Source organism: Pseudomonas fluorescens, from assembly GCF_002837185.1.
Lineage (GTDB): Bacteria > Pseudomonadota > Gammaproteobacteria > Pseudomonadales > Pseudomonadaceae > Aquipseudomonas > Aquipseudomonas fluorescens_AM.
Window position 1 is genome coordinate 1 of the sequence record NZ_KZ478021.1, and the last position, 56,392, is coordinate 56,392.

General features: G+C 59.2%; 45 protein-coding genes, 8 tRNA genes and 2 pseudogenes. 22 read left to right on the plus strand and 33 right to left on the minus strand.

Annotation, left to right across the window (positions count from 1 at the left end; translation table 11 throughout):
• Window positions 1-366: 366 nt before the first annotated feature.
• Window positions 367-1,116 (minus strand): BamJ family beta-barrel-assembly machinery protein, encoded by a 750-nt coding sequence (locus tag CIB54_RS23585; RefSeq protein ID WP_065951117.1) that lies wholly within the window; start codon window positions 1,114-1,116, stop codon window positions 367-369.
• Window positions 1,117-1,362: 246 nt separating this feature from the next.
• Here CIB54_RS23585 and CIB54_RS23590 point away from each other — a divergent pair, with 246 nt between their 5' ends.
• The 3 genes from CIB54_RS23590 to CIB54_RS23600 all read left to right on the plus strand — a co-directional run bounded on the left by CIB54_RS23590 (window position 1,363) and on the right by CIB54_RS23600 (window position 5,214).
• Entirely contained in the window at window positions 1,363-3,171 is a 1,809-nt protein-coding gene (locus CIB54_RS23590) for a di-heme-cytochrome C peroxidase (RefSeq protein ID WP_101221109.1), read from the plus strand.
• Window positions 3,168-4,334 (plus strand): catalase family protein, encoded by a 1,167-nt coding sequence (locus tag CIB54_RS23595; RefSeq protein ID WP_101221110.1) that lies wholly within the window; start codon window positions 3,168-3,170, stop codon window positions 4,332-4,334. Before CIB54_RS23590 ends, CIB54_RS23595 begins: the two co-directional genes overlap by 4 nt.
• 76 nt (window positions 4,335-4,410) lie before the next feature.
• Window positions 4,411-5,214 carry a GNAT family N-acetyltransferase gene (locus tag CIB54_RS23600; protein ID WP_191951140.1) on the plus strand — a complete coding sequence of 268 codons (804 nt, stop codon included), beginning with the start codon at window positions 4,411-4,413 and terminating at the stop codon, window positions 5,212-5,214.
• A gap of 192 nt (window positions 5,215-5,406) precedes the next feature.
• Here the strand turns inward: CIB54_RS23600 and CIB54_RS23610 are convergent, their stop codons facing one another.
• Window positions 5,407-5,907 (minus strand): Lrp/AsnC family transcriptional regulator, encoded by a 501-nt coding sequence (locus tag CIB54_RS23610; RefSeq protein ID WP_065888210.1) that lies wholly within the window; start codon window positions 5,905-5,907, stop codon window positions 5,407-5,409.
• 119 nt (window positions 5,908-6,026) lie between these two features.
• Between CIB54_RS23610 and CIB54_RS23615 the strand changes: the two genes are divergently transcribed.
• The 3 genes from CIB54_RS23615 to CIB54_RS23625 all read left to right on the plus strand — a co-directional run bounded on the left by CIB54_RS23615 (window position 6,027) and on the right by CIB54_RS23625 (window position 9,726).
• On the plus strand, window positions 6,027-7,061 hold the full coding sequence (locus CIB54_RS23615; protein WP_101221113.1) for a histone deacetylase family protein: 1,035 nt from the start codon (window positions 6,027-6,029) through the stop codon (window positions 7,059-7,061).
• A gap of 48 nt (window positions 7,062-7,109) precedes the next feature.
• Window positions 7,110-8,162: an ornithine cyclodeaminase gene (locus tag CIB54_RS23620; protein WP_101221114.1), complete on the plus strand. Its 1,053-nt coding sequence runs from the start codon at window positions 7,110-7,112 to the stop codon at window positions 8,160-8,162.
• Between the two features lie 148 nt (window positions 8,163-8,310).
• Entirely contained in the window at window positions 8,311-9,726 is a 1,416-nt protein-coding gene (locus CIB54_RS23625; RefSeq protein ID WP_101221115.1) for an amino acid permease, read from the plus strand.
• A gap of 153 nt (window positions 9,727-9,879) precedes the next feature.
• Here the strand turns inward: CIB54_RS23625 and CIB54_RS23630 are convergent.
• From CIB54_RS23630 to CIB54_RS23645, 4 genes are all read right to left on the minus strand, one after another.
• Window positions 9,880-9,956 (minus strand) — tRNA-Asp (locus tag CIB54_RS23630).
• 19 nt (window positions 9,957-9,975) lie between these two features.
• A tRNA-Val gene (locus CIB54_RS23635) sits at window positions 9,976-10,051 on the minus strand.
• Window positions 10,052-10,228: 177 nt separating this feature from the next.
• Window positions 10,229-10,305: transfer RNA gene (locus CIB54_RS23640), tRNA-Asp, on the minus strand.
• Between the two features lie 19 nt (window positions 10,306-10,324).
• Window positions 10,325-10,400: transfer RNA gene (locus tag CIB54_RS23645), tRNA-Val, on the minus strand.
• 159 nt (window positions 10,401-10,559) lie between these two features.
• Between CIB54_RS23645 and rdgC the strand changes: the two genes are divergently transcribed.
• From rdgC to sugE, 3 genes are all read left to right on the plus strand, one after another.
• Window positions 10,560-11,480, plus strand: coding sequence for a recombination-associated protein RdgC (gene rdgC / locus CIB54_RS23650; protein WP_065893686.1), 921 nt, complete (start codon window positions 10,560-10,562; stop codon window positions 11,478-11,480).
• 156 nt (window positions 11,481-11,636) lie between these two features.
• Complete coding sequence (locus CIB54_RS23655; protein ID WP_065951124.1) at window positions 11,637-12,602, plus strand: bile acid:sodium symporter family protein; 966 nt, start codon at window positions 11,637-11,639, stop codon at window positions 12,600-12,602.
• A 105-nt stretch (window positions 12,603-12,707) separates the two neighbouring features.
• Window positions 12,708-13,022 (plus strand): quaternary ammonium compound efflux SMR transporter SugE, encoded by a 315-nt coding sequence (gene sugE, locus CIB54_RS23660; protein WP_065951125.1) that lies wholly within the window; start codon window positions 12,708-12,710, stop codon window positions 13,020-13,022.
• A gap of 47 nt (window positions 13,023-13,069) precedes the next feature.
• Here the strand turns inward: sugE and CIB54_RS23665 are convergent, their stop codons facing one another.
• The 11 genes from CIB54_RS23665 to CIB54_RS23715 all read right to left on the minus strand — a co-directional run bounded on the left by CIB54_RS23665 (window position 13,070) and on the right by CIB54_RS23715 (window position 28,409).
• Complete coding sequence (locus tag CIB54_RS23665) at window positions 13,070-16,999, minus strand: type I polyketide synthase (RefSeq protein ID WP_198557217.1); 3,930 nt, start codon at window positions 16,997-16,999, stop codon at window positions 13,070-13,072.
• Window positions 16,999-17,814, minus strand: coding sequence for an enoyl-CoA hydratase/isomerase family protein (locus tag CIB54_RS23670; RefSeq protein ID WP_101221117.1), 816 nt, complete (start codon window positions 17,812-17,814; stop codon window positions 16,999-17,001). The genes CIB54_RS23665 and CIB54_RS23670 overlap by 1 nt, the downstream gene beginning before the upstream one ends.
• A 22-nt stretch (window positions 17,815-17,836) precedes the next feature.
• On the minus strand, window positions 17,837-18,736 hold the full coding sequence (locus CIB54_RS23675) for a class I SAM-dependent methyltransferase (RefSeq protein ID WP_101221118.1): 900 nt from the start codon (window positions 18,734-18,736) through the stop codon (window positions 17,837-17,839).
• 1 nt (window position 18,737) lies between these two features.
• Window positions 18,738-18,989 carry an acyl carrier protein gene (locus CIB54_RS23680; RefSeq protein WP_065951129.1) on the minus strand — a complete coding sequence of 84 codons (252 nt, stop codon included), beginning with the start codon at window positions 18,987-18,989 and terminating at the stop codon, window positions 18,738-18,740.
• Window positions 18,990-19,046: 57 nt separating this feature from the next.
• On the minus strand, window positions 19,047-20,075 hold the full coding sequence (locus CIB54_RS23685) for an acyl-CoA desaturase (protein ID WP_083217978.1): 1,029 nt from the start codon (window positions 20,073-20,075) through the stop codon (window positions 19,047-19,049).
• 73 nt (window positions 20,076-20,148) lie between these two features.
• On the minus strand, window positions 20,149-21,849 hold the full coding sequence (locus CIB54_RS23690; protein WP_101221119.1) for a fatty acyl-AMP ligase: 1,701 nt from the start codon (window positions 21,847-21,849) through the stop codon (window positions 20,149-20,151).
• 2 nt (window positions 21,850-21,851) lie between these two features.
• Window positions 21,852-23,018: a 3-oxoacyl-[acyl-carrier-protein] synthase III C-terminal domain-containing protein gene (locus tag CIB54_RS23695; protein ID WP_191951126.1), complete on the minus strand. Its 1,167-nt coding sequence runs from the start codon at window positions 23,016-23,018 to the stop codon at window positions 21,852-21,854.
• A gap of 31 nt (window positions 23,019-23,049) precedes the next feature.
• Window positions 23,050-23,796, minus strand: a complete 747-nt coding sequence (locus CIB54_RS23700) for a hypothetical protein (RefSeq protein WP_101221121.1) — start codon at window positions 23,794-23,796, stop codon at window positions 23,050-23,052.
• A 255-nt stretch (window positions 23,797-24,051) separates the two neighbouring features.
• The gene (locus CIB54_RS23705; protein WP_101221122.1) at window positions 24,052-25,926 is read right to left on the minus strand and encodes an MFS transporter; all 1,875 of its coding nucleotides are present in this window, start codon (window positions 25,924-25,926) and stop codon (window positions 24,052-24,054) included.
• Between the two features lie 57 nt (window positions 25,927-25,983).
• Window positions 25,984-27,132, minus strand: a complete 1,149-nt coding sequence (locus CIB54_RS23710; protein WP_065951134.1) for a TDT family transporter — start codon at window positions 27,130-27,132, stop codon at window positions 25,984-25,986.
• 77 nt (window positions 27,133-27,209) lie between these two features.
• Complete coding sequence (locus CIB54_RS23715; RefSeq protein WP_101221138.1) at window positions 27,210-28,409, minus strand: MFS transporter; 1,200 nt, start codon at window positions 28,407-28,409, stop codon at window positions 27,210-27,212.
• A gap of 106 nt (window positions 28,410-28,515) precedes the next feature.
• Here CIB54_RS23715 and CIB54_RS23720 point away from each other — a divergent pair, with 106 nt between their 5' ends.
• Window positions 28,516-29,055, plus strand: coding sequence for a TetR/AcrR family transcriptional regulator (locus tag CIB54_RS23720; RefSeq protein ID WP_101221123.1), 540 nt, complete (start codon window positions 28,516-28,518; stop codon window positions 29,053-29,055).
• Between the two features lie 129 nt (window positions 29,056-29,184).
• Here the strand turns inward: CIB54_RS23720 and CIB54_RS23725 are convergent, their stop codons facing one another.
• The 4 genes and pseudogenes from CIB54_RS23725 to CIB54_RS27760 all read right to left on the minus strand — a co-directional run.
• The gene (locus CIB54_RS23725) at window positions 29,185-29,964 is read right to left on the minus strand and encodes an ABC transporter permease (RefSeq protein ID WP_065888200.1); all 780 of its coding nucleotides are present in this window, start codon (window positions 29,962-29,964) and stop codon (window positions 29,185-29,187) included.
• A complete protein-coding gene (locus CIB54_RS23730; RefSeq protein WP_065951136.1) occupies window positions 29,961-30,893 on the minus strand; it encodes an ABC transporter ATP-binding protein in 933 nt (310 codons plus the stop codon). The genes CIB54_RS23725 and CIB54_RS23730 overlap by 4 nt, the downstream gene beginning before the upstream one ends.
• A 135-nt stretch (window positions 30,894-31,028) precedes the next feature.
• Window positions 31,029-31,646 carry a glutathione S-transferase family protein gene (locus tag CIB54_RS23735; RefSeq protein WP_065951137.1) on the minus strand — a complete coding sequence of 206 codons (618 nt, stop codon included), beginning with the start codon at window positions 31,644-31,646 and terminating at the stop codon, window positions 31,029-31,031.
• A gap of 108 nt (window positions 31,647-31,754) precedes the next feature.
• Window positions 31,755-31,892, minus strand: a pseudogene (locus tag CIB54_RS27760) (cysteine protease); the annotation flags it as partial.
• A 112-nt stretch (window positions 31,893-32,004) separates the two neighbouring features.
• On the opposite strand from CIB54_RS27760, the gene CIB54_RS23745 reads away from it, so the two are divergent.
• Both CIB54_RS23745 and CIB54_RS23750 read left to right on the plus strand, forming a co-directional pair.
• Entirely contained in the window at window positions 32,005-34,452 is a 2,448-nt protein-coding gene (locus tag CIB54_RS23745) for an acyl-CoA dehydrogenase (RefSeq protein WP_101221124.1), read from the plus strand.
• Window positions 34,453-34,527: 75 nt separating this feature from the next.
• Complete coding sequence (locus CIB54_RS23750; RefSeq protein ID WP_065951139.1) at window positions 34,528-34,935, plus strand: PA2817 family protein; 408 nt, start codon at window positions 34,528-34,530, stop codon at window positions 34,933-34,935.
• Window positions 34,936-35,073: 138 nt separating this feature from the next.
• Here the strand turns inward: CIB54_RS23750 and CIB54_RS23755 are convergent, their stop codons facing one another.
• A complete protein-coding gene (locus CIB54_RS23755; RefSeq protein WP_065951140.1) occupies window positions 35,074-36,006 on the minus strand; it encodes a LysR family transcriptional regulator in 933 nt (310 codons plus the stop codon).
• 89 nt (window positions 36,007-36,095) lie between these two features.
• Between CIB54_RS23755 and CIB54_RS23760 the strand changes: the two genes are divergently transcribed.
• Window positions 36,096-36,722: an alanyl-tRNA editing protein gene (locus CIB54_RS23760; protein WP_101221125.1), complete on the plus strand. Its 627-nt coding sequence runs from the start codon at window positions 36,096-36,098 to the stop codon at window positions 36,720-36,722.
• Window positions 36,723-36,779: 57 nt separating this feature from the next.
• Here CIB54_RS23760 and CIB54_RS23765 read toward each other — a convergent pair whose 3' ends face one another.
• Together CIB54_RS23765 and CIB54_RS23770 are read right to left on the minus strand one after the other, a co-directional pair.
• Window positions 36,780-38,354, minus strand: coding sequence for an alkaline phosphatase D family protein (locus CIB54_RS23765; RefSeq protein WP_101221126.1), 1,575 nt, complete (start codon window positions 38,352-38,354; stop codon window positions 36,780-36,782).
• Window positions 38,351-38,905, minus strand: a complete 555-nt coding sequence (locus CIB54_RS23770; RefSeq protein WP_065951143.1) for a GNAT family N-acetyltransferase — start codon at window positions 38,903-38,905, stop codon at window positions 38,351-38,353. Before CIB54_RS23770 ends, CIB54_RS23765 begins: the two co-directional genes overlap by 4 nt.
• A 188-nt stretch (window positions 38,906-39,093) precedes the next feature.
• Between CIB54_RS23770 and CIB54_RS23775 the strand changes: the two genes are divergently transcribed.
• The 5 genes from CIB54_RS23775 to CIB54_RS23795 are packed head-to-tail and all read left to right on the plus strand — an operon-like array spanning window position 39,094 to window position 44,493.
• Window positions 39,094-39,501: an ExbD/TolR family protein gene (locus tag CIB54_RS23775; RefSeq protein ID WP_101221127.1), complete on the plus strand. Its 408-nt coding sequence runs from the start codon at window positions 39,094-39,096 to the stop codon at window positions 39,499-39,501.
• Window positions 39,502-39,503: 2 nt separating this feature from the next.
• Window positions 39,504-40,238, plus strand: coding sequence for an energy transducer TonB family protein (locus CIB54_RS23780; protein ID WP_101221128.1), 735 nt, complete (start codon window positions 39,504-39,506; stop codon window positions 40,236-40,238).
• Between the two features lie 24 nt (window positions 40,239-40,262).
• Entirely contained in the window at window positions 40,263-42,548 is a 2,286-nt protein-coding gene (locus CIB54_RS23785) for a TonB-dependent receptor (protein ID WP_101221129.1), read from the plus strand.
• Window positions 42,549-42,572: 24 nt separating this feature from the next.
• Complete coding sequence (locus CIB54_RS23790; RefSeq protein ID WP_101221130.1) at window positions 42,573-43,220, plus strand: MotA/TolQ/ExbB proton channel family protein; 648 nt, start codon at window positions 42,573-42,575, stop codon at window positions 43,218-43,220.
• Window positions 43,221-43,275: 55 nt separating this feature from the next.
• On the plus strand, window positions 43,276-44,493 hold the full coding sequence (locus CIB54_RS23795; RefSeq protein WP_101221139.1) for a phospholipase D-like domain-containing protein: 1,218 nt from the start codon (window positions 43,276-43,278) through the stop codon (window positions 44,491-44,493).
• Here CIB54_RS23795 and CIB54_RS23800 read toward each other — a convergent pair.
• Entirely contained in the window at window positions 44,453-46,150 is a 1,698-nt protein-coding gene (locus CIB54_RS23800) for a M24 family metallopeptidase (protein ID WP_101221131.1), read from the minus strand. The two genes, CIB54_RS23795 and CIB54_RS23800, sit on opposite strands and share 41 nt — an antisense overlap.
• An 82-nt stretch (window positions 46,151-46,232) precedes the next feature.
• On the opposite strand from CIB54_RS23800, the gene CIB54_RS23805 reads away from it, so the two are divergent.
• Window positions 46,233-47,714, plus strand: coding sequence for a MocR-like pyridoxine biosynthesis transcription factor PdxR (locus tag CIB54_RS23805; protein WP_101221132.1), 1,482 nt, complete (start codon window positions 46,233-46,235; stop codon window positions 47,712-47,714).
• 70 nt (window positions 47,715-47,784) lie between these two features.
• Here CIB54_RS23805 and CIB54_RS23810 read toward each other — a convergent pair.
• The 4 genes from CIB54_RS23810 to CIB54_RS23825 all read right to left on the minus strand — a co-directional run bounded on the left by CIB54_RS23810 (window position 47,785) and on the right by CIB54_RS23825 (window position 48,199).
• Window positions 47,785-47,860, minus strand: a tRNA-Gly gene (locus CIB54_RS23810).
• 3 nt (window positions 47,861-47,863) lie between these two features.
• Window positions 47,864-47,939, minus strand: a tRNA-Glu gene (locus CIB54_RS23815).
• A gap of 105 nt (window positions 47,940-48,044) precedes the next feature.
• Window positions 48,045-48,120 (minus strand) — tRNA-Gly (locus CIB54_RS23820).
• Window positions 48,121-48,123: 3 nt separating this feature from the next.
• Window positions 48,124-48,199 (minus strand) — tRNA-Glu (locus CIB54_RS23825).
• Between the two features lie 370 nt (window positions 48,200-48,569).
• Between CIB54_RS23825 and CIB54_RS23830 the strand changes: the two genes are divergently transcribed.
• Both CIB54_RS23830 and CIB54_RS23835 read left to right on the plus strand, forming a co-directional pair.
• Window positions 48,570-49,328, plus strand: a complete 759-nt coding sequence (locus tag CIB54_RS23830) for a hypothetical protein (RefSeq protein WP_065949101.1) — start codon at window positions 48,570-48,572, stop codon at window positions 49,326-49,328.
• Between the two features lie 117 nt (window positions 49,329-49,445).
• Window positions 49,446-50,258: an alpha/beta fold hydrolase gene (locus CIB54_RS23835; RefSeq protein WP_101221133.1), complete on the plus strand. Its 813-nt coding sequence runs from the start codon at window positions 49,446-49,448 to the stop codon at window positions 50,256-50,258.
• A gap of 35 nt (window positions 50,259-50,293) precedes the next feature.
• Here the strand turns inward: CIB54_RS23835 and CIB54_RS28075 are convergent, their stop codons facing one another.
• The 4 genes and pseudogenes from CIB54_RS28075 to CIB54_RS23850 form a co-directional block, all read right to left on the minus strand.
• On the minus strand, window positions 50,294-51,175 hold the full coding sequence (locus tag CIB54_RS28075) for a methyl-accepting chemotaxis protein (RefSeq protein WP_420094172.1): 882 nt from the start codon (window positions 51,173-51,175) through the stop codon (window positions 50,294-50,296).
• Window positions 51,155-52,351 (minus strand): annotated as a pseudogene (locus CIB54_RS28080) (HAMP domain-containing protein); the annotation flags it as partial. The pseudogene CIB54_RS28080 and the gene CIB54_RS28075, both read right to left, overlap by 21 nt.
• A gap of 24 nt (window positions 52,352-52,375) precedes the next feature.
• Complete coding sequence (locus CIB54_RS23845; RefSeq protein ID WP_101221135.1) at window positions 52,376-53,788, minus strand: aminotransferase-like domain-containing protein; 1,413 nt, start codon at window positions 53,786-53,788, stop codon at window positions 52,376-52,378.
• Window positions 53,789-53,990: 202 nt separating this feature from the next.
• A complete protein-coding gene (locus CIB54_RS23850) occupies window positions 53,991-54,752 on the minus strand; it encodes an SDR family oxidoreductase (protein WP_101221136.1) in 762 nt (253 codons plus the stop codon).
• 228 nt (window positions 54,753-54,980) lie between these two features.
• Here CIB54_RS23850 and CIB54_RS23855 point away from each other — a divergent pair, with 228 nt between their 5' ends.
• The gene (locus CIB54_RS23855; protein WP_101221137.1) at window positions 54,981-55,988 is read left to right on the plus strand and encodes an NADP-dependent oxidoreductase; all 1,008 of its coding nucleotides are present in this window, start codon (window positions 54,981-54,983) and stop codon (window positions 55,986-55,988) included.
• Window positions 55,989-56,392 lie beyond the last annotated feature (404 nt).

Consider the following 56,392-nt stretch of genomic DNA (forward strand, 5'->3'; position numbering starts at 1 on the left):
AAACTGTTACCTATGTGCGTGAACTGATTTGTAACCCATGTGGGTGAGTCATACCCAAGAGCCTTTTTGGTTACTTTGGGGCTTTTCCAAAGTGACCCGCCGTAAGGGCGGAACCGATAGCAGCCGTGACCGCAAAAACGGATATGTACCCGGTCTGCTCCAGCATCCTGGTCGGCCCAGAGGCCGCCATCGGGGGCAAGCCCCCTCCCACATCTAGATCTCAGAACATCAGGTAGATAGGGCTCTGGCTGTCAGGCCCTTATGGCTGGCAAGCCCCCTCCCACAGAGAATGTCGCATCGTTTGAGCAGGCCCGAAAACGACAACGCCCCGTCGAGACGGGGCGTTGTCGTTGGTTGCAGCGCCGATTACTTCTTGGCGGCAGGTGCAGCAGGTGCAGCAGCTGCGTCAGCGGCTTCAGCCTTGGCTGGGTCCTTGATGGCCAGCAGTTCCAGGTCGAATACCAGCACGGAGTTGGCTGGAATCGCCGGGCTCGGGCTCTGGGCGCCGTAAGCCAGGTCGGACGGAATGTACAACTCGACCTTCTCGCCCACGTGCATCAGTTGCAGGCCTTCGACCCAACCCGGGATCACACCGCTGACCGGCAGGTCAATCGGGCTGCCACGGTCCACGGAGCTGTCAAAGGTAGTGCCGTTGGTGAGCTTGCCGGTGTAGTGAACAGTCACTACGTCGGTTGGCTTTGGCTGGGCGCCGTCGGCTTTCTTCACGATCTTGTACTGCAGACCGGAAGCGGTGGTGACCACGCCGTCTTTCTTGGCGTTGTCTTCGAGGAATTTCTTGCCGGCCGCTGCCGACTCTTCGCTCATTTTGGTCATGCGTTCTTCAGCGCGCTTTTGCAGTGCGGCAAAGGCTTCAACCAGTTCGTCGTCCTTGAGCTTCTGTTCTTTCTTGCCGACAGCATCTTCAATGCCTTGGGCTACCGCTTTGGAGTCCAGGTCATCCATGCCTTCTTGAGCAAGGCTTTTGCCCATGTTCAGGCCGATGCCGTAGGAAGCTTTCTGCGCCGGGGTTTTCAGCTCTACGCTGGTCTGCGAATCACAACCCGCAAGTACCAGGCTAACCAGGGCCACCGCCGCCGCCAACCGATGCTGTTTCATGCTATTTCCTTGTTCATGCGCCAAAAGGGCATTCGAATAAAGTCGCGAGCTTATCAGGCGGCCACGACCAATGGCTACCGGCATGTGAGCAGGAAACGTCTGATAAGTTCACGTGTTTAAAAGCAATTTCATTCATGATGCAGGTCTGCGACGGATCGTGGGACCTGTCACTCCAGGCTCATGGCCACTTGCCGCCCCCTTGGCGTAGTGGCATAACAACGCCACCCCTCGACAAGGATAGTTAACTTGCGCATTTTTACCCGTGTCCTACTCCTGATCCTCCTGGCACTGGGCCTGATTCTGGCCGTGGTGCTCTATTACACGGTTAACCCCAGGCTGCCGGACTACATGCCCGTGGAGCAGGTGCACTACCAGGACCAATGGAGTGCCGCCGACCGCCAGACCTATTACTTCACGCCCCAGGGTACCCAAGTCAAAGGCCTGCACTACGATTGGTTCACCGCGCTGGAGCTGCCCTTTTCCGAGCGCCGTTTTGCCACGCCGGAGTACCTGGCCCGTTTTGGCTTCCTGGTGGATCCAAAGCAGGCGCCCAGCGCGCAGAACCCCGGCAACCTGCCCGTGGGTTTCGCCCGGCATAAAAACGCCGGCAGCAACGTTGAATACCTGGATATCACCTGCGCCGCCTGCCACACCGGCGAGCTGCACTTCAAAGGCCAGGCCCTGCGTATCGACGGCGGCTCAGCCCAGCATGTGCTGCCATCGAGCGTGCCGACCTTGCGCGGCGGCAGCTTCGGCCAGGCCCTGGTCGCCAGCCTCGCGGCGACTTATTACAACCCGTGGAAATTCGAGCGCTTCGCCCGCCAGGTCCTGGGTGAGCGCTACGACGCCGAGCGCAGCCAACTGCGCGAGGACTTCAAGCAGTCGCTGAACCGCTTCCTCAAGGTCGCCTGGAACGATACCCACCGTGGCCTCTACCCCACCGAAGAAGGGCCGGGCCGCACCGACGCCTTTGGCCGCATCGCCAATGCAAGCTTTGGCGATGCCATTTCCGCGCAAAACTATCGCATCGCCAACGCACCGGTGGATTACCCGCAATTGTGGGACATATGGACCTTCGACTGGGTGCAATGGAACGGTTCGGCCCAGCAACCCATGGCCCGCAACATCGGTGAAGCCCTCGGCGTCGGCGCGACCCTGGACTTCTTCGACAGCGCCGGCCAGCCCCTGCAGGGCGATGCGCGCTACCCTTCCAGCGTACGCGTGCGCGACCTGAACCTGATCGAAGAGACCTTGCAACGCCTCAAGCCACCCACCTGGCCCGAAGACCTGTTCGGCGCCATCGACAAGCCGCTTGCGGCCCAGGGTCGTGCACTGTTCGCCGAGAACTGCGCCGGCTGTCACGTGCCCACGGTCACGCAAGAAGGCGGCCGGCCGGTGCAGCAATTGAAGATGCTGCCAGTGGACTACATCGGCACCGACCCCGGCACCGCCAACAACATCGCCGACCAGCGTTACGACCTCAGTGCCCTGCAATGGGACCCGGCGGAGCTGGCCGGGCTCAACGTCCAACTGCACCCCACGCCGACCGAGCCACTGGACCTGAAAAAGATGTCCGTGGCCAAGGGCCTGGCCTACGTCACCGCGTTCGTCGAGGACCACGCCTACCGCGCCGCCGGCGTAAGCCCGGCCGAGCGCCCGCGCCTGGACGGTTACGGCCTGCCCATCGGCGTGCGCGAGTTGCGCGCCTACAAAGCGCGGCCACTGGCTGGCGTCTGGGCGACACCGCCGTTCCTGCATAACGGTTCGGTGCCGACGATCTACCAGTTGCTCTCGCCCCAGGACGAGCGCAGCACCACCTTCTATAAAGGCACCTTCAACTATGACCCGCGCCATCTCGGCTTTGAGACCGACGCGTTCAAGAATGCCTTTGTGTTCGATACCAAAATCACCGGCAACCACAACAGCGGCCACGAATTCCGTGCCGGCCAGCGTGGCAACGGCGTCATCGGCCGTGGCTTGCTGCCGCAGGAACGCTGGGCGCTGCTGGAATACCTCAAAGTGCTGGGCGGCCCGCTGGAGCAACAACTGCCATGATGATTCGATCCCGCTATGACCAACCCTCCCTGCTCGCCCGCCTCTGGCTGCGCATCGGCAGGTTTCTCGGCAAAACCCTGCTGTGGCTGGTGGGTCTGGGCCTGCTCGGTTGGCTCGGCGCCAGCGCCTGGTACGCCTGGCAACACAGCGGCCCGGTATCGCCGGACGAACAGATTCCGCCCGGTGAAGCCGCCATGACCCAGGGCATCATCCAGACCGCCGTGCGCATTGTCGATCAGCACCGCGAGGGCACGCGCTACCTGCGCGACGCCCACGCCAAGGGCCATGGTTGCGTGAAGGCCGAAGTCAGCGTGCTGGCCGACCTCGATCCGGCATTGCGCCAGGGCGTGTTCGCCACGCCGGGTAAAACCTGGCAGGCGATGATGCGGCTGTCCAACGGCAATGCCTACCCGCAATTCGACAGCATCCGCGATGCCCGCGGCATGGCCATCAAGCTGCTGGACGTACCCGGCAAACAGCTGATGGCCGATCAACAAGCGCGCACCGAGCAGGACTTCGTGATGTTCAGCCACCCGAACTTCTTTGTCAGCGACGTGGCCGAATATGCGCAGAACATTGGGGCCCAGGCGGATGGCAAGAAAGTGCTGGCGTTCTTCCCCAAGGCCGACCCACGCACCTGGCAGATACGCCACCTGTTCATCGCCCTGGCAACCCTCGCACCCGCCCCGGCCAGCCCGACGCAGACCACGTACTTCTCGGTTTCGCCTTACAAGTTCGGTGCGGCCAACGCCAAGTTCCGCGTCGCCCCCGACCCGCAAAGCTGCCCCGAATACGTGTTGCCCAAACAGAACCAGGACCTGCCGAACTTCCTGCGTAGCGCCCTGAACCAGCAGCTCTCCACCGACCGCGTACCGGCGTGCTTCGTGTTGCAGATCCAGCGACAGAACCCGCAGACATTCATGCCCATCGAAGACACCAGCATCGAATGGAGGGAAAGCGACGCGCCTTTTGAAACCGTGGCCAAGGTGCGGGTCCCGGCGCAGGACTTCGACACGCCCGCGCTGAATCTCGCCTGCGACAACCAGTCATTCAACCCCTGGTTCGGCGTGGAAGAACACCGCCCCATTGGCGGCATCAACCGCCTGCGCAAGGCGGTGTACGAAGCAGTCAGCGATTACCGCCACAGCCGCAACGCGCCGTAGGCTCAGTGCCTGCCTGCCAGCAGAGGAAACCGATGTGAGTCCCGCTTACCTGTATCGCCCGGCAACCGCCGCCGACATGCCCGCCGCCCATGCACTCTCCGTGCACCTCAAATGGCCTCACCGCGAGGAAGACTGGGCGATGGTGCAGCGCACATCCGAAGGCTTCGTCGCCGAGCAGGACGGTGTCTTGGCAGGCATCGCATTCGCCTGTCATCAGGGGGCTTATTCGTCCATCGGCCTGGTGATCGTCAGTCATCAGCACCAGAGCAAAGGCATCGGGCGTCGCTTGATGAATCTGTGCCTGGAGGCCGTGGACCCGCGCACGCCGATCCTCAATGCCACCGAGTCAGGCGCGCCGCTGTACGCCAGCATGGGATTCATTGAATTTGCACGGATTCAGCAGCATCAGGGCGTGCCGCAGACGCCGGAGCCCCTGCCCGCGAGCCGCCACGCGCAATGTCGCGAATTGAGCCGAGTCGACGACCCGAAGGTGATCGAGCTGGCCAACGCCGGCAGCGGACTGGACCGCACCGGTGTACTCAACGACCTGCTGCCGACGGCCGAGCATGTGGTGGGCATCGAGGTAGAGGGGCACCTGCAGGGGTGCGCCCTGCTCCGCGAATTTGGTCGCGGCCACCTCATTGGCCCCGTCGTCGCGCACCACCCGGAGCAGGCCCGACACTTGATCACGCACCTTCTTCGGTTGATCCCGGGCGCGTTCGTGCGCTTCGATATTCCCAGCGCATGCGGATTGGCCGACTGGCTGGAGAACCTCGGGCTGCCCTGCGTGGATAACGCGCCACGCATGGTGCGGGGGATACCGCCCCAATCAAGCGCCGGGGTCACCGAGTTTGCGCTGGTGACCCAGGCGATCGGCTAATGAATGCCCGCTCGCCGGCGCGTGCAATCGTAACCTCTTCACAGACCAGAATGAACAAGTGCAAGGATAAGTGATCCAGGTGCTGCGTGACGCCCCTCCCGTTGCAATGTGACGCAAACCGAACGCTGCCTTTGCCTTCAATTTCCCCGATTGCTCTACTGCACACCGAGCGTAGTGCGGTGCCCATCCCGATTAACCCTTGCTCAATTTGGGTATGGCAATGCGACTACCGGTCTTGATTTCACGCAATGCCAGACTCGATTGAATAGACGCAATACCGACCTGGCGCCTCAGTACTTGCTCGATAAAGTCGCTATAGCTGTCGAGGTCCTCTGCCAACACTTGAAGCACGTAATCGGCGTCTCCGGTGATCTTGTGGCAGGCCAACACTTGCGGCAATTGCGCAATCACTGCCTCGAAGGCGTCCGGCGCGTGATCGGCATGGGTGGAAAAGCGGATGTGCACGAATGCCATGATATCCAGCCCGAGCATTCTTCGATCCAGCGTTGCCTGATAACCCTTTATCACGCCCGCCTCTTCCATTCTCTTGCGCCGTCGCCAGCAAGGCGTGAGGCTCAATGAAAGCCGCTCACTGAGTTCGGCATTGGAAATACTCGCGTCCTCCTGCAACAACTCAAGAATGGCCAGATCGGTCTCGTCGAGGCTGATTCGCCTGGATATATTTTTCTTCATTACGCTGTTCCTGAGTTAAATCGCCCGATAAATATGCATAAGCACGAAAACAAAGCAAAGAAATCGCGTCCTGACCAGAACAGAATATTTGCACTGGCTCACATCAACGGATGCGCAGAATGTTTACAGTTTTCAGTGATTCCCACCGTCTGCACCATGGCACCGAGTTGAAGGATGGCGTGCTCAAGCCGTCGTTCGAGCAGCCCAGTCGGGCCGACACCGTTCACGACCGTGTCAAGCAAACAGGCCTTGGCCGGGTAGTCGAACCGCGCGTGTTTGACCGCTCGTGTTACGTCAACGCCCACAGCGAGCGCTACGTGAGCTTCCTGGAAAGCGCCTGGTCGCAGTGGTGCGCCACAGGGCGCACCCATGACGCCCTGCCACTGGTATGGCCTGTACGTGACTTGGCCAACGATCAAGTGCCAACGTTCATTGACGGCAAACTCGGCTTCTATGCAATGGATGCCGGCTCGCCGATCACCGCCACGACCTGGCAGGCAGTCAAGACCAGTGCCGATATCGCCCTGACGGGCCTGGCACTGATCGATGAAGGCCACGACAGTGCCTTTGCCCTGTGTCGTCCGCCGGGCCATCACGCGGCGCGTGAGTACATGGGGGGCTACTGCTATCTCAACAATGCGGCCATTGCTGCACAGCAGGCAATCACTCAGGGCGCCAAACGTGTCGCGGTACTCGACGTCGACTTTCATCACGGCAACGGTACCCAGAACATTTTTTACCAGCGCAATGACGTCATGTTCATCTCGCTGCACGGCGAGCCGGCCGTGTCCTATCCCTACTATTCGGGGTTCAGCGGTGAAACCGGCGCAGGCCACGGCGAAGGGTTCAACTTCAACTACCCATTGCCGAAAAACACCGCCTGGGGAAACTACTGCGACGCCCTGCTTCATGCCTGCAGGAAGCTTCAGCAATTCGCGCCAGAAGTATTGGTGATCTCACTGGGCGTGGACACCTTCAAGGACGACCCGATCAGTCACTTCCTGCTGGAAAGCGAGGACTTCATCGGGATCGGCGAGCTGATAGCGAGTGTGGGTTGCCCCACCCTCTTCGTGATGGAAGGCGGCTACATGGTCGATGAAATCGGCATCAATGCGGTGAACGTACTGCATGGTTTCGAGAGCAAACGCGCCTGATCCCCCCCGAATCTACAACGTGTAACTGGACAGATTGGAGAATAAAAAATGACGCTTTTCCTGGATGTCGATGATGCCGCACGCCTGTTCGCCAAGGTTGGCATCCGCCGGGCAATCCGTGAGATGGCCACCTACATCGAAGCAGACTATTTACGCTGGGCGCAGTTTGACAAGTCGCCGCGCACGGCCAATCACTGCGCAAATGGTGTGATCGAGCTGATGCCTACCGATGATGGCAAGCAGTATTCCTTCAAGTACGTGAATGGCCATCCGGACAATGGTCAGCAGAACCTGCTGACGGTGATGGCATTCGGTCTGCTGGCCGATGTCCACAGTGGCTATCCGACCCTGCTCAGCGAGCTGACACTGACCACCGCCGTTCGTACCGCTGCAACCTCGGCACTGGTCGCGCGTGCGCTTGCCCGGCCTGGGGCAACCTCGATGGCCCTCATTGGCAACGGCGCTCAAAGCGAGTTTCAGGCGCTGGCCTTCCATGAAATGCTGGGCATCAACGAAATTCGCATCTTCGATATCGATCGCGATGCCTCACTCAAGCTGCTGCGCAACCTGGCAGCTTTCCCGACGATCAACGTGATTCACGCCGACTCCGTACAGGAAGCGGTCAAGGGCGCGGACATTGTTACCACCGTTACCGCCGACAAGGCCTACGCAACGATCCTGACGCCCGAGATGATGGAGCCCGGTATGCATATCAATGCCGTCGGCGGCGACTGCCCGGGCAAGACTGAACTGCACGCCGACATCCTGCGCAACGCTCGGGTCATCGTGGAGTTTGAACCTCAAACGCGGATTGAAGGTGATATTCAGCAACTGGAGGCCGACTCACCCGTCATCGAGTTTTTCCGGATTGCGCAAGGCGACATCCAGGGACGCGAGAGCGATGAACAGGTGACGGTATTCGATTCCGTAGGCTTTGCCCTGGAGGATTTCTCGTCGCTTCGCTACCTGCAGGCGATGGCGCACGAACATCAAGTCGGCCGGCACATCCACCTGGTACCCATGCCTGAAAATATAAAAAACCTGTTCCAGATGCTTGATCAGCAAGCGACCAACGCCGCCCATCTGCGCACGGCCAGTTGACCTGCGAGTGACGCCCCAAGGCATCTGCAGCGGGCCGTCACTGCCCAAAAATAAAACAACACCGTCACCCGCCATTGCCTCCTGACAGTGGCGCTGGGTATCCATTTTTCTGCCAAAACTCAAAAACATAAGATCAAGAGGTTTTGAAATGAAATCGAATTCATCACAGCGGGCTGAGCAGCCTGCGCTGCAGCGCACGCTCAGCAATCGTCACATCCAGTTAATGGCCATGGGCGGCGCCATTGGCACGGGTTTGTTCATGGGCTCCGGAAAGATCATCGCCCTCTCCGGCACCTCGATCATCCTCATCTACATGATCATCGGCCTGTTCGTTTATTTCGTCATGCGCGCCATGGGCGAAATGCTGCTATCGAATTTGAATTTCAAGACCTTTGCGGATTTCGCCGGCGCTTACCTGGGGCCTCGCGCCGCATTTTTTCTCGGATGGTCGTATTGGCTGAGCTGGAGCGTTGCAGTGATCGGCGATGCCGTCGTCGTCGGAGGCTTTTTCCAGTACTGGTTCCCCGATCTGCCTGCCTGGATACCGGCTATCGGGATGCTGACGACCCTGTTTGCCTTGAACGTGCTGACGGTCAGGCTTTTCGGTGAGGTCGAATTCTGGTTCGCGATCATCAAGATCATCGCCGTGGTGACGCTGATTGGCGTCAGCCTCGTGATGATTGCCAGCTCGTTCGTATCCCCCAGTGGCGTTACCGCGTCCCTGGGCCATCTGGTGGATAAGCAGGCTGCATTCCCTAATGGCTTGCTGGGTTTTTTCGCCGGTTTTCAGATGGCGATATTCTCCTTTGCCGGTACCGAACTGATCGGCACCGCGGCGGCAGAAACCCGGTCGCCGGAGAAGACCCTACCCAAGGCGATCAACTCGATTCCGTTGCGAATCATCCTGTTCTACGTGTTGGCATTGGGCTGCATTATTGCCGTGACGTCCTGGCAGCAGGTTTCACCCGTGAAAAGTCCTTTTGTCGAACTGTTCCTTGTCGCAGGCTTTCCCGCAGCAGCCGGTATCGTGAACTTCGTAGTTCTGACATCCGCCGCTTCATCGGCCAACAGTGGCGTATTCTCATCCAGCCGTATGCTGTTCGGGCTGGCCAATCAAGACAATGCTCCGGGTATTTTTCGGCGGCTATCGGGCAATAGCGTGCCTCTGCTGAGCCTGGCCTTCACTACATCACTGATGCTGATGGGCGTACTGGTGCTGTTTATCGTTCCGCAAGTCATGACAGCATTCACCATCGTTTCCACTGTGTCGGCGGTTCTGGTGATATTCACCTGGTCGACCATCCTCGCCTCTTACATTGCCTATCGCAAAAAGCGTCCTGAGCTTCACGCAAAATCTGCTTACAAGATGCCGGGCGGCGTCCCAATGGCAGGGCTCTCACTGGCTTTTATGGGCTTCGTTCTCTGCCTGCTGGCATTGAGACCTGACACCCGTGTTGCCTTGATGGTCATGCCAGCATGGTTCATATGGCTGGCCATTGCTTATCAGCTGACCCGTAGCAGGAAGCCCGAAACAACAGCGCAATCGGCACGTCAATTCGGTTGAGTTGCGCTAAAGAGGCTTGGCGCAACTTAACTCTCTATTAAAAACCGTGGCTGGAGATGCAATTGCAGCGCAATTGTGCAGACGAAAAAAAGCCCGCTCAATGAGCGGGCTTCTTGTGGCGACCTGGCGTTCAGTGTTCCAGGTTGCCGAATATGGCGCAGCGGACGGGACTCGAACCCGCGACCCCCGGCGTGACAGGCCGGTATTCTAACCGACTGAACTACCGCTGCGCGTAACACATAAAGCGAATGGTGGGTGATGACGGGATCGAACCGCCGACCCTCTGCTTGTAAGGCAGATGCTCTCCCAGCTGAGCTAATCACCCTTCGTTTCGGTGTGGGCGCATCATACACCAAAAAATCGTAATGTCTTGATTTAAATGCACTTTATTTAAAAAAAGTTTACCGCACGACTTTTTGCCATATTTCGGGCAATAAAAAGCCCGCTCAATGAGCGGGCTTTCCGTGGTGACCTGGCGTTCAGCATTCCAGGTTACCGAATATGGCGCAGCGGACGGGACTCGAACCCGCGACCCCCGGCGTGACAGGCCGGTATTCTAACCGACTGAACTACCGCTGCGCGTAACACATGAAGCGAATGGTGGGTGATGACGGGATCGAACCGCCGACCCTCTGCTTGTAAGGCAGATGCTCTCCCAGCTGAGCTAATCACCCTTCGTTTCGGTGTGGCGCGCATTCTACGGAGCGCTCCGAAGTCTGGCAAGCACTTTCTTAAATCTTTTTTTTCAGCCCTTCCAATGGCTTACGCAGGGTTGGCCTGCGGCGTGATCAAGAGAATAATGCCCCCCTTTGTATAGAGGAGAGACTCACCCCATGTGGTTCAAGAACCTGCTTATCTATCGCCTGACCCAAGATCTGCCTGTTGATGCCGAGGCGTTGGAAGCGGCCATGGCCACCAAACTGGCGCGCCCGTGTGCAAGCCAGGAACTGACCACCTACGGTTTCGTTGCCCCTTTCGGTAAAGGTGAAGACGCGCCCCTGGTCCACGTCAGCGGGGATTTTTTACTGATCGCCGCGCGCAAGGAAGAACGCATCCTGCCGGGCAGCGTGGTACGGGACGCGGTTAAAGAGAAGGTTGAGGAGATCGAGGCCGAGCAGATGCGCAAGGTCTATAAAAAGGAGCGCGACCAGATCAAGGATGAAATCATCCAGGCCTTCCTGCCCCGCGCCTTTATTCGTCGCTCGTCGACCTTCGCCGCCATCGCGCCGAAACAGGGTCTGATCCTGGTCAACTCGGCCAGCCCGAAACGCGCGGAAGACCTGCTCTCCACCCTGCGCGAAGTGATCGGCACCCTGCCCGTACGCCCGCTGACCGTCAAAACCGCACCGACGGCGATCATGACCGACTGGGTCACCACCCAGAAACCGGCGGCCGACTTCTTCGTGCTCGACGAATGCGAACTGCGCGACACCCACGAAGACGGCGGGATCGTGCGCTGCAAGCGCCAGGACCTGACCGGCGAAGAAATCCAGCTGCACCTGACCACCGGCAAAGTCGTGACCCAATTGTCCCTGGCCTGGCAGGACAAGCTGTCCTTCATGCTTGACGACAAAATGACCGTCAAGCGCCTGAAGTTCGAAGACTTGCTGCAGGACCAGGCCGAACAGGACGGCGGCGACGAAGCTCTGGGCCAACTGGATGCCAGCTTTACCCTGATGATGCTGACCTTCGGCGAATTCCTGCCGGCGTTGATCGAAGCACTCGGCGGTGAAGAGACCCCACAAGGCATCTAAGCCATGTGAGGCTCTAAAATGTGGGAGGGGGCTTGTCCCCGATAGCGGTGTATCAGTCAAAAATCCATTAGCTGATACACCGCCATCGGGGACAAGCCCCCTCCCACATTTGATTGCGTTACCACGTCAAAAATCGAACAAGAAAGGACACTTTCCATGCGCGCACTCGCCGCCTTGAGCCGCTTCGTCGGCAATACCTTCGCCTACTGGGTGTTGATCTTTGCCGTCGTCGCATTTCTCCAACCCAGCTGGTTCCTCGGCCTGAAAAGCGCCATCGTCCCACTGCTGGGCCTGGTGATGTTCGGCATGGGCCTGACCTTGAAACTCGAAGACTTCGCCGAGGTCGCCCGCCATCCGTGGCGTGTCGCTCTGGGCGTGGTCGCGCATTTTGTGATCATGCCCGGCGTGGCGTGGTTGTTGTGCCAGGTCTTTCACCTGCCGCCGGAAATCGCCGTTGGCGTGATTCTGGTCGGCTGCTGCCCAAGCGGTACGTCATCCAACGTGATGACCTGGCTGGCCCGTGGCGACCTGGCACTGTCGGTGGCCATCGCCGCCGTCACCACCCTCCTCGCCCCGCTGCTCACCCCGGCGTTGATCTGGCTGCTGGCTTCGGCCTGGCTGCCGGTGTCGTTCATGGAGCTGTTCTGGTCGATCCTGCAGGTGGTGTTGCTGCCAATCGTGCTCGGCGTGCTCGCGCAACGCTTGCTGGGTGATCGGGTGCGTCATGCGGTCGACGTGCTGCCGCTGGTCTCGGTGGTCAGCATCGTGATCATCGTCGCCGCCGTGGTCGCCGCCAGCCAGGCGAAGATTGCCGAGTCAGGCCTGTTGATCATGGCCGTGGTGATGCTGCACAACAGCTTCGGCTACCTGCTCGGCTACTTCACCGGGCGCCTGTTCACGTTGCCATTGGCGCAACGCAAATCCTTGGCGCTGGAAGTGGGCATGCAGAACTCCGGGCTCGGCGCCGCGTTGGCCAGTGCGCACTTCTCGCCACTGGCGGCGGTGCCCAGTGCGCTGTTCAGCGTCTGGCACAATATTTCCGGGGCATTGCTGTCGACTTACTTTCGACGTATGAGCGAGAAGGAAGATCGCCGCGCACTGGAGAACACCCCGCACACTTGATCGAGCGGCCCATGTTCGGCACTCTTAGCCCCTCGCGGGGACGACCTCGCGACGCCAATGCGCGTTGAGTCCGGGGACGACCCCGCCTGAAGAAGCGAGGTCACCATGTCCTGGATCATTCTGTTTTTCGCCGGGTTGTTTGAAGTCGGCTGGGCCGTCGGCCTGAAGTACACCGACGGCTTCAGCAAGCCCCTGCCCACCGCACTGACCATTGCCGCTATGGTTATCAGCCTAGGCCTGCTGGGGCTGGCGGTGAAGGAACTGCCATTGGGCACCGCCTACGCCGTATGGACGGGAGTGGGCGCCGTGGGCACGGTGATCGCCGGGATTATTCTGTTTGGGGAGTCCATGGCGTTGTTCCGGTTGGCCAGTGTGGCGTTGATTATTTGCGGGTTGATTGGGCTCAAGATCAGCACATGACCGCGTAGCGCAGCACCCGCTGCAACTTGCCTCAGTAATTAATCAGCTCACGTGCGCTCCAGGGCACCCAGGGTTTGCAAGATATGCTGGGCAAGTTCGTTCGCGCACTCGATCTGAATATTGTGCCCTGCATCAAAGTTGATCACTTGGCAATCAGCCAGCGAACGCTGCAGGGCGGTCTTCTCGGCGGCCGAAGAAAAGTTGCTCTTCTGGCCGAAATACAGAGCGGCAGGCGCCGAGATGCCTTTGAGCAAATCAACGTAATGCTTGCGCAGCCCGTGAAAACGCAGCCCTACACGCGAGCGCAAACGTGCATCCCAACGCCATCGGTAACCGTGTTCATCATCGCCAGACAACACACGCTCACACAACTGACGGGCAAACGAGTCGGAAACGGTCATATAGCTCATTTTGATAAGTTGGACTGCCTCGGCGACGCTGCGTATCAACGGCTGGCTGGGTGTTGTACGTAGATGATGCAGCTCTTTGGCAATCTGAAGCTCCATGTCCAAGACATCGACGGTGGGCGGAATGAAGGTTTCCAGCAGAAACAGCGTTCTAACCCATTGCCGATTTTGATTGGCGAACAGGGCCGCGAGTACCGAACCCAAGGAGTGGCCAACCACATGCACCTGGGTGAGTGCGAGCGCGTCGCAAAGAAGGGTGATATCGCTGACGTAGTCCACCAGTTGGTAGCCCTTCCCGTCTTCTATATGCGAAGAAAGCCCATGCCCGCGCAGGTCTGGGGCAATCACGCGATAACCGGCAGCCACCAGATACAGCGCCATATCGTGCCAGCTATAAGCCTGGTCAAGTAGCCCGTGGATGAGTAAGACAGCCGGTTGCCGGTCCTCGCCCCACTGACAGACATTGATCCGATAACCATTGATCAGCAGCTCCCTATCCATGAAGCGCACTTGATGTCTGCTCGCACTGAGATGGGCGGCAGGCAGCTCGGGTAATGGCGCGGTGTACGCTGCTGCAGGGTGAGTCAGGGACTGCTGTATGAAAGCTTCCAGCCTGGCGACTGAATGATGCTCGAACAAATCCTGAGGTTTTAAATCCAGACCGAAAGTCGATTTGATCTTCAGCAGTAACTCAACCGCCATGAAAGAGGTCAGCCCGAGCATCCGGAAACTGGCTGTTTTGTCCAGGGTTTGCGCCTCGAGTCCCAGACTGAGGGCGATGATCGAAGTCATATCATGTGCTGCCCGCCCCTGGGGCTCACCGACCTTGGGCGCCGAGTCCGCAAGCCCTGCCGCGCCTGGTGCGATGGTCGGTGTAAAAAACGGCTGACTGAATACGATCCCCGTGTTGGGACCGTTTTGCGGGATCAGCATAACCGGCGCGTCACTGAAGACCGGTCGAAAGGAGGTACGCTCGAAAGCATATACCGGGATATCCATCACCGGTTCTGGGCGCGGTGCCGCAGAGGCACACAAGGCCGCCCACTCAATAGGTACGCCGCGCTCGTATAACCAACTCACTGCACGATAAAGCTGAGTTTGCGTTTCTTTGGCCAACGATGAACACATCGCAAACCTGGAAAATGGCTGGCATACGGCATTCAACGCGGCACCCGGCCCGACCTCCAGTCCTATATATGTTCCCTTACCCAGTAAGTTTTCAATGCTCTCGCGAAACCGTACTCGCTGGTGCATATGTTGACAAAAATAGTCGGCATTGAACGTGCCGCCATCTGCCGGTAGCCCTGTGAGATTGGCGATGATGGGGACTTGCGGCGCACCATAGGTGACCGACGCTGCCACCGCCTCAAAGGCAAGAGACGCCGGCAACATGGAGGGGGAATGAAAGGCTTTTTCCACTCGCAACTCAACCCATTGCATAGGAAGAGTATCGAGCAGGCATTGGAATCGTTTCACCGCCGGCAACGGCCCGCTGACGACTGTTTGATGCTGGCTGTTGTCTGCGGCAATCACCACTGCCTGCTCAGGTTCAAAACAGCAGCGCTCAAGCAGCGCTTCAACATCACGGGTGCTCGCCAAAACGCAGAGCATCGCCCCCGGCGCCGTCATTTGCTCCATCAATCGCGCTCGGGAAACGACCAGGCGCAACGCGTCAGCCAAGGAAAATACCTGGGCAATGCAGCACGCTGCGTATTCACCAAGACTATGCCCGATCAAGTACCTGGGCTTGACACCCAAGGAGATCCATAACTTGGCCAGGGCATACTCCAGACAAAAAATGGCAGGCTGGCAATTTATTGTTTTTCGCAACACCGCTGTGTCTGATTCCAATACCAGCGTCTTGATCGACAAACCGTGATTAGCCATCGTGATCGCTTCGCACTCATCAATGGCCTGGCGAAATACCTCGAAGGCGGCATATGGCATTGTCCCCATGCCTGGGTAATGGGAACCCTGGCCGGTGAAGAGAAATACACACTTGGGCCTCTTCCCAAACGCCTTCGGCCTATCAGCGCCATTGGAAAATGAGCGCAGTTTTTCGCACAAATCCGCCTTGTTCGAGAAAGCAATGGCCTTGCGTATGGATAAATCGGCCCTGTAACGATTGGCGGTGTAGGTGAGCGTCTGCGCACCTCTATGCGTCGGCTTTAAATAATCAGCATAAGCACGCGCAATGGCTTTGATGGAATACTCAGAGTGTGCGGTTATCTTCAGCACCCCGGCGCCCTCAACCCAGGACCTCTCACCTGCACAGGCGGCCGGGGGCTCTTCCAGCACCATATGCGTATTGGTACCGCCGAACCCGAAGGCACTCAGGCCCGCAATGCGCTTGTTGTCCGGTTGCCATGCGCTGAGTGCCGTCACTATCTTCAGCCGCGTGTGACCCAGAAACTCATCAATCAACGGATTCAATTGACCGATATGAATTTGCGGTGGGATCAATTGATGCTTGAACATCAGCAGAATCTTTAACAAGCCCGCCATGCCCGCGCCGGACTCGCAATGGCCGATATTGGCTTTGACCGCGCCCAGAAGACAGGGCGTAACGATTGAAGCCTGCCCTCCACCATATACCTTGGACAACGCTTTTATCTCGATCGGATCACCCAACGGCGTACCCGTGCCATGGGTTTCGATATAACTGACGTCCTGCGGCTGCACTGCGGCTTGACGTAGTGCGCGCGCGATTACCTGTTCTTGTGCTTTGGCGCTGGGAGCCGTCAGGCCATTTGTCATGCCGTCCTGATTGATCGCACTGCCACGTATGATCCCCAGGATTTCGTCACCTTCGGCCAACGCTCGCGCATAGGGTTTCAACATGACCAATCCTGCCCCCTCGCTACGCACGTAACCATCGGCGCTTGCCGAAAAGGTTTGGCACCGGCCGGTAGGCGACATGAATCCAGCCGCAGCGAAGGCCAGGTTGGTTTCCGGGGCCAGGATTACATTGATGCCGCCGGCGATGGCCAAATCGCATTCCCCTGCGTTCAAATGTGCACACGCCAGATGTATCGCGCTCAGGGAAGATGAACACGCGGTATCCACCACCATGCTGGGGCCCTGAAAATCAAACTGATAGGAGATGCGATTGGCCAGGGGGCTGAGCGTTGACCCAGTGCCTACATACCCTTCCATCAAATTAATATCGCGATTGAGGATTTTATTGAAGTCCCAACCACTGGCGCCGATGAACACACCGGTGTTACTACCGCGCAGCGAATACGCTGTGTAATGAGTACGCTCAATCAAGTGCCAACTCATCTCCAGCAACAGGCGCTGCTGGGGGTCTAGCTTTTCTGCCTCACGCGCGCTGATATTGAAAAAGGCAGCGTCGAACTGATCGATACCCTCCAGGAAGCCCCCCCACTGCGTCGCCGCTGATGAACGTCTGTCCCGATGATGCAGTGGCGGAATATAGGCATTGTTCCACCGATCGGCAGGCACTGCGGTGATACAGTCTTTGCCCTCGCACAAGTTCTGCCAATATTGCTCAGCATCATTGGCGCCGGGCAAGCGCAGCGACATACCGATGATCGCGATACGCTCCATTACCGGCCCCATTGCCGCGTGTCCATCTCCAGCTCCGTCTGGCGCGACGCGTTGATATGCTTGAGAAATTGTCCAACCCGCTGCTGACAGTCAGGGCTGCCAACGACTTCATGAAACAGACGATGTTCATCGGCAAACAACGAATGATCCAGGTCCGTTGACAAATTGACGGCCCTCTTGGCATTCGCAATAGCCGCCGCAGGCGCGCTGGCGATACGTATTGCCAGCTTTCGCACATAAGCATCCAACGCCACAGGCATTACAGCGCGATTCACATAGCCATAAGCTTCAAGTTGCTCGGCATTATAAAATTGACCGCTGAGCATCATTTCCAGCGCGCGGGACCGACCGACGAGGCGCGGCAATAATTGCGTTCCTCCTTTACAGGGCAACAACCCCAGCGAGACTTCCGGGTGCCGGATAAACGCTTTGCCAATCGCTGCAAAGCGCATATCAAGCGCCATCAGGAACTCACTGCCAGCGCCGCTGGCACGGCCAGCGAGCTGTCCGATGGTGACCTTCCCCCAGGCGTGAAAGCGTTCAATCAACTCATACATCGACAGCAGTGCCTGGTTGGCCACCTCATCGCGATAATTCTGGAACAACTGCAGATCCGCGCGGGCGATGAAAAAATCCGGGTCCGCACTGTTGAACACAATTACCTTAACGTTCGAACACTCTGCTTGCCGGGCGGTGTAGCGGAGCAACTCGTCCGTCAAGTGGGCATCGAGCAGGTTGACAGGAGGATTGTTTATCGTGACAAAGTCCACCCCTTGCTGGTGCACGACGCTCAATAATTTAAAGTCGCCAGTCATCACGCCCCCCTTACGGAAAAACTCATCGCGTGGACGTCCAGGGTTTATCCAGGCACTTCAATTTAATCCGATAAAGATCCAGGTTTCCGCTCTGAAAACCGAGAATGGAATATTTAAGGTAGCGTTCATAGGTTTCGACCTGATCCAAACCGACCAGCTCGATTGCTCTCTCGCGGTGGGTATCAAGACGCGAAATCCACTCACGCAAGGTATTTACATAATCAGATCGGTCGTTGCGTAATTCGACAATTTCAAAATGTCCTTGAACCGCTTGGACAATATCCAGCAAATGCGGAGGATCGGTTTCTTGAAAAATCTCCTTGGATAAGAACGCTGTCGCCCGGGTGCCCACCATCTCTTGACGGGGCTTTCGGGAGCCATACGCGAACGTCTGAACAGACATATACCCACCGGGCACCAGCAGTGCATCCTGACAATGTTTGAAAAACGCCCTGTATGACTCCAGCTTCTGGGCTTGGCTGTCATCCAGTTTCGCAAAGTGCTCGAAAGCACCTATCGAGATAATGCTGTCGTACGGTTCGAGCGGGTAATGGTCCTGCCAATTTTCAACGCGAACTTCACACCCACCAAGGCCCAACTCGGCTATGTAGTCGGCCTGAGCATTGCTGAGCGTCAGCCCGGTAATCCGTTCAGCGCCACAGGTCGCAACGACCCGCGATAACGCCGCCCCCCAACCACAACCTATGTCCAAAACCGAACGCGCCGTGTCCGCGCCCGAGGCACGGATATGATGATCAAGTTTATTGATCTGAGCGTGTTCCAATGAGTCTGACTCAGATAAAAACATCGCACCGGAATACACCATGGCGTCATCCAGCCAAAGCTTATAAAACTCATTGCTCAGATCATAATGCGCTTGTATGGCACGCTCGGATGACCCGAACTTCGCAGAATGGGGCATCTTATTCTCCATCGCTCGCCAGGTACGTACTCAGCGTTTCAATCGTTGGGTGATCGTATAGCAGCGTGGCGTCCAGCTTACGACCGACCAGCGTTTGCAATTTCGCGGTCAACTCGACCACAGACGCAGAATCAATACCGTAGCGATCGAAGGCCACATCGGTCGCCAGCTCCGTCGCCGGAACCTCAAGCAAATCCGCCAATGACTCAAGTAAAAACTCTTCAATAACTTCCCGTTCCAGCACGATTGCCATTTTTATAGCGCCTCATAGCCCAGTTGTCGTTTAGATGCCGTAAAAAATATGAACGTATTAAGGCCGTGTCTTTTTTGCGTCACGCTTTTCTTTGGAAGGCTGCCGCATATCGGAAACCTGACCGCACGCTTTAAGTACATTTAAAATACCCAACCCCAAGTCCAGCTCATACCATTCATAGGCCATGCGTGCTGAGTAAGGAAACGCATGATGGTTATTGTGATAACTTTGTCCGAGTGTGGGCACGGCCATCAGCAAGGGAATGGAGTTTGTACTGCGGTCGGCGGTGCGGTAGGGGCGTGAGCCCACGCTGTGAGACAGCGTGTTAATACTCCAATACGTCAGATGGTTCATCACAAAAATGCGCACAAACCCTCCCCACAGAATTCCCAGCACGACGCCTTGCCAACTCATGTAAATAAGTCCGGACAGCACTCCCGGAATGACAAAACCGGCCGCCAGCCAATAAATGTAATTGACGTGGACGTGCAGGATATCGGGGTCCTTGTACAGGTCCTTCACGTATCGATTCCATCCGGGAGCGCGAATGCTCAACGGCGTCCAGATCCATCCCACGTGTGAATGCCAAAAGCCTTTCATATGCTGCCAGAACCCTTCGTTATAGACAGTGGTCCCGCCTGGCCTTATATACATGGAATGTGGATCGTTAGGGCGATCGCTATGGATATGATGTTTGCGGTGTATCGCCGCCCACCATATGACCGGCCCTTGAAACCCCATGGACCCCATGCCCGCCAGACAAATCCTGAGCCACCGTTTGGCGCTATATGACTTATGAGCGAATAGGCGATGAAACCCGAGTTCAACGCCACACACGGCAATGGCATGCATCATCAGCAACATGCCTATTTCAACCATTCCAATCTGGTACCAGCCAATAACGTGCAAGTAAATGGCAAGCATGACTGCGATAACCGGAACAAAGGTAACGACACCGGCAAGCACCCGGTCGATCATTCTGCTCTGAGGCTGCTCAAAGCGACGTGCCAAGGGCCCGTCGTACTGCTGTTCAATTCCGGGCAAGTCAAGTTCATGCTCATCCGGAAGGCTGGGTACACGTTTCATCAAATACTCCAGACATCTGAAACGCCTCACCCACTGTTTCTTCAAGACAGGTGAGCGGCGTGATTTTTAGAATTCAATGGTCTAGGTCAGTCTTGCTTGGCGACGGAGTGAGATAGAGTTCCCTGCATTTAAACCGCTGCAACTTTCCGCTTGAAGTTCTGAACAGTCGATTGGGCTTGACGAACACTATGTCATCAGGGCTTATGCCGTGCTGCCGGGTGATTAATTCGCGTATATCCGCAGCCAAAATAGACAGTTGATCAGCGGAGCGCGGCCTCAACTCGATCAGCACGACCAGTCGCTCTTCGCCCGCCACTTCGATGCCTAGTGCAGCACAGCTGTCATGTCGAATGTCCGGATGGGACTCGACGGTATGCTCTATGTCCTGTGGGTACCGATTTTTCCCACGTACGATAATAAGGTCTTTGATCCGTCCGGTTATATACAGCTCACCGCGCTCTATAAAGCCTAGATCTCCTGTGCGTAAATAGTATTCGGGCAAACTTGCTATTTTCGATTGGAATGCTTGACACGCGTCGGTGGCGCCTGGCCAATAACCTTTAGCGTTGCTGTCACTGCTTAGCCAGACCTCACCCACTTGACGCTCTTCACAGAGCACGCTGGTTTCGGGGTTGACGATGTTCACCTTATGACCGCATCGTGGGTAACCGCAACTGCTGACTTCAATACCATGAGCACTACCAGGGTCAACTGGCACGACGCTATGCTCTCGTAGTTTCCGACCATCTATATACAAACTGTTGACGTCACTCAGCTTGGTGCTGCCGGTGACAAAAAGAGTGGCTTCGGCAAGACCGTAACACGAGTAAAAGGCCTTCTTGTTGAAGCCCCATCGAGAGAATTTCTCGCAGAAACCTTCAATGGTTGGTTTGCGAATGGTTTCTGCGCCCGTGAACGCCAGGCTCCAACTGCTCAGATCGATACCAGACCTGTCAGCTGTGTCGATACGCCGGGTGCACATCGCATACGCAAAATTAGGCCCGCCCGAGGTCGTGGCCCGGTAGTCCGAAATCAGCTGAAGCCAGCGCAACGGGTTTTGCACAAAGGCCAGAGGGCTGAACACTATGCTATGTGCGCCTAAGAAAAGAGGCTGCAGCACATTTCCAATCAAGCCCATATCGTGAAACATAGGCAACCAGCCAACCACCACTGCGCGCTCGTCATGTTCAAAGGCCTGCTGTATGGCACGTTGGTTAGTCAGAATATTTTCATGGGTGAGCATGACGCCCTTTGCGACGCCAGTGGACCCGGACGTATATTGAATAAGCGCTAACTCATTATATTTCACAGAGAAACCTGAGCGGTCCCACTCGACATTATCCAGGCCTGCCAAATCAATAACCTGGACATATGAAAGTCCATCTGATTGCAAAACGTGGTTGACCGCAGATACTAATCCGGCAGCGCTCAGAACGAAGGTTGATCGAGCATCCCTTGCAACGGCCGTCAGACGCCTTTTATCCGCTGTCGTCAGAGGCGCAGATAACGGAACCGGGACAGCGCCTGCATAGAGACACCCGAAGAATGCCTCAATAAAATCCAGCCCCGCGTGAAATACCAGCAATATATTGCGACCCTGCATGCCATGCTCAGTCAGATAACTGGCAATTCTCCTGGCTCGGGCATCCAATTGCGCAAACGTCAGGCTGTACGATTGTGAAAGGGAATAATCATGAAACGTGTAGGCTGGTTGCCCGGCATTTACAATCGCCCTTTCCTGCAGCATTCCCCCCAGCGAGTTGATGTGATGCATGTTCAGCCTTCCACACACGTCAACAAAGCGTAGGCAATCGAAAACCGACCCGACTCAGGCACCATGCACAACACTTTGTCACCAGCTTTGAACATGCCGTTGCCGAGTGCCTCCTCCAACATGAGATAAATACTGGCGGAGCCGACATTTCCCTTGCTTGCCAGATTGGTAAACCACTTTTGCGTGGGCACCGTAAAGCCAATATCCAAATAGGCTTTGACCAGCTCTTCAAAAAAGAAATACGAGCTGATATGCGGGAGAAAGTGATCGATCTCGTCGGGCTTGATCATGCCCCGCGCCATTAATTTTTCAGTCTCTACCAATACCGACCCGGACAAGCCCTTTGCCAGTAAGTCGGTATCCTGGCGAAGCAGCATCAATCCCGCTTCTTCGGCCTGGGAAATAGTCTTGTAGGATTGGTACGTATCGCCAGCCTGCAGGTTCTTCGTCTTCGTACTTCCCAAGTACATGCACGCAGGGTATTTATGCGCGTAGGAATTCAACGTTATCCATTCGATCTTCAACGAGATACTTCTTTCACGCGGCGTGCTTTGGACAACCGCTGCGCCAGCACCGTCTGATAACATCCACCGTAAAAAGTCAGCGTTGAAATATTGGTATGACGCTTCCTGACCGCGCGGAGCACTGATCTGACTTTCTTTTTCGAAACGGCTTCCTTGTAAAGCGACGGATGCCAGTTCAGAACCTACCGCCACCGCAATATCATGCTCGTTTGCCAAAATCGAATTATTCACACTTTTAAGAGCGGCCATGCTGGAGACGCATACGCCCCCTGCCGAAAGAATGTCCATGGGTCCGCCGCCCAGGCGGCCATGTACCATCGAGGCAAATCCCGGGACAATCAGATCGGGACAGGTCGTCGCAGTAGCAAGCATCTCGATCTGATCGACAGACAGCCCCCCTTTGCGCAAAGCATCCTGAACGGCATTTGCAGCAAGCTGCTCATTCAGGTGTGTTTGCTGACCTTGGCGATCAAACGCATAATAGCGCTGGACTATCCCATTGGCATTTAATATTAAGTCCTTATAACGACTGGGGTTGCCATTAACTAAGCCAAGGTGCTTTTCAATATCGTCGTTGTGAACGGGATCATTAGGCAGAAAGGCGCCAAGGGACGTAATATAGGCGGCGCGTTTTTCACAATTCAAAGCACTCTCCTCCACCCTGCACCGATAACACTTAGAAACTGCCCATCTCTTCGAATTGCAAGACATAGAGGCGGCTCGCCACTTGTGCTACACGTGCAATTTGAAACGCGACTGATGGCGTAATGTAAGGCGAGGCAATCATTTTGATGAAACCCTCGTAGTGGCCTGCATCGTTGCATGAGTGATAGATCAAATTACTCATTTGCTGATCCGTGAGCGCAAGCGCCTGTTTCAGATTTTGCGCCCATCGACCGGTCAGCTTTCTCCCCACACCTTCAATAATGAATGTCACACCGAATGCAGGAAGGGGATTTGGCGCACTGGTTTGCTGGAATACATAAGCGGACAATGCTTCATAACCGATATTGCGCGGGTACTGAGTGATGTTCTTTAGATCGCCGCCCACGGCGACGTAGTCTCGCTCAAGCAGATGGAAATCCTGGTGCTCGCGACTCACGTGTGCGATGAGTGCATTGCGAATGACTTCATGCCCCTCGTCCATATTTGACGCCGCACGGAGCATCCAGCGCGGACCGTCGTGATAGCACATATTGATGAGAAAATCTCTATACTCAATAAGAGTAATAGTGCGCTCATTGATGGACCGAACGATGGGGGTGGCATTCAGTTTCTTTTCGAATTCGTACCATGTCACGGCTAAAGACAACCCTAGCCATCTCGCCGCCAGATTATCCACTTTCGACAAATTGGCACCCACGGGTGACTGCTCGTACAACTCATCAATAGAGACGCTGTGCTTGATTTCTGGAAGTTGCATTTCACACCTTTGCCATTATTAACACACGCCTGCACAGCCGCTTCTAAACAGTCGAGCGCTGTTTGTTCCAACTGACGTGTTTTTGTAATGCTAGAGGTGCTTACAGAAGTTAAATGTAGGGAAAATCTCAAACAGTCCAAATTACCTTTTGAGTTGACGTTGCGTCTTACAGGCAAAAAAGATAAGCCGCATTCAGCCCTGGTCCATGTGGCTGTACCGGCATTGGCCGGCGCAGCCATCGCAGCATAGGTCAAGCTAGCGTACGGCTCCCCGTAGTTCATTGACCAATTCATACAGTTGTGAAGGCGTCGCAACGGGCACAGTGACCGGTTGACCGGCGACCAATGTCACGCGCGACCAAAACCGCCGAAACACGCCTTTTTGTGGATCACGACTGAAAAAGCTCCCCCACAACCCCTGCAACGCCAGCGGAATCACCGGTACCGGTGTCTCTTCCAGAATCCGCGTCACGCCACCGCGAAACTCATTCATCTGACCATCGCCGGTCAACTTGCCTTCCGGAAAGATGCACACCAGCTCGCCGTCCTTCAGGTATTCGGCAATCCGCGTGAAGGCCTTTTCGTAGATCTGGATGTCTTCGTGACGCCCGGCAATCGGAATCGCCCCGGCAGTGCGGAAGATAAAGTTGAGCACCGGCAAGCGGTAGATCTTGTAGTACATGACGAAACGAATCGGCCGACGCACTGCGCCACCAATCAGCAACGCATCGACAAACGATACATGATTGCAAACGAGCAAGGCCGCGCCTTCATCCGGAATCCGCTCCAGGTTGCGGTGCTCGACGCGGTACATGGAATGGCTGAGCAGCCAGATCATGAAGCGCATGGTGAACTCGGGCACGATCTTGAAGATGTAGGTATTGACCGCGATGTTGAGCAGCGACACCACCAGGAACAACTCGGGGATCGACAGCCTGGCCACGCTCAGCAGCAGGATCGACACGATGGCCGACACCACCATGAACAGTGCATTGAGAATGTTGTTGGCCGCGATCACGCGCGCGCGCTCGTTTTCGGCGGTGCGCGACTGAATCAGTGCGTAAAGCGGCACGATGTAGAAGCCGCCGAACACGCCCAGGCCGAGGATATCGAACAACACCCACCAGGCTTGCCCGTAGCCGAGCACTGCCAGCCAGTCGTTGGCCTGGACATTCTGGGGGAAGCCGCCGGAATGCCACCAGAGCAGCAGGCCGAACACCGTCAGGCCGAACGAGCCGAACGGCACCAGGCCGATTTCCACCTTACGGCCCGAGAGCTTTTCGCAGAGCATCGAGCCCAGGGCGATCCCCACCGAGAACACGGTGAGGATCAGGGTGACGACGGTTTCGTCGCCATACAACCATTCCTTGGCGTAGGCCGGAATCTGCGTCAGGTAGATCGCGCCGACGAACCAGAACCAGGAATTGCCGACAATGGACCGCGACACCGCCGGGGTCTGTCCCAGGCCCATGCGCAACGTGGCCCAGGACTGGGTGAAGATATTCCAGTCCAGGCGCAATTGCGGGGTGGAAGCCGCCGCCCGTGGAATGCTGCGGCTGGCCAGGTACCCCAGCACCGCCACGCCGACAATCGCCACGGCCACTACCGGCGCGTAATGGGTGGACGACATCATGATGCCCGCGCCGAGGGTGCCGGCAAGAATCGCCAGGAACGTGCCCATTTCCACCAGACCGTTGCCGCCGACCAGCTCATCGTCATGCAGAGCCTGGGGCATGATCGAATATTTCACCGGGCCGAACAGCGCCGAATGGGTGCCCATGGCGAACAGTGCCAACAGCATCAACGCCAGGTGGTTGAATAGAAAACCGGTGGCGCCCACGGCCATGATCACGATTTCACCGAGCTTGATCGCGCGGATCAACGCGTCCTTGTTGAATTTCTCGCCAAACTGCCCGGCCAGCGCCGAGAACAGGAAGAACGGCAGGATGAACAGCAAGGCGCACAGGTTGACCCAGATGGAACGGTCGCCCTCGATGGTGAGCTTGTAGAGAATCGCCAGAATCAGCGATTGCTTGAAGATGTTATCGTTGAAAGCGCCCAACAGCTGGGTGATGAAAAACGGCAGGAAACGCCGTGTGCGCAGCAAGGTGAATTGTGAGGGATGGCTCATCGTCCGTGTTCCTGCGTGGCCTGTTATTGATCAGGCCACGACTTTACCTAATCCTGCTTACTTATTCGCTAACCCCGCAATGCACGGCGAAACAAAAAGCTCGCCTTTGTAGGCGCCCTGCACCGTGCGCTTGGCCACGATCAGCCACATCAGCGCCAGAGCCACCACCAGCACACTGCCCAATACGCTGAAGAACCCCAGGTGCAGCAGGCCTGCTAGCTTGAGCGTGGCCAGCGCGTAAACCCCCAGCGGAAAGGTAAAGCCCCACCAGCCCAGGTTGAACGGAATACCGGCGCGCAGGTAACGCAGGGTGATCAACACCGCCATCAACATCCACCACAAGCCGAAGCCCCACAGGGTGATGCCTGCCACCAGACCAAGCCCGTTGGCCATTTCGCCGACACCCGGCAGGCCATTGGCGGCGAAGATCGCGGGCGCATCGCCGCCCAGCAGCAACATGCCCAGGGCACCGGTGCCGATGGGGCCCAGCGCCAGCCAGCTCGAAGCCGCCATATTGGCGTGGGGCAGTTTGTGCAGGGCCATGCGCAGCATCAGGATGGTCAGGATGCTGAAGGCGACCGGCAGGGAGAACGCCCAGAGTACGTAACTGGTCACCAGCATCACCAGTTGCCCATGGGCATCCGCCAGGTGCGGCGCCAGCAGGCCACCGCTGGCGGCGGCGACTTCCGCGGCCACCACCGGGAGCAGCCACACCGCAGTCATCTGGTCGATGCTGTGTTCCTGGCGGGTGAACATCATGAACGGAATCAACACACCACAGGCCAACGCCATGACCACGTCCAGCCACCACAGGGCTTCGGCCAGGGGAATCACATCGCTGCCCCAACGCGGCAGTCCGAACAGCAGCAAACCATTGAGAAGAGTGGCCAAGCCCATGGGGATGGTGCCGAAAAACATCGAGACCGTCGAATGCCCGAAAATCCGGCGCGCCTCGTGGAAAAACATCACCCAACGCGCGGCATACAGGACGCTGAACAAGACGAACAAGCCGATGGTGAACATCCACAGGCCTTCGGCAACCGCATGCAAGCCGGGCAGATTGACCGGCAGTTGCGCCAGGGCCAGCGCCAGCACGCCGGTGCCCATGGTCGCGGCAAACCAGTTCGGGGTGAACTGGCGAATCACTTCCCGGGGACGGGTCAGGTGGCTGAAGGGTTTATAGCTGGTGGTAGTCGAGCAGGTCATGATGGCAATCCTCTTCCTCGCATGAGGTTGCGGCCATCATAGAAGCGTATCGAATATCTATATAACGGGTAATATCTCTAACAGTTATCTGTTTTACAGATGTTCAGCACTGGCGTGCGCTGCCATGACAGTCCGGCCAAGGCACCCACGGCGAGCAGAATAATCAGCGCGCCGTACGCATCCGTGGTCGCAATCAGACCGAATTCGCGACTCAGGTTACCGGCCAACAGTGCCGGCAGGCAGAACGCCAGGTAACTCAGTACATAGAACGCCGACATCAACCCTGCTCGCTCGTGAGGCAGCGCCAACCCTACGATGCTGCGCACACTGCCCATGAACCCGCCGCCGAAACCCAGGCCGGCAACCACACTGGCAGCAAAGAACAGCCACAGGCTGGCACTTTGCACAGCCACCAGCAACAGTGCCACGCCGGTCGCCAGCAGTACCGCCGACAGCCGCATGACCTTGTCCGCAGGGTGCTCGCGCAGGCTGTAGATCATCACCGCACCACTGAGGGTGATCACCGCCACCAGGCCACCGCCAATCAGGTGCGACGTCGACCCCGTCGCGGCCCGCACCAACGAGGGCGCCAGGGATGAAAAGAACCCTCCCAGCGCCCATACCGCCACATTCAGCGGCATTGCCAAGGCCAGGGCACGGCGTGCCTGCTTCGGTACATGCAGAGTCGGCGCCAGGGACTTCAAGGCCCCCGGAATGCGGCTGACGGTTTCCGGCAAGCGCCAGACATACAACGCCTGAAGCACCATCAATCCGAGCAGGGCGAAGTAGATCAGTTGGGTCGGCCACGGTGCGTATTCCACCAGCAAACCGCTGCCCAGGCCGCCACTGGCCATCCCCAGCATCGGCGCGAGGCTGTTGAGCATCGGCCCGCGCAGACGGTCGGTGTCAAGCAACGTCGCACCCAAGACTGCCGTCGCCGTCCCGGTGGCGAAGCCCTGCAGCGCGCGCGCGGCGATCAGGTACGCGGTGCTATCGGCGTTGATAAATAACAGCATCGCCACGATATTCAGGATCAACGCGACGAAAATCACCGGCTTGCGCCCGACGTAATCCGACAGCGAGCCCACCGTCAGCAGCGCCGCCAGCAGGCTCACGGCATACACGGCAAAGATCAGCGTCAGCATCGCCGCGGAGAAATGCAGGTTGTCCTGATACACCTGATACAAGGGCGTCGGCGCGCTGGATGCGGCGAGAAAGGTCAGTACGGTGATGACCAGGAATGTCAGGCTGGAACGTTGAGACAGGTTGTTGGGCATAGGCTTGCTGGACATAGGCACGCTCCGCTAAAGCTAATATTTTGCTTTTGTGAAGTGTGCTACCCGTCGACGCTTAAAGCAAATTCTTTGTGTTAAGGTTTTATCCATGGCGATCAAAGAAGGCCTTCGCCCGGGGGGCCGTAGTGCCCGGGTACAAGAATCGGTGCATTCGGCCGTCCGCGAACTGCTGCAGGCCCATGAACGCGCCACCATCACCGTACCGATGATTGCGACACGCGCGGGCGTCACCCCCTCGACCATATACCGGCGCTGGGGCGACCTTTCCGCAGTGCTGGCCGATGTAGCCCTGGCACGCATGCGCCCGGACACCGAGCCGGCCACTACCGGCAGCCTGCGCGGCGACCTGCTGGCCTGGGCTGAGCAATACCTGGACGAAATGAGTTCGGAGCCCGGGCGCAACATGATGCGCGACGTGCAATGCAGCCTGACGCCGGGGTATTGCGTGAGTATCTTGAGCGGGCAGCTACAGGTCATTGTCGATCGTTACCCGGAGCAGGCAGCCCCCAGCGTGGATCGCCTGATCAACCTGCTCGCGGCACCCACGGTATTCCGAATTCTGTTCTCGACAGAGCCCCTGAGCGTCGAAGAGCTGCATGCCCTGATCGACCTGGCACTGACAAACTAAAGCCTTGCACAAAACAAATGTGGGAGGGGCTTGCCCCCGATGACGGTGTGTCAGCTGCAGATGAGCTGGCTGACACACCACTATCGGGGGCAAGCCCCCTCCCACATTTTTAACCGCGTTTAATCAGTATTACGTACGCATCCCACGCCCGCTGACCAGCAACCGCGCGCATCCGACGTACAAGACGATGGTGGCAACGATCATGAAGGTGATCGCCACGCTGATCTTGATATCCGACACCCCCAGGATGCCGTAGCGGAAGGCGTTGACCATGTGCAGCACCGGGTTGGCCAGGGACACGGTCTGCCAGAACGGCGGCAGCAACGTGATGGAGTAGAACACCCCGCCCAGGTAGGTCAGCGGCGTGAGTACGAACGTCGGGATGATCGAAATATCATCGAAGTTGCGCGCAAACACGGCATTGATGAAGCCTAGCAGCGAAAAGATCGTCGCCGTCAGCACTACCACCAGAATGGTGACGCCCAGGTGATGCACTTGCAGGTGGGTGAAGAACAACGACAGCAAGGTCACGATCACGCCCACCATCAAGCCGCGCAGCACGCCGCCCAAGGTATAGCCGATCAGGATCGTGTGCGGCGACACCGGTGAAACCATCAGCTCTTCAATGGAGCGCTGGAACTTGCTGCCAAAGAAGCTCGACACCACGTTGCCGTAGGAGTTGGTGATCACCGACATCATGATCAGGCCCGGCACGATGTACTCCATGTAGGTGAAACCACCCATGTCACCGATTTGCCGACCGATCAGGTTACCGAAGATCACGAAGTACAGCACCATGGTGATCGCCGGGGGCAGCAAGGTCTGCGGCCAGATTCGGGTAAAGCGCTTCACCTCGCGGTAGACGATGGTCTGCAGCGCGACGAGGTTGGGTTGCAGTTCAGAACTCATACCGCCACCTTCGCCAGATTTTTCTCCACCAGGGACACGAACAACTCCTCAAGGCGATTGGTTTTGTTACGCAGGCTCGATACCTCGATGTTCTGGGTCGCCAGTTGGCTGAACAGCGCGGTGATACCCATGGCTTTGTCCACCTGGACTTCCAGCGTGTGGCTGTCCACCAGACGGCTCGGGTAGCCCAACAGTTGCGGCGGCGCCGACAGATTGTTCTTCAGGTCGAGCAGGAAAGTTTCCACATGCAACTGGCCCAGCAGGTTGCGCATGCTGGTGTTCTCGACAATGGTGCCGTGGTCGATGATGCCGATGTTGCGGCACAGCTGTTCGGCTTCCTCGAGGTAGTGCGTGGTGAGGATGATGGTGATGCCCTTCTCGTTCAGCTCAGTGAGAAAGGTCCACATCGACCGACGCAACTCGATGTCCACGCCTGCGGTGGGTTCGTCGAGGATCAGCAGACGCGGTTCATGCACCAGCGCGCGGGCGATCATCAGACGCCGCTTCATGCCACCGGACAACGAGCGCGAAGGCACGTCACGCTTGTCCCACAGGCCCAGTTGGGTCAGGTACTGTTCGGCGCGTTCCTTGGCGATTTTCATCGGGATGCCGTAGTAGCCGGCCTGCGTCACGACGATGTCGAAGGTCTTTTCAAACTGGTTGAAATTGAATTCCTGGGGCACCACGCCGATCGAGCGCTTGAGCGCCGCCGGGGATTTGTCCAGGTCGTGACCGAAGATATTCACCGTGCCGCTGGTCTTGTTGACCAGGGTCGAGAGGATACCGATGGTGGTGGATTTGCCGGCACCGTTGGGGCCGAGCAAGGCGAAGAAGTCACCTTCGGCAACGTCCAGATCGATACCACTCAGGGCCTGGAAACCGTTGCCGTAGGTTTTGGTTAGCTGCCGGATGGACAGAGCGGAACTCATATCGGATTACGCACCAAAGAAAAGAATAGAAACAATAGATGAGGGCGCACCGCAGGTAGTTCAACCTGCGATGGGGTGCGAGCATGGTGCGTGCCCGCGCCACACAAGTACAGTCACCTGTATTAATAGTGTGTATCAGGTCAACGCGGTCATCACTGCCCTGCGGTAGGCCGGACGTTGTTGCAGGCGCTGGTACCAGGCCTCCAGGTTGGGCATTGCCGGGCGTTCGATAGGCATCTCGAACCAGGCGTAGATAAAGCAGCCCAGGGGGATATCGCCCATGCCGAACGCCTTCCCGGAGAGGTACGGTTGCGCGGCCAGGGCCTGTTCGACGGTGCTGAGTGCATCGATGCAGGCTTGGCGCCCGGCATTGATACTGTCCCAGTTGCGCTTTTCGGGGGGTGTACGCAGGATGCCCCAGAACACCGCTTTGAACGGATCGGCGAGCGTCGACGTGGTCCAGTCCATCCACTTCTCGGCGCTGGCCCGGATTTGCAGGTCACTGGGGTAAAAATCCGACGCGTGTTTGGCGCACAGGTAGCGCACGATGGTGTTGGATTCCCACAGTACAAAGTCGCCATCTTCGATCATCGGCACCCGGCCATTGGGGTTCAAGGCCCGGTACTGCGGGGTGTCGACCACACCAAACGCCCCGCCCGCATCAATTGCCTCATAGTCCAGGCCGAGCTCCTCGGCGCACCACAGTGCTTTCCTGACGTTTGATGAATTTTTACGACCCCAGATTTTCAGCATGACCGCGCCTTATCGTTGTTGAACATGGGCTTGATGAACGCCGCAGCATACGCCGGTTCACACGTGGCTCAAATCACTGTGCATGACGCCTGGCATTGAGTCAGCGCAACGCACAGCCTTACACGCAGCGTGGTGAAGACTGACTGCCTGGTCATATAAATCCCCATGGGTTCCGCGACGTTTCTGGGCGAACTCCACCACCGCAGGGCGGTCACTATCGATGAAGCGGCTGGGACTCAGGTACATAGCGCACTGATGGCTATCCCCAGTACAACTTGTAACACCCTGATCACCCCGCTTGGCCGGACGCCGTCTAAGCTCCCTGGTGGTTTCGCCCTGGTTTCACGGAGGATTGAATATGCTGTTGTTGTGGATACTGGTTCTGGTGGTCGGCATTGCCTACCTGGCACACCGCCGCACCGCGCCCCTGCCCGCCTTGGGTGTGGTCGCCGTTTACCTGTTGGCGATGGGCGCCTGGAGCCATGCACCGGGTTGGCTGCTGCTGGTTTTCTGGGTGTTGATCGCCATCGTGGCCGTGCCCCTGTTGCTGCCCGACCTGCGCCGCCAATACTTCACCAAGCCGCTGTTCAGCTGGTTCCAGAAAGTCCTGCCGCCCATGTCCGAAACCGAGCGCGACGCCATCGACGCCGGCACCGTATGGTGGGACGGCGAACTGTTCAGCGGGCGCCCCGACTGGGACAAATTGCTGGCCTACCCCAAGGTGCAACTGACTGAAGAAGAACAGGCGTTCCTCGACGGCCCCACCGAAGAGCTCTGCGCCATGGTCAGCGACTGGGAAATCGGCCAGGCCATGGACCTGCCCCCCGCCGCCTGGGAGCACATCAAGACCCATGGTTTCTTCGCGCTGATCATCCCCAAGGAGTACGGCGGCAAGGGCTTCTCCGCCTATGCGCACTCCCAGGTCGCGATGAAACTGGCGACCCGCAGCGGCGACCTGGCCTCCACCGTGATGGTGCCCAACTCCCTGGGCCCTGCCGAGCTGCTGCTGCACTACGGCACCGACGAGCAACGCAACCATTACCTGCCGCGCCTGGCGCGTGGCGACGATATCCCGTGTTTCGCCCTGACCGGCCCGCTGGCCGGCTCCGATGCCGGCGCCATGCCCGACACCGGCGTCATCTGCAAAGGTGAATGGGAAGGTAAGGAAACCCTCGGCTTGCGCCTGAACTGGGAAAAGCGCTACATCACCCTCGGCCCGGTCGCGACCCTGCTCGGCCTGGCATTCAAGGCCCATGACCCGGACCACCTGCTGGGCGAGGAGGAAGACCTGGGCATCAGTCTCGCGCTGATCCCTACCGACACCCCCGGCGTCGAAATCGGCCGCCGCCACCTGCCCCTGGGCGCCGCGTTCATGAATGGCCCCAACTCGGGCAAGGACGTCTTCATTCCTCTGCAATTCCTCATCGGCGGCCAGGAGATGCTGGGCAAGGGCTGGATGATGTTGATGAACTGCCTGTCCGTGGGGCGTTCGATTTCCCTGCCTGCGGTGGGTACCGGCGCCGCCAAGTTCACCAGCCTGGTGACAGGCCAGTACGCGCAGGTCCGTGAACAGTTCAACGTGCCGCTGTCGGCCTTCGAAGGCATCCAGGAAGCCCTGGCGCGCATCGGCGGCAACGCCTGGCTGATGGACAGCGCGCGCATGCTCACCGCCAATGCCGTGGACCTGGGCGAGAAGCCTTCGGTGCTGTCGGCGATCCTCAAGTACCACCTCACCGAACGCGGCCGCGAGTGCATCAGCCACGCCATGGACGTGCACGGCGGCAAAGGCATCATCATGGGCCCGAACAACTACCTGGGCCGTAGCTGGCAAGGCGCGCCGATCTTCATCACCGTGGAAGGCGCGAATATCCTCTCGCGCAACTTGATGATCTTCGGCCAGGGTGCGATTCGCTGCCATCCGTTCGTGCTCAAGGAAATGGCCCTGGCCGGTCGTGAAGACCGTGATCAGGCATTGAAGGAGTTCGATGGCCTGCTGATGCAACACATCGGCTTCGCCGTGAGCAACGCCGCCAGTACGTTGGTGTTGAACCTGGGCATTGGTCACTTTGAAAAGGCCCCGGGCAACCGTCTGAGCCAGGGTTATTTCCGTGCACTGAACCGTCAGGCCGCCGCGTTCGCCCTGCTCGCGGACCTGAGCATGATGCTGCTGGGCGGCGAGCTGAAACGCCGTGAGCGGCTGTCGGCGCGCCTGGGTGATGTGCTGAGCCATATGTACCTGGCATCGGCGGCGCTCAAGCGTTACCACGACCTGGATTCGCCGGATCACCTGGAACCGCTGTTCGCCTGGGCCATGGAAGAAAGCCTTGGCGAGTCCGAGCGCGCGCTGGATGAACTGCTGAGCAACTTCCCGAACAAGATCCTGGGCTGCCTGTTGCGCGTGATCGTGTTCCCGTTCGGGCGTCGCCATACCGGGCCATCCGACGCTCTGGATGCTGAGGTTGCCGCGGTGCTCGGCCGCGCCAAGGGCGACCCGACCCTGGAAGAGCTGCTGGCTGGGTGCTATCGCCCACAATCGGCGCAAGACCCGGTGGGCGCATTGCAACATGCCTATGACCTGCTCGGCGCCAGCCACCCCCTGCAGAAAAAACTGCACACCGCGCTCAAGAGCGGGCAGGTCAAACCGACTGCCGGTGAGTCCGCCATTGATGCCGCGCTCCACGCCGGCGTGCTGCAACCGGCCGAAGCGCAAACCCTGCGCGATGCCGAAGCGGCGCGGCGCAAGGTGATTGACGTGGATGATTTCAGCAAGCAAGAGCTGGTGCAGGCTGAGGGTAAGGTCCGCTGATACCGGCGGTCATATAAAAACGGGCGCGAGAGGCATATACTCTCGCGCCCGTTTTTGCTTTAGAGGACTTATCTCGTGTCCAACGTCGTTGCCGATCATCTCGTCTTGCTCGACCACCTGCGTAGCATCCTGGTTGCCGTCGGCGAAGCCGAACAGGTACCCGAGGAAAGCCATACGCTGTTTCTGGAACGTTTCGACGAACTGCGCGCCCTGTTGCCGATCGATCCCATTGAAAGCCAATACCTGGGCCAGGACCTGATGAGCCAGGTCATCCTGCGCTACCCGCAGATTGCCCATCTGGTACCGCGCGACCTGCTGTGGTTCTTTGGCGGCGATTGCCTGCATTTCATGCCCGACGACGAACTGGACCTGTACCAGGCCCTCGAAGAACGTCGCTATGAAGCCGAGCTGAACGACGAACCGTTCGACTGGAACCAGGAAAAGCAGTTGCTGGCCATGCCGGATGACCAGAGCAAGCACTGATTATCAGTACACCGAAATGCAAATGTATGGCTTGTTTGGGAGGGGGCTTGCCCCCGATGAGGGAGTGCCAGTAGGCGCATTTTTGACTGAACCATCGCCATCGGGGGCAAGCCCCCTCCCACATGTTTAACCCCATTTCTACCGGCTGCGCAGTGTCGGCTCCTTCGCCATGCACTCCACCAGGTAATCAATAAACACGCGCAACTTGGGCGGCAAGTACCGCGTAGGCGAATGCAACAACCACGCCTCGCCGTGGTACGACGCAATAAAATCCCACGCCGGCAATACCTGCACCAACCGCCCGTCTTCCAAGGCGTGCCGAGCCGTGAAATACGGCAAGCTGCCAATCCCCACATGCTGCAACACCGCATCCAGCCGCACGCCCGTGTGGTTCGCCGCATACCGCCCGCGCACGCCGACCGTCACCGCCTTGGCGCCCTGACGAAACTTCCAGCGAGAGTCACCTGGGGTTTCACCCAGATAAATGCAACTGTGCTCCAACAGATCATGGGGATGGCTCGGCGCGCCATGCTCGGCCAGGTACTGCGGCGTCGCGCACAGCAAATGTTCGATCGGCAATAATTGCCGCCCGATCAAACCGGGCGGTGGGCTGTCGGTGATACGAATGCTCAGATCGACATTGTCGTCGATCAGATCCACAGGCCGATCCTCAAGGATCAGTTGCACATCCACCTTGGGATAACGCCGCAGAAACGCCGGCATATGCGGGTGCACCACAAACCGCCCCACCGCCTTGGGCACGCTGACCCGCACCAGGCCCTCGGCTTCATGGGTAAATTGCCCGCTGATCTCCATGACCGAACGCGCCGCGCTGACCATTTCCCGGCACCGCTTGAACACCTCTTCGCCACCCTCGCTAAGGCGCAGCTTGCGCGTGGTGCGTTGCAACAGGCGGGTCGCCAGTGCCTGTTCCAGGCGCGAAATACTGCGGCTCACCGCCGACGGTGAAACGCTCAGTTGCCGCGCCGCTTCGGAGAAACTGCCGGTTTCCACCACCCTGACGAAAATCGCCATTTCACCCAGCAGCGGCAAAGGAAGATTGATGCTCATGACGCACAGGTCCATTGATATTTGAATGGATTATCACCCATCAGCGCACTACTTATACTGCCCGCATCACCTGGATGCGGATGTAGACGATGACCGAGCGCCTGTTTTTCACCGATGATCACCTGACAGCCGAACTGGAAGTGCTCAGCTGCACGCCGCACGAAGCGCAATTTGCCGTGATCCTGCAGTCGACGATTTTCCATCCTCAAGGCGGTGGTCAACCATTCGACACCGGATGGCTGGGCGACAGCCAGGTACTGCGTGTCATGCAGGAAGCCGCGCATGTGGTGCATTACGTCAATCACCCCCTGGAACCCGGCCCCATCACTGCGCGGGTCGATGCACAACGCCGCGCGCTGCACACGCGCCTTCACTCAGCGGGCCATCTGATTGGCAATGCCGGCGAACGCCTGGGCTGGATGCCGATCAAGGCCCATCATTGGCCCGGTGAAGGCAAGATCACCTTTATCCGTGGCGAAGCCGCGCAAGACATGGATGCGCAGGTCCTTCAACAACTGGTCAACGGATGGATAGCCGCAGATTACCCACGCCACATGACGCTGGAAGAAGGCACCCGAGAAGTGGGCTTCGGTGAATTGCCGGCATACGCCTGTGGCGGCACTCATGTTCAAACACTGAGTGAACTGGGCCAGGTGACGATCCTGACCCTCTCGGAAAAGAAGGGCGCACTGTCGGTACGCTACGAAATCAACTGACACACCGAGGATCAAAATGTGGGAGGGGGCAAGCCCCCTCCCCCATTTGAATCCAGGCTACACAGCCAGCGCCCCCGCCCTGCCCGGCTCCACCACAAACGATTGCAACGTCGAGACCGTGGCCGCCGGGTCGCGTGGGTCGCTGATCACGCGAAAGTGCGTGAGCATCTTCTGCGCGTCCAGTTCCACCGACACATACCCACGCTGGCGACTGTCAAAAAATTTCACATGGGGATTGAGCGGCAGGATGTTCGTGAAGGCCTCATAGGGCGGGCCATCGGAGGTCACCGACGAGCCGACGAATTCGGTCGCCACGATTGATGAGTCTGGGTCATGGGCATCGGCGTGCAGGTCCGTGGTCCAGAACGAGTGGATATCCCCGCCCCAGAACACCGGGTTACTCACGCGATCGCGCTGGATAGACGCCAGCATTCGCTTGCGGTTGGCCATATAGCCATCCCAGCCATCGGTCCAGCGGCCGACCTTATGGAGCGTCAGGTCACGCTGCAGCAGCGGCGCTACCAGCAAGTCCTGGGCGATCACGTTCCACTGCGCCCGGGACTGGGCAAAACCCTGGTCCAGCCAGGCTTCCTGCTGCCACCCGAGCAAGGTGCGGGCGGGGTCACGCAAGTCGCTGCAGGGGGTGGTGACAATATGCCCTTGATGGCTGCCATTGGCCGCGATGCACGGTTGCTCGGAACGGTACTGGCGGCCGTCGAGCACATGGAAGCGCGCGAGCCGCCCATAGTCCAAGCGCCGGTAAATGCGCATGTCCGGCCCCTTCGGCACGCTGCTCGCACGCAACGGCATATGCTCGTAGAACGCCTGGTAAGCCGCCGCCCGTTGCTGGAGAAACTGCGCCACGGGGATTTTCGGGTCCTGGGACCAGCGGCTGGCATAGTCGTTCTGCACTTCGTGATCGTCCCAGGTCGCCACGCTGGGTGCGGCGGCGTGCAGGGACTGCAAATCGGGATCGGTCTTGTACAGCGCGTAGCGGTTGCGGTAGTCGCTCAAGCTCACCGCATTACCGCTGCCGTGGGCGCGAAAAACTTTGCCGGAGTCCGCTGCGTAGGAGCTGTCGTAGATATAGTCACCGAGAAAAAACACCAGGTCGGGCCGCTCGGCAGCGAGATGACGGTAGGCGCTGAAATACCCGCGCTCCCAATGCGAACAGGATACGAACCCGAGCCGGGCGGACGCCATCTCATGCCGCGCAGGCGTTGTGCGTGCCTGGCCAATCGGGCTCTGCGCGCCAAGGCCCTCGAACTGATACCAGTACGGCCGGCCCGCCGCCAGCCCCGCCACCTCGACATGGACCGAATGGGCAAAGCGCCCGGTCGCCATCACCTCGCCCTGTTGCACAATGCGTGTCATCGCCGCATCGCTGGCCACCCGCCAACGCACCGCCACCGTACGCTGCAATCCACCGCGTCCGTCCTCGGCATTGAACAACGGCGCCAGGCGCGTCCATATCACAAAGCCATCAGGCAATGGGTCACCGGACGCAACGCCCAGGGTGAACGGATAATCCACCCCGGCACTGCGCGCAAACGGGCTGAGGATGGAAAACACCGTAGCAACCGCCAGCCCGCCGAGTACCCGGCGCCGAGCGCGGTCTACATCGCCGTTCACAGGCAGCGCTCCCAGTCATCACGCACGGTGGCAAACCCGAGCAAGTCCTCATACACGCCGTTCTTTAGAAACGACTGGCGCATGCAGCCTTCATAGCGCAGACCGATCTTTTCCATAACGCGTGCCGATTCTTTGTTACGGCCAAAACACTGGCTACCCACCCGCTGCAATCCGAACCTGGTAAACCCGAAGTCCATCACCGCGCTCGCCGCTTCCGCCGCATAGCCCTGATTGCGCGCATGTGCCGCAACCCAGTACCCCAAGTGGCCATATCGATGCCGAGCATTCATACGCAGGCTGACCATGCCGATCAATTCGTCGGTGCCGCGCACATGCATCCCCAGGTTCAGCAGCCCAGCGGCACGATATTCGTCGGCGATCCCTGCAATGAAATCCTGTGCACTTTCCAAGGTGTAGGGCGACGGAATGTTCGCCGTGTTGTCGGCGATTCCTGGCCCGTTGGCGAGCGTGAAAAGCACCTGGGCCTGATGCATTTCCAGTGCGCGTAACAGCAGTCGCGGGGTCAATAATTGAGGCAATGCAGTGGGCATGGGCGCCGGCTCTCACAATAAATCTCTCAAGCATGTATGCCCTGAGTGTCAGTTTCATTACGTCCAAAACTGACTGGCAAGTTTTCTGAAAGACGCGTCCTAGAGGCTTCAAACCGTCAATTAAAGTTAACCATTCGGTCATTTTTGCTTGCTAGCGTGTTGCCCCTAATTCAATAAGGGGTAACGGAATGAGAACCTGGGATGAACCCAAGAAGCGCAAGGCGCACATCGAACTGATCCCGATGATCGACGTGATGATGTTCCTCCTGGTGTTTTTCGTACTGGTGAGCCTGAACGTGATTCCGGCCCTGGGCATGAAGACTCAGTTGCCCAGCGCCAGCAGTTCACAGCAGCTCAAACCGCAGAACAAATTCATCCTCACCCTGGGCCTGGAAGGCCAGTTGCAACTGGACGGCAAGGACCTCTCGGTCGACGCGCTGGTACCGGCGCTGAAGGCGGCAGAAAAGCCCGATACCAAGTCGACGATCATCGTCAACAGCGACAAAGGCGTGGAGGTTTCGCGCCTGGTGGAAGTGATGGACACCCTGCGCCTGGGTGGCTTCACCTCCGTGTCCATTGCCACGCGTAAGTCCTGATCATGTACCTGCTGTTTCGTGTACGTCAGTGGCTGGGCAGTGTCCCGGCCTTGGTCGCGCTGGTGCTGATTGCACTGGGTATCCAGTCCCAGACCTTGAAGGTCGAGCCGGTGTACGACGAGTCGGCGGTCGAGCTGGCGTTGGTCGAGCCGGAGCCGCAAGCAGTCCCGCAGCCCGTGGTGGAACAGGCGCCGCCACCGCCGGTGATCGAAGACGAGCAAGCCGAGCCCGCCCCACCGCCACCACCGCCGAAACCGGTGCCAAAACCCGAACCCAAGCCCAAGCCAAAACCTGTGCCCAAGCCTGCGCCCGTGGCCGCCAAGCCCACACCCACGCCGACGCCGACGCCGGCAGCCGCAAAACCTGCGCCCGCGCCGGTTGCGCAGGCGGCCCCGACACCCGCCCCGCCGGCGCCGCCGAAGGTCGACAGCCAGGCCCTGGAAGGCGGTTACCTCAAGGGCTTGCGCAACGAGCTGGACACCTACAAGCAGTACCCCACCGGACGCCAGGCCTCCCTCGAACGCCCGAGTGGCGAAGTGGTGGTGTGGCTGCTGGTGGACCGCCAGGGCCGGGTACTGGACTCCGGCCTGCAGACCCAGGCCTCGAGCATGTTGCTCAACCGGGCCGCCACCAACAGTTTGCGTCGCATCAAGCAAGTCAAACCGTTCCCCGAGCAGGCGTTCGGGGGCCGCAATGAGCAGCGCTTCACCGCCACCTTCAACTACAGCGTGCAATAAGCACCCGCCACCAGGACGACAGTGATGAAGTTCACCCGCATTCATCTGGCACTCGTTGCCGCGACCAGCATGACCCAGGCAATGGTCATGGCAGACACCAGCGACAGTGACGTCGGCACCATTGGGGTCCAAGGCAAGGCCAGCGCCGGGGGTGGTTACATGGTGCCCGAAGAAAGCATCAAGGGCCGTTCCACCGTGACCAAGGAGGCGCTGGACAAACAGACGGCGACGGGCAACGCCATCGACAAGCTCAAGTACACGCCGGGCTTGAACATTTCCAGTGAGGACAACACCGGCCTGTCGGGCTTTCGCTTCACCATGCGCGGCATGAACTCCGACCAGGTCGGCATGTCGGTGGACGGCATGCCGATCAACGATTCGGGCAATTATGCGCTGTACTCCAACCTGCTGGGCGACCCGGAAAACATCGACCAGATCTTCGTCACCCAGGGCGCCTCGGAGTCCGACGGCCCGCACATCGGTTCCAGCGGCGGCAACATCGGCATCGTCACCATTCGCCCGACCAAAGAGACCGGCGCCTTCGTCAAACAGATCGTCGGCAGCAACGCCACGCGCAAGACCTTCGCGCGACTCAATACCGGCGAAGTCAACGGCCTGAGCAACTGGCTGTCGGCATCCCATACCGAGGGCGATATGTGGCGTGGTTCGGGTGCGGTGCGCGCGGACAAGGTGGAATGGAACAGCTTCTTCGACGCCGGCAACGGCAACACCGCCAACCTGATCCTCAAGTACCACGAGCAGGACAACAACAGCTACAGCCAGTTGACCAAAGCGCAGTTCCAGCAAAACGGCCGCCATTACGACCCCTACCCGGCAACGCCGACGGTGGGCAGCAACGGCAAGTACAACAGCTACTACGCCCTGGCGCAGAACCCGTTCCAGACCTTCACCGCGGTGCTCAATACCCAGTTCAAACTGGCCGACAACCTGGCCTTGTCGGTGATCCCGTATTACTTCTGGGGCAATGGCAGCGGCGTCGGCTCATCGAGTTATGCGCTCAACCGTGGCTCCAACCAGGGCGGTGTATTCGACCTTGGCAATCTGCCAACCGCTGCTCAGTACAACGCCGACGGCACCCCGAACAGCGGCGTGTACTACCGTCCTTCGCGCACGCAAACCTGGCGCCCGGGGATCACCACCAAACTGACCTGGGACCTGGGCGACCACAGCCTGCAATTGGGTTACTGGTACGAGCGCGCACGCCAGAGCCAGACCCAGCCGTTCATCCCGCTCAAGAGCAATGGCAAGCCGGTCGACACCTGGCCGGATTCGAACAGCGCCATCGTCGACGCCAACGGCAACCAGGTCCAGGGGCGCGACCGCTTCACCGTGACCCCGGCGCAAAAAGTCTGGGCCCAGGACACGTGGTACATCAACTCGGACTGGACCTTCATCGCTGGCCTGGCCTACATGAACGTCGAGCGTGACGGCACCAACCACGGCAGTCTCAACGAACAACCGGAAAAACGTGACCAGACCTACAACAAACTGCTGCCCAACGCCGGCCTCAAATACCAGCTGGACGAGCGCGACCAGTTGTTCTACAGCCTGTCGCGCAACATGCGTGTGCCGCAGAACTACGCGCTCTATGACAAAGGCGCCGGCTCCATCGACCTCGAGCCGGAAACCAGCTGGAACCACGAACTGGGCTGGCGCTACAGCGGCGACGACATGACCCTGGCCGCAACCTTGTTCTACATGGACTTCAAGAATCGCCAGGTCTCGTCCAAGGACATCAATGGCGATTCCGCCGATATCAATGTCGGCGCCGTCACCAACAAAGGCCTGGAACTGGAGTGGAGCGGCCTGCTGCCCCACCATTTCAACTACTACACCTCCTACACCTACACCAAGGCCGAGCAGCAGGACGACATGACCGTCTACAACGCAGGCCAGGCCATCCTGCTGCCCACCAGCGGCAAGCAGTTCGCCAACGTGCCGAAGAACATGCTGGCGGCCAACATCGGTTACGACGACGGGCGCTTCTACGGCACCTTCGGCGGCAAGTACACCAGCAAGCTCTACGGCGACCTGACCAACGACGAAGGCATCTCCGCGCGCACGGTGTTCAACCTCGGCGCCGGTATCTATCTGCCGGTCGACAAAAAGGTCGTGAAAGACGCCACCCTGCGCCTGAACGTCGACAACCTGTTCGACAAGAAATACCTGGACGGCGTCTACACCACCAAGACCAACGCCGCCAGCTACAGCGGTTTTCGCGATGGCGACCCGGCGTACATCGTCGGCCTGGACCGCACCGTCACGGTTTCGCTGGAAGCGAATTTCTAAGACTGACCCAAGAGGAACGCAAGCATGGATATGAACCTGCTCCACGACATCACCTTCTATGTGATGTATGCCGCGATGGCCATCGCTATTTTCATCGCCATCGAGCGCGGTATCTACTTCGCTTACGTGCGCAGTCAGGCCCGCACCCTGATCGAGGCCCTGGATACTCACGTGCACAGCGAACGCGACCTGCCGGAACACCTGACCCGTCGCGACAGCCTGCCGCTGAACATGATCCTGCCGGTATTGGCCCAGAAGGCATCCCACGGGTCGCGCAAGGACCTCGACGACGAAATCGACACCCAGTACCTCAAGACCCGCGCGCCGCTGGCCCGCAGCCTGTGGATCATCGAGACCATCACCACGGCGGCCCCGCTGCTCGGCCTGTTGGGGACCATCCTGGGCATCATCGACACCTTCAAGGCCCTGGCAACGGCAGGCGTATCGGACCCAGGGCAGATTTCCGGTGGCATCGGCACGGCCTTGTTCGCCACCGGGCTGGGGATCGCCATCGCGCTGTTCTGTGTGGTGTTCCATAACTTCTTCCAGGACAGCCTGGAGCGCATCAACGACCAGCTCAAGATCCTGCTGATCCGCGCCTCCAGCGGGGCCCGCGCTCACGATGAAGTGCCGCTGCGCGTGCCCACGCCACTGCACAGCCGCACGGCCTGACCTGCACGGCGGGCGCGTCATGGCCCGCCTGTTCTTTTTGCGCGATGAGACGCTTATGTCCCTTTCGATGAAGTTGCGTGTCGCAGGCCTCGCCTGCTGGCTCCTCAGTCCGCTGGCCATGGCGGACTTTTCAATTGCAGGGTTTGAACTGGTACACACCGTGCCCGTGGACACCCCATTGGGCACTGCCGATCTGCGCCAGCCGGGACCGGTGTGGATAGAGCTGTTCGACGGCGCAAAAAACCGCATCGATATCGGCCAGTTCTACGCGGCCGATCATCCCGGCTCGGTGATGGACACGGTCATCGAACACCTGGAAGCCGCCGGTAAACGCGGGGTAAAGATCCGCTTCCTGCTCGAAGAAAAAGGTATCAAGTTATCGGATGCGGCCACCCTGGAGCGCTTGCGCGCCATTCCCAACCTGACCTTGCGCGTGCTGCCCTTCGGGCAGTTGAGCGGCGGGATCATCCACGCCAAATACATGGTGGTGGACACCAGCCAGGCGTTTATCGGCAGCCAGAATTTCGACTGGCGCTCCCTGGAACATATCCACGAAACCGGGCTGCGTATCAGCGATGCACGCGTGGTCGGGCAGGTCCAGGCGATCTTCGACCAGGACTGGCAGGCCCAACAGGCCCTCAGCGAAAAACAACCGGTGCCACTGCCGACCGCCGATCAGGAGCCTGCGCGTACCGGCAACTATCTGGTGGCCAGCCCGCAACGCTACAACCCGCCGGGCGTGGGGGATTCACAGCGGGAACTGCCGCGCCTGCTGGGCGAAGCGAAGCACGAGGTGCGCGTGCAATTGCTTGACTATGCGCCGCTGTCCTACGGCCCTGATCGGACCCGCCCGTACTACGCGGTAATCGACAATGCGGTGCGCGCCGCCGCTGCGCGTGGTGTGTCGATCAAGCTGATGGTGTCCAATTGGAACACCGATCCGCTGGAACTGCCCTACCTCAAGAGCCTGGCGGTGCTGCCCAACGTACAGATCAAGATCGTCACGCTGCCCCAAGCCAAGCAAGGATTCATTCCCTATGCACGGGTGATCCACAGCAAGACGATGGAGATCGACGGGCAAGTGGCGTGGGTCGGCACCAGCAACTGGTTGGGCGGCTACCTGGATAATTCGCGCAATCTGGAGGTGGTGATGCGCAGTGAGGCGATGGCCAGGCGCGTAGGGCAATTGCATGAGCAATTGTGGGACGGGCCCTACGCTCAGGCCTTGGACATCAATGCCCATTACCCCGCTCCGCATCCTGGCGTGCAGTGACCGAGGTGGGCAACATCAGCATGTCCTCGAAGAACCCACCGACCGGCTCAGTGGGATGGCACAGCTGGATCTCCAGCACCCAGGCCATTTCACTCGGTGGGATTTCCAGCTCGGCCAACTGTTTGCTCTCGAACAACGCATGGGGAAAATCCGCCAGGCGATGCCCCGCCAGATTGCGTGCCAGCCGCCAGCCCTTGGCCACGGCGCTCTGTTCGGCGAAGTCGTAGAGTTCGCGTCCGGTCAGACCGCGCAGCCAGGCCTGGCGGGTTTCATCGAACACCTGGTGCAGTGCGGTGGTACAGGCCAGGTGCAGGGGCGAGTCGCCGAAGACAAACGTGTCGCCGTAGTCGCCTTCGTAGCCGTCCCACACCGGGCCAAGGTCCACCACCACGATATCGCTGGGGCGCAGCCTGCGTTGGCGGTCGATACCTTCGCGGGGTGGGCGTACCGTGTCGGCGCCGAAACGGATATAGGTGGGATGCCAGGTGTGCGAAGCGCCCATGGTCTGCAGTTGCCCGGCGGCCATTTCCAACGCCTGACCGGTGGTCATGCCGACTTTCAAGCGGCTGGCGATGGCTGCCAGGGCGCGTATGGATTTCTCTCGCGCCGCCAGCATGCCGTCCAGGGAATAACGCGGGCCGACTTTTTCCCAGATCGGGTCGAACGCCGGCAGTACCGTCTCAGCGCTTGACCGACCACTGGCGACAAACGCCTCCGCGACGAACCGATGCCCCGGCAAACCCGCCTCCAGGCACTGGGTTCGCACCTGGCTGAGCATGGCGCCGTTCCCGCAGGCATAGACCTGGGCCACCTCCCAGGGATGACCATGACTCAATGCAACTTCCTGCACCCTGCCCTCGGATGAGCGCACGGGATGCCAGCGAAACCGTGGGTGTTCGAGCGCTGCTTGATCCAGGAAGGCGCTGTCGTAGAAGTCCGCCGAGTGCGCGCCGCCCCAATACAACGTCACCTCGCGATTACGTTTGAGCGCGGTCAGCAGGATCGGCTTGATGCCGGCATAGCCGGTGCCCGTGGCGAACAGGACCACGGCGGCGGCGTCATCGTCCTGCCAGGTACAGGCACCAAACGGACCTTCCAGTTGCAGGCGGTCTCCCGGGGCCAGGCCATCCAGAATGCCTTCGGAAAAGTACCCGCCGCTTACCCGACGAATCTGGAAAACCAGGCGTCCACCGTCCTCGGCAGGCAGGTTGGCAATCGAGAAACTGCGCATATCCCCGTGTTCCAGGCGGAACTTGAGGTACTGCCCTGCCCGCACCGCTACAGGTGCGTCCGGCAACAACACCAACTCGATAACATCGGGGCCGATTGCCTGCTTGCTGAGTACGCGCGCGTCAAACACCAGCGCGGGGGTGTCCAGCGACCAACCGGGGATTTCCAGACGCATATCGGTGCAGGCATGACTCTGGCACAGCAACATTTCGTTGGCGGCCAGGGGGTAACAAGGTGCAGGCGCGTCCGGGGCCAGGCGTCTGGCTCGATATTCGCCTTCGGCGACCACCACCTTGCACGAGCCGCATGCACCACGGCGGCAGGAGAACGGCACGGCCAGGTCGCTGGCGAGCATGGCGTCAAGCAACAGCTCGTCGCCGGCCTCAAAGGTTTTGCCCGAAGGGGACAGTTCGATGACATACCGCATAGGCTGAGGACCCGAGAGTGAGTGAAGCCTGATTGTTACGCTAGACTAGGCCCATTAGAACCTCCAGTTTCGGATACTTCAGATGGTCCAGATGCGTAAATGGCGTCCTCTACTCAAGCTCGACGCAGACCCGCCACACGCTTCCTACCGCAAGATAGCCGAGGGCCTGGTGACCGCGATCGTCGAAGGGCGCCTGCCGCCCGGCACGTTGCTGCCAGGGACGCGGCAAATGGCGCAGTTGCTCGACGTCAACCGCAAGACGGTCATCCTCGCCTACGAAGAAGCCTTGACCAAAGGCTGGCTGATCAGCGAGCCGCGTCGCGGCACTTTCGTCAATGCCCAACTGACGCCCAAGCAACTGCCCGGCCATGCCCTGCAGTCCTTCGCGCCGCCCATTCTGGCGCAGCCGGTTGTGCCGTATTTCACCCATAACGCCCAGGTCACTGCGCTGCAGCATCGGCATGACGCGCTGTTTTTCGACAACGGCACCAGCGATCACCGCCTGCTGCCGCAAGCGGTGCTGCATCGTTACTACCGCAACGCCCTGCGCAACAGCTTTGCCTCCAACACCGTACGCTACGGCAGCGAAGGCACCGGCTATCACTTGCGCTGCGCCCTCGCCGAGATGCTGCGCAGCAATCGCGGGCTGGCCGTCAACGCCGACAATATCTGCCTGACCCAGGGCACCCAGATGTCGCTGTACCTGAGTGCCAGCCTGCTGATCAAACCGGGCGATGTGGTACTGGTGGAGCGCTTGAGTTACCCACCGGCGTGGGAAATTTTTCGTCAGTTGGGCGCGCAACTGGTCACGGTGGACATCGACGAAGAAGGTTGCCGTACGGACCAGATCGACCGCTTATGCCAGCAGCATAAAGTGCGCATGATCTACCTCACGCCGCATCATCAGTTCCCGACCACCGTCAGCCTGCACGCCGCGCGGCGACAACAACTGCTGACCCTCGCAGCGCTGTACGACTTCTGCATCATCGAGGAAGACTACGACCACGAATTCCACTTTAACGGTCGCCCCTACCTGCCGCTTGCCAGTGACCGTTCCCAGCGCCATGTGATCTATATCGGCTCGCTCTCCAAAGCGTTGGGCTCGACGTTTCGTTGCAGCTATTTAGTGGCCCCCACTGAGGTGGTCGAAGCCCTGCACCGCAATGCGGCGCTGATGCTGGGGGATGCCGACGCCGTCGCTCAGAAAATGCTGGCGGACCTGATCAATGAGGGTGAACTGAAAAAGCACCTGCGCCGCGTGTCGAAAGAATATCGAGGGCGTCGAGAGACGTTGCAAACCTGCCTGCACGAGTCGCTGGGCGAGCGTATCCAGGTGCGCGAGCCCGAGGGCGGCCTGGCGCTGTGGGTGCGTTTCGAGGATGAAATCGACGTTGAGCGGATGGTAAAAACTGCCCTTGACCACGGACTGGTGGTGCGCAGCGGCCGGCAATTCTCGCCGACGGGCCAGCCGGAGAATGCGCTACGGTTGGGCTTTGCGTCGCTCAATCAGGAAGAAATCCGTCAGGCTACGTTGCGGCTGGCTCAAGCGGTGAATGCTCTTTAGCACGATCAGCGCTGTTATATAAATCACAGACAAAAAAAAGCCACTCGATTGAGTGGCTTTTTCTTTGAATTGGAGCGGGAAACGAGACTCGAACTCGCGACCCCGACCTTGGCAAGGTCGTGCTCTACCAACTGAGCTATTCCCGCAAATGGCGTCCCCTAGGGGACTCGAACCCCTGTTACCGCCGTGAAAGGGCGGTGTCCTAGGCCACTAGACGAAGGGGACACGCTACTGAAACACATGGTGTGTATTTCAGTGCCCAGAGGCCTCATCCGAAGATGGGGTCCTGGTTTCACTCAATGCCGCCCGAAGGCTACACTGCTTGTAAATTGGAGCGGGAAACGAGACTCGAACTCGCGACCCCGACCTTGGCAAGGTCGTGCTCTACCAACTGAGCTATTCCCGCATATGGCGTCCCCTAGGGGACTCGAACCCCTGTTACCGCCGTGAAAGGGCGGTGTCCTAGGCCACTAGACGAAGGGGACACACGTACAACATTCACTCCCTACCGCGTTTCGCTGCGTGCTTTACGCTGTAAGTGGCGCGCATTCTATGGATGGATTCAAAGGTCGTCAACCCCCAAGGATAAATTTATTTAAATCAATGACTTCGCCCTGGTTTACCAGCCTGCTCGGGCATTCTGGCTGCCCGAACCCTGGCGCCTATATTCTGGCGCCCGACAAGGCGCTATAGTTGCCACAGGCAGCTGATGGCAATATGCAGTCACGCCGGAGACACTTACCTATATAGAAGAAACTACCTGGGCAACTGGTCGAACAGTCCTATCCGCCGGATAGCTCAGTCACTACACTCCACAGCAAACCCCTTGAAGAGGTCACACCGGTGACACCACTCATGATCACCCTGCTGGTTATAGCCGGGATCGCAATACTGATCGCCATTGGCTACATGAACCATGTGGTGGAAAACAATAAGCTGGAAAAGCAGCGTACCGAGATCGAGCTCAATGATCGGCTGCGTCGCTGTGGTGAAATCACCGAGACTTTTCCCGGCCAATTGATGACCCCGGCGCTCAAGCTGTTGCTGACCCGCCTGGAACTCAACGTCAACCAACGCCTGCTGAACCTCAACAAATCCAGCGCCGCGCTCAAGGCACGGATCGCCGAGCTCAACGCACTGATCGCTCAGGGCGAATCGATTCCGGTGGCCAACCCGCCCGCGCCTATCCAGACCGAAGCCAAGGCCAAGGATGTGCGCTTTTTGCTCGAAGCGCTGCATGGCCAAGTCACCCGCGCGGCCCAGGACGGCTTCCTGCCGGCCAACGAAGCGAAGCACTGGATCAAGGAAATCCGCCATATCCTGGTGCTGCTGCACATCGAGTTTTTCAACAACCTCGGCCAGCATGCCCTGCAGCAAGGTCAACCGGGCCAGGCGCGCCTGGCGTTCGAGCGCGGCGTGCAGTACCTGCGCAAACAGCCGGAACCGGTGCTGTACAGCGCACAGCTGAAAACGCTGGAGTCGCAATTGGCGCGCGCCAACTCCACGGTGTTGACCAACAGCCAGCCAGCCGAAGACGAAGTCAACGAACTGACCGAAGGCCTGAAAGTCGTCGACGCCGATGCCGAGTGGAAAAAGAAAGCCATCTACGATTGATAGCCTTCTGGCTATGTGGCGACGTTCCGTCGCCACGTGCCATCAAAATGCACCTATCCCCCCGCCCCCGACTAGCGTAAAAAAGTGCCCCTCACTCCGTGAAGTTAGAGGCCCGCTATGCCTGTCGCCGTGATTGATGGACAACCGCTGCACTATATCGACCAGGGCACCGGCCCGGTCGTCTTGTTAGGTTCGAGCTACCTGTGGGACCGCGACATGTGGGCACCCCAGATCGAAGCGCTGTCGCAGCAATACCGTGTGATCGTCCCTGAACTATGGGGCCATGGCGAGTCGGGCACACTGCCCGCAACCACCCGCTCCCTTGACGACCTGGCACGTCAGCACCTGGCGCTGCTGGTCCACTTGGACATCCCGCAGATCAACCTGGTGGGCCTGTCGGTCGGCGGCATGTGGGGCGCCCGCCTCGCCTTGCTGGCACCTGAGCGCATCAACAGCCTCGTGCTGATGGACACCTACCTCGGCGCCGAGCCGCACGCCACGCGCGAGTACTACTTCTCGCTGTTCAAAATGATTGAAGACGCCGGCGCCATTCCTGAACCGTTGCTGGACGTGATCGCGCCGATCTTCTTCCGCCCGCAAATCGACCGCGAATCAGCGCTGTATCAGGACTTTCGCCAATCGCTGCAGGACTTTTCCCGGGAACGCCTGCTGGACAGCGTGGTGCCCCTGGGCCGCTTGATCTTCAGCCGCGAAGACATCCTCGATCAGCTTCCTCGCCTGGATTGCGATACAACCCTGGTCATGTGCGGCGAACAGGACAAGCCTCGCCCACCCGCAGAAGCCGAGGAAATGGCCGAACTGATCGGCTGCGCCCTGACCTTGATCCCCGACGCCGGGCACATCTCCAGCCGGGAGAATCCGGAGTTCGTCAATGAAGCGCTGCTGACATTCCTCGCCAACAACGCCTGACCCCCTCCCCCTCTGATCGCAGCGACCGGCTGCGATCAGAGGCGGAAGTGCCCCACCATGCCCCTGAGCTCCGCGCCCAACTGCGCCAGCTGGATGCTCGACGCGGCGTTGCCTTGCATGCTCAACGCCGACTGATCGGCACTCGCCCGGATGCTGGTGACGCTGCGGTTGATCTCTTCGGCCACCGAGCTTTGCTCTTCGGCTGCTGCGGCAATCTGCTGGTTCATCTGCTGGATCAATGACACCGCCGCGGCAATGCTGCCCAAGGCGCTTTCGGTTTCCAACGCATCACTGACCGCCAGTTTAACCAGCTCGCCACTGTGCTGAATCTGCTGCACCGACGACTGCGCCGCACTGCGCAAGCTGCTGACCAGACGTTCGATTTCCTCGGTCGATTGCTGGGTGCGCTTGGCCAGGGCCCGCACCTCGTCGGCGACCACCGCAAAGCCGCGTCCTTGCTCGCCTGCGCGGGCCGCTTCAATCGCGGCGTTCAGGGCAAGCAGGTTGGTTTGCTCAGCGACGCTCTTGATCACATTCAACACCGCGCCGATGTTCTGGATCTCCGCGCTGAGGCTCTCGATACTGGCACTGGCACTGTTGCTGGAGGTGGCCAGCAATTCGATGCGCTGCAAGCTCGTGCGCACCACCTGCTGGCCACTGTCGACCTTGTCATCCGCCGTCTGCGCCGCTTGCGCGGCCTCTTCGGCGTTACGTGCCACGTCGTGCACCGTGGCGGTCATCTGGTTCATTGCCGTAGCCACCTGCTCGGTCTCCTCCTTCTGGCTGCTGACCTCGATGTTGGTCTGCTCGGTCACGCTGGACAACGAATGCGCCGAACTGGCCAGTTGCTCGATACCCGCCTGCAACCCGCTGACCATATGGCTCAGGCCGTTGCCCATCTGCTGCATCGCCTGCATCAACTGGCCGATTTCATCGCGGCGGCTGACCTCCATGCGCCCAGTCAGGTCACCGGAGGCAATCTGCTGCGCCACGGCGATTACCCTGCGCAGCGGCGCCACGATCAAGCGGGTAATCCCCCATGCCGCCATCAGCCCCACCAGCAACGCCAGGGCAGATGAACCGATGATGAGCCGCGCGCTGTTGGCCAATTGCGCCTGCATCGACTGGTCTTCGGTGTCATAGGCCTGGTTGACCCGGCTGACCACCTGATCGGCGCGATCATGCAACTGTTGGTAAACCACTTTTTCCTGTGCCAGCAGGCCGGTGTATTCGCCAAGCTTTTCGCTGAACGACGCGATATGCCCGGACACTTCATTCAGCACGGTCTGGTAACCGGGGTCCTTGACCGAGGTTTTCAGTTGCTCGGCCTGAGCCAGCGCCTGGTCGGCCTGTTCGATCCTGCCCTGCCCGGCCTCGTCCGCATCGGCCTTGCGGCTCTGATCCAGGCGCAACCGCGCTTCGTTCATCGCCTGCAGCATCAACCGCGCCACCTGGCTCACCTGCCCCGCCTGCTCGATAAACTCGGCACCTTCCTTGCCCTGGCTTTCCTTCAGGGCATAGGCGCCGTCGTCCGCCAGGCCGGCCTGCAACACATCGAGATTATTGGCCACGCTGGACACCGACCAACTGGCCATTTCCAGGGCCAGGTCCTTGGCCTGGGTCAGTTCGACAAACTCGTCGAACGCCTTGCGGTAGGCGGCCAGGGCTTGCTCCACCTCGGTCATGACCGGCACGTTGGCGGCGGACTGGGCCTTGAGGCTGACCGCCAGCGCAGTCAGTGCGTCGACACGCTCATGCAGGGCATCCACCGATTTGGGATCGGCGTGCAAGGCATAATCCTGTTCGATCAGGCGCACCTTGAGCAGGTCACTGTTGAGCGAAGACATACGCTTGAGGCCTTCGAAGCGTTGACCAACGGTTTGCAGGGACCCTACGCCAATGGCCGCGACCAGTGCCGTCAGCAGCAGCACCAGGGTGAACCCCAAGCCCAGTTTTTTCGCCATACCGAGGTTGGCAAAACGTCGTTGCGCGCCCGAAATCATTACACTTGAGTCCTCTCGCAATGGCAGATGCCATACACCCGCGTTACCAGCAGCGAGATTGGCAACCACGGGGCACTGAGCACAAGTCATCGGCGCCACAATAATGGCAAAAAGCTACACGCCCGTCGTTTTCAGAATGGTCGAGGTCGATCTGGCAGGCCCCAGGGCACGGAACAGCGCCAATGCGCGCTGATCCGCCGCATAGGCCACGTTGATGCGCAGCCACTCGCTGCATTCACCCTTGGGGTTGAACAGCATTCCCGGCGCCAGCAACACTCCCAGCCTGCGGGCACACGCCTGCACACGCGAAGGGTTCTGCGCGCCAGGTCGCGCCCACAGGAACATGCCGCCGGCGGGGACCGCAAACACTTGCCATTCTTCATCCTCCAGCACCTGCAGGGTCGCGGCCATTTGCGTATTCAGACGCTTGCGCAGGCGCTGTACCCACTTGCGGTAGGTACCGTTGGCCAGCAAGGTCGCCACCATGGCTTCGGCAAAACGCGAAGTGCCAATGCCCGTCAGGGTCTTGAGATGCGTCAGTTGCGCGATGATCGCCGCACCGGCGCTCAGGTAGCCCACGCGCAAGGCACTGCTCAGCGTCTTGGAAAAACTGGAGACATAGATGACGCGGTCTTCATGGGGCAACGCCGACAGCCGCGTGCAACTGGCATGTTGCAGGTCGCCGTAGACGTCTTCCTCGATGATCAGGAAATCCCGGCTGCTGGCCAGCGCCAGCAAACGCTCGGCCACCGCGCGGCACAGGCTGGTGCCGGTAGGGTTGTGATAGAGGCTGTTGATGAACAGGCATTTGGGGCGATGGCATTGCAGGTGTGCCTCCAGCACCTCGATGTCCGGGCCGCTGCGCGTGCGCGGCACTTCGAGCAAGGTGACGCCGTGAAAGGCCAATTGCCGATAGAGGTTGCCATACCCCGGCGTCTCGACCACCACCGTATCGCCCGCCTTGAGCAGGGTGCGTATAAGCAGGTCCAGGGCATGGCTGGCGCCGTGAGTCGTCAGGATGCACTCCAGGCTGCTGGGCACATGGATCTGGGTCAGGCGCTTGAGCAATTGTTCACGCAGGGCCGGCAATCCCAGGGGCGTACTGTAGTTGAACAGGCCTGCGGTGTCGGTGCGGCTGACTTCGCGGATTGCGTAGTTGATGTCATCGCTCTCGCGCCAGGCGTCCGGTAGCCAGCCACAGCCGAGTTTAAGCTCGCCCAAAGGGCCGTCGGTAAAGCTGCCCCACCCCAGTTCGGCGCCTTCGTGCCACGGGTTCTCCTGAACGGCCACGGGTTGTGCCACCACGAACCCGGCGCCGTTTTTCGAGGCTAACAGGCCCTGGGCCACCATCCGCTCGAAGGCCTCGATCACGCTGGACTGGCTCAGCAGGTTGTCGAGGGCCAATTGCCGGACGGACGGTAAGCGTGTGCCGGGGCTCACCCCATTGTTGCGAATCCATCCCGCGACTGCGCTGATGATTTGCTGCACCACCGGTACTGGGGCTTGTCGATCAATCCCTAAATCCATGAGCCACTCACTTCAACTGTTTGTTATTCAACCCAAACAGTTAAGCACAGAAGCTCAAAAAAACCCGGTCTTGATATTTATTAAATCATTGATTTTATTAGATTTTTTACCTAATGAAACACATTCAATCACGGCTTTTTGCCAGCTATGGAAACGCCCCACGGCATCCTATTCCTTTTCGATCAGGTTGCAGTGTGAAGTCTTAAATCGCCGTGGCACCGCCGTCCACCGCCAGGGCCTGGCCGGTGGTGAAGGCGGCGCCATCACTGCACAGATACAGCACAGCGCTGGCGATTTCCTCGACCTTGCCAATGCGCCCGACCGGGTGCATCGCCGCCGCAAATTCGGCCTTGCGCGGGTCAGCTTCGTAGGCGCGTCGGAACATGTCGGTATCGATCACCGCCGGGCAAACGGCGTTGACGCGGATTTTCTTTTTCGCGTACTCAATGGCTGCCGACTTCGTCAGGCCGATCACCGCATGCTTGGACGCCGCATAGATGCTCATTTTCGGCGCCGCGCCCAAACCCGCTACCGACGCCGTGTTGACGATGGCTCCCCCACCCTGGGCCAATAACAGCGGCAGTTGATGCTTCATGCACAACCACACACCTTTGACGTTGACCCCCATGATCGCATCGAACTCATCCAGCGTACCGTCGGCCAACTTGCCCTTCTCGATCTCGATCCCGGCATTGTTGAAGGCATAGTCCAGGCGGCCGTAGGCGGCCAGGGTCTGCACCATCAATTGCTGCACATCCGCCTCCAGGGTGACGTTGCAGCGCACAAACAACGCTTGGCCACCGGCTTGCTGAATCAGCGCCACAGTGTCCTCGCCGCCCGCCACATCGAGGTCGGCCACCACCACTTTCAAGCCTTCGGCGGCAAACGCCAACGCACTGGCGCGACCAATACCAGCGGCGCCGCCGGTCACCAGGGCGACCTGGCCGGAAAATGTCATGCTCATGGGAAATGTCCTGTGGGATTAATAGCCGTCGGGCGAGTCTAGCCAACGATGGGAGCGCTGCGTCAGCACTATCAGAAGGCCGGTTGGTGCTGCATGAGTCCTGGTGATAAGGCCATAAGGGCGAGTATCAACCCTGTCTATCGGCAAGCATTCGCGTGGCTCGGATAACCTTGCTCGCGGGCCGTTCCTTGTCTATCACTGATACTTCATTTCTAAAGAGTTGCCGCCATGACTGCCCAGACCAACCGCCAGTTCCTGCTTGCCAAACGCCCGGTCGGCGCGGCCACGCGGGACACCTTCACCTATCAGGAAGTCCCGGTCGGCACACCGCAGGACGGGCAGGTACTCGTGCGCAACGAGTACCTGTCCCTCGACCCCGCCATGCGCGGCTGGATGAATGAGGGCAAGTCCTACATTGCGCCCGTCGGCCTTGGCGACGTCATGCGCGCCTTGGGCGTGGGCAAGGTGATTGCCTCCAACCATCCGGACTTTGCGGTCGGCGACTACGTCAACGGCGCCTTGGGCGTGCAGGATTACTTCCTCGGCGAGCCACGCGGCTTCTACAAAGTCGATCCGACACTCGCGCCACTGCCCCGCTACCTGTCCGCGCTGGGCATGACCGGAATGACCGCCTACTTCGCGCTGCTGGACACCGGCGCACCCAAGCCGGGTGAGACCGTGGTGATTTCCGGCGCCGCCGGCGCGGTCGGCAGCATTGCCGGACAGATCGCCAAACTCAAGGGCTGCCGCGTGGTGGGCATCGCCGGGGGCGCCGACAAGTGCCAGTTCCTGGTGGACGAATTGGGCTTCGATGCGGCCATCGACTACAAACACGAAGACGTGCCCGCCGCCCTCAAGCGCGAGTGCCCCAAAGGCGTGGATGTGTATTTCGATAACGTTGGCGGCGAGATTCTCGACGCGGTGCTCAGTCGCCTGGCGCTGAAGGCTCGGGTGGTGATTTGCGGCGCCATCAGCCAGTACAACAACAAGGAAGCCGTGAAAGGCCCGGCCAACTATTTGTCGCTGCTGGTCAACCGCGCACGGATGGAAGGCTTTGTGGTGATGGATCACGCGGCGAACTTCGCCGCTGCCGGGCAGGAAATGGCCGGCTGGATGGCCCAGGGCAAGCTCAAGAGCAAGGAGGATATCGTCGAGGGGTTGGAGACGTTCCCGGAAACGCTGATGAAGCTGTTCAACGGCGAGAACTTTGGCAAATTGGTGCTGAAGGTCAGCTGACACACCCCATTTACCACTGTGGGAGGGGCTTGTCCTAATGCCAATCAGTCTAGGCTTTTTGTAGGAGCGAGGGGGCGCCTAGCTCTTGCTCGCGAAAAACTCACAGGCACCGCGTCCATTCAGAAAGCACGCGTTATCGTTGACGTTTTTCGCGAGCAAGCTCGCTCCTACAGAGGGCAGCGTACGCTTAACTGACTGGCATTAAGCTTGCCCCCACACCACTCCACGATGCGAAGCGAGCCGCTCTTGACCTTGATCTTAGGCGCCCCGTTAAACCACGCTGGCCGAACGCAGGCTTGAATCCGTGGGCAACCCGGCAGGACGCCGGGTTAGCCGCCCCGCGCCATGGATGGCGCGTGGCGGCGGCCCACGGATTCAAGCCTGCGTTCGGGCACACCGAGCAT

Bases quoted from the DNA above. Each gene is read 5' to 3' on its own strand.
- CIB54_RS23585 (WP_065951117.1), bottom strand. From the start codon at position 1,116: ATGAAACAGCATCGGTTGGCGGCGGCGGTGGCCCTGGTTAGCCTGGTA.
- CIB54_RS23595 (WP_101221110.1), top strand. From the start codon at position 3,168: ATGATGATTCGATCCCGCTATGACCAACCCTCCCTGCTCGCCCGCCTC.
- CIB54_RS23600 (WP_191951140.1), top strand. From the start codon at position 4,411: ATGCCCGCCGCCCATGCACTCTCCGTGCACCTCAAATGGCCTCACCGC.
- CIB54_RS23610 (WP_065888210.1), bottom strand. From the start codon at position 5,907: ATGAAGAAAAATATATCCAGGCGAATCAGCCTCGACGAGACCGATCTG.
- CIB54_RS23615 (WP_101221113.1), top strand. From the start codon at position 6,027: ATGTTTACAGTTTTCAGTGATTCCCACCGTCTGCACCATGGCACCGAG.
- CIB54_RS23620 (WP_101221114.1), top strand. From the start codon at position 7,110: ATGACGCTTTTCCTGGATGTCGATGATGCCGCACGCCTGTTCGCCAAG.
- CIB54_RS23625 (WP_101221115.1), top strand. From the start codon at position 8,311: ATGAAATCGAATTCATCACAGCGGGCTGAGCAGCCTGCGCTGCAGCGC.
- rdgC (WP_065893686.1), top strand. From the start codon at position 10,560: ATGTGGTTCAAGAACCTGCTTATCTATCGCCTGACCCAAGATCTGCCT.
- CIB54_RS23655 (WP_065951124.1), top strand. From the start codon at position 11,637: ATGCGCGCACTCGCCGCCTTGAGCCGCTTCGTCGGCAATACCTTCGCC.
- sugE (WP_065951125.1), top strand. From the start codon at position 12,708: ATGTCCTGGATCATTCTGTTTTTCGCCGGGTTGTTTGAAGTCGGCTGG.
- CIB54_RS23665 (WP_198557217.1), bottom strand. From the start codon at position 16,999: ATGGAGCGTATCGCGATCATCGGTATGTCGCTGCGCTTGCCCGGCGCC.
- CIB54_RS23670 (WP_101221117.1), bottom strand. From the start codon at position 17,814: ATGACTGGCGACTTTAAATTATTGAGCGTCGTGCACCAGCAAGGGGTG.
- CIB54_RS23675 (WP_101221118.1), bottom strand. From the start codon at position 18,736: ATGCCCCATTCTGCGAAGTTCGGGTCATCCGAGCGTGCCATACAAGCG.
- CIB54_RS23680 (WP_065951129.1), bottom strand. From the start codon at position 18,989: ATGGCAATCGTGCTGGAACGGGAAGTTATTGAAGAGTTTTTACTTGAG.
- CIB54_RS23685 (WP_083217978.1), bottom strand. From the start codon at position 20,075: ATGAAACGTGTACCCAGCCTTCCGGATGAGCATGAACTTGACTTGCCC.
- CIB54_RS23690 (WP_101221119.1), bottom strand. From the start codon at position 21,849: ATGCATCACATCAACTCGCTGGGGGGAATGCTGCAGGAAAGGGCGATT.
- CIB54_RS23700 (WP_101221121.1), bottom strand. From the start codon at position 23,796: ATGCAACTTCCAGAAATCAAGCACAGCGTCTCTATTGATGAGTTGTAC.
- CIB54_RS23705 (WP_101221122.1), bottom strand. From the start codon at position 25,926: ATGAGCCATCCCTCACAATTCACCTTGCTGCGCACACGGCGTTTCCTG.
- CIB54_RS23710 (WP_065951134.1), bottom strand. From the start codon at position 27,132: ATGACCTGCTCGACTACCACCAGCTATAAACCCTTCAGCCACCTGACC.
- CIB54_RS23715 (WP_101221138.1), bottom strand. From the start codon at position 28,409: ATGCCCAACAACCTGTCTCAACGTTCCAGCCTGACATTCCTGGTCATC.
- CIB54_RS23720 (WP_101221123.1), top strand. From the start codon at position 28,516: ATGGCGATCAAAGAAGGCCTTCGCCCGGGGGGCCGTAGTGCCCGGGTA.
- CIB54_RS23725 (WP_065888200.1), bottom strand. From the start codon at position 29,964: ATGAGTTCTGAACTGCAACCCAACCTCGTCGCGCTGCAGACCATCGTC.
- CIB54_RS23730 (WP_065951136.1), bottom strand. From the start codon at position 30,893: ATGAGTTCCGCTCTGTCCATCCGGCAGCTAACCAAAACCTACGGCAAC.
- CIB54_RS23735 (WP_065951137.1), bottom strand. From the start codon at position 31,646: ATGCTGAAAATCTGGGGTCGTAAAAATTCATCAAACGTCAGGAAAGCA.
- CIB54_RS23745 (WP_101221124.1), top strand. From the start codon at position 32,005: ATGCTGTTGTTGTGGATACTGGTTCTGGTGGTCGGCATTGCCTACCTG.
- CIB54_RS23755 (WP_065951140.1), bottom strand. From the start codon at position 36,006: ATGAGCATCAATCTTCCTTTGCCGCTGCTGGGTGAAATGGCGATTTTC.
- CIB54_RS23760 (WP_101221125.1), top strand. From the start codon at position 36,096: ATGACCGAGCGCCTGTTTTTCACCGATGATCACCTGACAGCCGAACTG.
- CIB54_RS23770 (WP_065951143.1), bottom strand. From the start codon at position 38,905: ATGCCCACTGCATTGCCTCAATTATTGACCCCGCGACTGCTGTTACGC.
- CIB54_RS23775 (WP_101221127.1), top strand. From the start codon at position 39,094: ATGAGAACCTGGGATGAACCCAAGAAGCGCAAGGCGCACATCGAACTG.
- CIB54_RS23780 (WP_101221128.1), top strand. From the start codon at position 39,504: ATGTACCTGCTGTTTCGTGTACGTCAGTGGCTGGGCAGTGTCCCGGCC.
- CIB54_RS23785 (WP_101221129.1), top strand. From the start codon at position 40,263: ATGAAGTTCACCCGCATTCATCTGGCACTCGTTGCCGCGACCAGCATG.
- CIB54_RS23790 (WP_101221130.1), top strand. From the start codon at position 42,573: ATGGATATGAACCTGCTCCACGACATCACCTTCTATGTGATGTATGCC.
- CIB54_RS23795 (WP_101221139.1), top strand. From the start codon at position 43,276: ATGTCCCTTTCGATGAAGTTGCGTGTCGCAGGCCTCGCCTGCTGGCTC.
- CIB54_RS23800 (WP_101221131.1), bottom strand. From the start codon at position 46,150: ATGCGGTATGTCATCGAACTGTCCCCTTCGGGCAAAACCTTTGAGGCC.
- CIB54_RS23805 (WP_101221132.1), top strand. From the start codon at position 46,233: ATGGTCCAGATGCGTAAATGGCGTCCTCTACTCAAGCTCGACGCAGAC.
- CIB54_RS23830 (WP_065949101.1), top strand. From the start codon at position 48,570: ATGATCACCCTGCTGGTTATAGCCGGGATCGCAATACTGATCGCCATT.
- CIB54_RS23835 (WP_101221133.1), top strand. From the start codon at position 49,446: ATGCCTGTCGCCGTGATTGATGGACAACCGCTGCACTATATCGACCAG.
- CIB54_RS28075 (WP_420094172.1), bottom strand. From the start codon at position 51,175: ATGCAGGCGATGCAGCAGATGGGCAACGGCCTGAGCCATATGGTCAGC.
- CIB54_RS23845 (WP_101221135.1), bottom strand. From the start codon at position 53,788: ATGGATTTAGGGATTGATCGACAAGCCCCAGTACCGGTGGTGCAGCAA.
- CIB54_RS23850 (WP_101221136.1), bottom strand. From the start codon at position 54,752: ATGAGCATGACATTTTCCGGCCAGGTCGCCCTGGTGACCGGCGGCGCC.
- CIB54_RS23855 (WP_101221137.1), top strand. From the start codon at position 54,981: ATGACTGCCCAGACCAACCGCCAGTTCCTGCTTGCCAAACGCCCGGTC.